The organism is Dyadobacter sandarakinus (assembly GCF_016894445.1).
In the GTDB taxonomy this organism is placed as follows: Bacteria; Bacteroidota; Bacteroidia; order Cytophagales; family Spirosomataceae; genus Dyadobacter; species Dyadobacter sandarakinus.
Genome location: NZ_CP056775.1, coordinates 5,161,035 through 5,218,705, shown reverse-complemented (window position 1 = coordinate 5,218,705; position 57,671 = coordinate 5,161,035). Strand labels below are relative to the sequence as shown.

At 50.0% G+C, this 57,671-nt stretch carries 47 protein-coding genes (1 of these 47 only partly in view); 28 read left to right on the top strand and 19 right to left on the bottom strand.

All coding sequences use genetic code 11. The features are described 5' to 3' along the window. Positions 1-16: 16 nt before the first annotated feature. Positions 17-901, bottom strand: coding sequence for an AraC family transcriptional regulator (locus HWI92_RS21525; protein WP_204659128.1), 885 nt, complete (start codon positions 899-901; stop codon positions 17-19). A gap of 275 nt (positions 902-1,176) precedes the next feature. Here HWI92_RS21525 and HWI92_RS21520 point away from each other — a divergent pair, with 275 nt between their 5' ends. The 5 genes from HWI92_RS21520 to HWI92_RS21500 all read left to right on the top strand — a co-directional run bounded on the left by HWI92_RS21520 (position 1,177) and on the right by HWI92_RS21500 (position 9,678). After that, positions 1,177-3,006 (top strand): sodium:solute symporter family protein, encoded by a 1,830-nt coding sequence (locus HWI92_RS21520; RefSeq protein ID WP_204659126.1) that lies wholly within the window; start codon positions 1,177-1,179, stop codon positions 3,004-3,006. 314 nt (positions 3,007-3,320) lie between these two features. After that, on the top strand, positions 3,321-6,506 hold the full coding sequence (locus HWI92_RS21515; protein ID WP_204659124.1) for a SusC/RagA family TonB-linked outer membrane protein: 3,186 nt from the start codon (positions 3,321-3,323) through the stop codon (positions 6,504-6,506). A gap of 10 nt (positions 6,507-6,516) precedes the next feature. Continuing rightward, a complete protein-coding gene (locus HWI92_RS21510) occupies positions 6,517-8,118 on the top strand; it encodes a SusD/RagB family nutrient-binding outer membrane lipoprotein (RefSeq protein ID WP_204659122.1) in 1,602 nt (533 codons plus the stop codon). Between the two features lie 120 nt (positions 8,119-8,238). Next, positions 8,239-8,754 (top strand): cupin domain-containing protein, encoded by a 516-nt coding sequence (locus HWI92_RS21505; protein WP_204659120.1) that lies wholly within the window; start codon positions 8,239-8,241, stop codon positions 8,752-8,754. Between the two features lie 27 nt (positions 8,755-8,781). After that, the gene (locus HWI92_RS21500) at positions 8,782-9,678 is read left to right on the top strand and encodes a DUF72 domain-containing protein (protein WP_204659118.1); all 897 of its coding nucleotides are present in this window, start codon (positions 8,782-8,784) and stop codon (positions 9,676-9,678) included. Between the two features lie 5 nt (positions 9,679-9,683). Here HWI92_RS21500 and HWI92_RS21495 read toward each other — a convergent pair whose 3' ends face one another. Then, positions 9,684-10,649: an MBL fold metallo-hydrolase gene (locus tag HWI92_RS21495; protein ID WP_229248439.1), complete on the bottom strand. Its 966-nt coding sequence runs from the start codon at positions 10,647-10,649 to the stop codon at positions 9,684-9,686. Positions 10,650-10,731: 82 nt separating this feature from the next. Here HWI92_RS21495 and HWI92_RS21490 point away from each other — a divergent pair, with 82 nt between their 5' ends. Beyond that, positions 10,732-12,222 (top strand): cryptochrome/photolyase family protein, encoded by a 1,491-nt coding sequence (locus tag HWI92_RS21490; protein WP_204659116.1) that lies wholly within the window; start codon positions 10,732-10,734, stop codon positions 12,220-12,222. A 63-nt stretch (positions 12,223-12,285) separates the two neighbouring features. Continuing rightward, on the top strand, positions 12,286-13,407 hold the full coding sequence (locus HWI92_RS21485) for an AI-2E family transporter (RefSeq protein WP_204659114.1): 1,122 nt from the start codon (positions 12,286-12,288) through the stop codon (positions 13,405-13,407). A gap of 37 nt (positions 13,408-13,444) precedes the next feature. Here HWI92_RS21485 and HWI92_RS21480 read toward each other — a convergent pair whose 3' ends face one another. The 6 genes from HWI92_RS21480 to HWI92_RS21455 all read right to left on the bottom strand — a co-directional run bounded on the left by HWI92_RS21480 (position 13,445) and on the right by HWI92_RS21455 (position 19,095). After that, the gene (locus tag HWI92_RS21480) at positions 13,445-14,746 is read right to left on the bottom strand and encodes an ABC1 kinase family protein (protein ID WP_204659112.1); all 1,302 of its coding nucleotides are present in this window, start codon (positions 14,744-14,746) and stop codon (positions 13,445-13,447) included. A 2-nt stretch (positions 14,747-14,748) separates the two neighbouring features. Next, the gene (locus HWI92_RS21475; RefSeq protein ID WP_204659110.1) at positions 14,749-15,423 is read right to left on the bottom strand and encodes a TetR family transcriptional regulator C-terminal domain-containing protein; all 675 of its coding nucleotides are present in this window, start codon (positions 15,421-15,423) and stop codon (positions 14,749-14,751) included. Positions 15,424-15,513: 90 nt separating this feature from the next. Continuing rightward, positions 15,514-15,921 carry a type II toxin-antitoxin system VapC family toxin gene (locus HWI92_RS21470; RefSeq protein WP_204659108.1) on the bottom strand — a complete coding sequence of 136 codons (408 nt, stop codon included), beginning with the start codon at positions 15,919-15,921 and terminating at the stop codon, positions 15,514-15,516. Between the two features lie 2 nt (positions 15,922-15,923). Further along, positions 15,924-16,145: a hypothetical protein gene (locus tag HWI92_RS21465; RefSeq protein WP_204659106.1), complete on the bottom strand. Its 222-nt coding sequence runs from the start codon at positions 16,143-16,145 to the stop codon at positions 15,924-15,926. A 40-nt stretch (positions 16,146-16,185) separates the two neighbouring features. Next, positions 16,186-17,535: a D-arabinono-1,4-lactone oxidase gene (locus HWI92_RS21460; RefSeq protein WP_204659104.1), complete on the bottom strand. Its 1,350-nt coding sequence runs from the start codon at positions 17,533-17,535 to the stop codon at positions 16,186-16,188. Between the two features lie 63 nt (positions 17,536-17,598). Beyond that, the gene (locus HWI92_RS21455; RefSeq protein ID WP_204659102.1) at positions 17,599-19,095 is read right to left on the bottom strand and encodes an aminotransferase-like domain-containing protein; all 1,497 of its coding nucleotides are present in this window, start codon (positions 19,093-19,095) and stop codon (positions 17,599-17,601) included. Positions 19,096-19,170: 75 nt separating this feature from the next. Between HWI92_RS21455 and HWI92_RS21450 the strand changes: the two genes are divergently transcribed. Both HWI92_RS21450 and HWI92_RS21445 read left to right on the top strand, forming a co-directional pair. Beyond that, a complete protein-coding gene (locus HWI92_RS21450) occupies positions 19,171-21,156 on the top strand; it encodes a TonB-dependent receptor plug domain-containing protein (RefSeq protein WP_204659100.1) in 1,986 nt (661 codons plus the stop codon). Positions 21,157-21,328: 172 nt separating this feature from the next. Beyond that, complete coding sequence (locus HWI92_RS21445) at positions 21,329-21,985, top strand: alpha/beta fold hydrolase (protein ID WP_204659098.1); 657 nt, start codon at positions 21,329-21,331, stop codon at positions 21,983-21,985. A gap of 13 nt (positions 21,986-21,998) precedes the next feature. Here HWI92_RS21445 and HWI92_RS21440 read toward each other — a convergent pair whose 3' ends face one another. The 4 genes from HWI92_RS21440 to HWI92_RS21425 form a co-directional block, all read right to left on the bottom strand. Next, positions 21,999-22,982: an NAD(P)H-quinone oxidoreductase gene (locus tag HWI92_RS21440; RefSeq protein ID WP_204659096.1), complete on the bottom strand. Its 984-nt coding sequence runs from the start codon at positions 22,980-22,982 to the stop codon at positions 21,999-22,001. 19 nt (positions 22,983-23,001) lie between these two features. After that, entirely contained in the window at positions 23,002-23,370 is a 369-nt protein-coding gene (locus HWI92_RS21435) for a YccF domain-containing protein (RefSeq protein ID WP_204659094.1), read from the bottom strand. A gap of 80 nt (positions 23,371-23,450) precedes the next feature. Continuing rightward, positions 23,451-24,095, bottom strand: a complete 645-nt coding sequence (locus HWI92_RS21430) for a pseudouridine synthase (RefSeq protein ID WP_204659092.1) — start codon at positions 24,093-24,095, stop codon at positions 23,451-23,453. A 112-nt stretch (positions 24,096-24,207) separates the two neighbouring features. Then, the gene (locus HWI92_RS21425) at positions 24,208-25,245 is read right to left on the bottom strand and encodes a DUF3500 domain-containing protein (protein ID WP_229248419.1); all 1,038 of its coding nucleotides are present in this window, start codon (positions 25,243-25,245) and stop codon (positions 24,208-24,210) included. 167 nt (positions 25,246-25,412) lie between these two features. Between HWI92_RS21425 and HWI92_RS21420 the strand changes: the two genes are divergently transcribed. From HWI92_RS21420 to HWI92_RS21400, 5 genes are all read left to right on the top strand, one after another. Then, positions 25,413-26,756, top strand: coding sequence for a deoxyguanosinetriphosphate triphosphohydrolase (locus HWI92_RS21420; RefSeq protein ID WP_204659090.1), 1,344 nt, complete (start codon positions 25,413-25,415; stop codon positions 26,754-26,756). 105 nt (positions 26,757-26,861) lie between these two features. After that, on the top strand, positions 26,862-27,980 hold the full coding sequence (locus tag HWI92_RS21415) for an FIST signal transduction protein (RefSeq protein WP_204659088.1): 1,119 nt from the start codon (positions 26,862-26,864) through the stop codon (positions 27,978-27,980). Positions 27,981-27,984: 4 nt separating this feature from the next. Continuing rightward, complete coding sequence (locus HWI92_RS21410; RefSeq protein ID WP_204659086.1) at positions 27,985-29,325, top strand: sensor histidine kinase; 1,341 nt, start codon at positions 27,985-27,987, stop codon at positions 29,323-29,325. Between the two features lie 39 nt (positions 29,326-29,364). Further along, a complete protein-coding gene (locus HWI92_RS21405) occupies positions 29,365-29,796 on the top strand; it encodes a response regulator (RefSeq protein ID WP_204659084.1) in 432 nt (143 codons plus the stop codon). Positions 29,797-29,821: 25 nt separating this feature from the next. Then, complete coding sequence (locus HWI92_RS21400) at positions 29,822-31,825, top strand: response regulator (RefSeq protein WP_204659082.1); 2,004 nt, start codon at positions 29,822-29,824, stop codon at positions 31,823-31,825. On the opposite strand, the gene pdeM is transcribed toward HWI92_RS21400, so the two are convergent. Both pdeM and HWI92_RS21390 read right to left on the bottom strand, forming a co-directional pair. Further along, a complete protein-coding gene (gene pdeM / locus HWI92_RS21395) occupies positions 31,814-32,455 on the bottom strand; it encodes a ligase-associated DNA damage response endonuclease PdeM (protein WP_204659080.1) in 642 nt (213 codons plus the stop codon). The two genes, HWI92_RS21400 and pdeM, sit on opposite strands and share 12 nt — an antisense overlap. Further along, positions 32,445-34,907, bottom strand: coding sequence for a ligase-associated DNA damage response DEXH box helicase (locus HWI92_RS21390; RefSeq protein ID WP_204659078.1), 2,463 nt, complete (start codon positions 34,905-34,907; stop codon positions 32,445-32,447). Before HWI92_RS21390 ends, pdeM begins: the two co-directional genes overlap by 11 nt. 98 nt (positions 34,908-35,005) lie before the next feature. On the opposite strand from HWI92_RS21390, the gene HWI92_RS21385 reads away from it, so the two are divergent. Together HWI92_RS21385 and HWI92_RS25680 are read left to right on the top strand one after the other, a co-directional pair. Then, positions 35,006-35,215 carry a DUF2281 domain-containing protein gene (locus tag HWI92_RS21385; protein ID WP_204659076.1) on the top strand — a complete coding sequence of 70 codons (210 nt, stop codon included), beginning with the start codon at positions 35,006-35,008 and terminating at the stop codon, positions 35,213-35,215. A 76-nt stretch (positions 35,216-35,291) separates the two neighbouring features. Next, the gene (locus tag HWI92_RS25680; RefSeq protein WP_204664754.1) at positions 35,292-35,609 is read left to right on the top strand and encodes a PIN domain-containing protein; all 318 of its coding nucleotides are present in this window, start codon (positions 35,292-35,294) and stop codon (positions 35,607-35,609) included. A 6-nt stretch (positions 35,610-35,615) separates the two neighbouring features. Here the strand turns inward: HWI92_RS25680 and HWI92_RS21375 are convergent, their stop codons facing one another. Both HWI92_RS21375 and HWI92_RS21370 read right to left on the bottom strand, forming a co-directional pair. Next, on the bottom strand, positions 35,616-37,214 hold the full coding sequence (locus HWI92_RS21375; RefSeq protein ID WP_204659074.1) for an ATP-dependent DNA ligase: 1,599 nt from the start codon (positions 37,212-37,214) through the stop codon (positions 35,616-35,618). Continuing rightward, on the bottom strand, positions 37,211-38,317 hold the full coding sequence (locus HWI92_RS21370) for a ligase-associated DNA damage response exonuclease (protein ID WP_204659072.1): 1,107 nt from the start codon (positions 38,315-38,317) through the stop codon (positions 37,211-37,213). The genes HWI92_RS21375 and HWI92_RS21370 overlap by 4 nt, the downstream gene beginning before the upstream one ends. A 136-nt stretch (positions 38,318-38,453) precedes the next feature. Here HWI92_RS21370 and HWI92_RS21365 point away from each other — a divergent pair, with 136 nt between their 5' ends. From HWI92_RS21365 to HWI92_RS21330, 8 genes are all read left to right on the top strand, one after another. Continuing rightward, the gene (locus tag HWI92_RS21365) at positions 38,454-38,849 is read left to right on the top strand and encodes a DUF5618 family protein (protein WP_204659070.1); all 396 of its coding nucleotides are present in this window, start codon (positions 38,454-38,456) and stop codon (positions 38,847-38,849) included. Between the two features lie 22 nt (positions 38,850-38,871). Next, positions 38,872-40,059 carry an ABC transporter substrate-binding protein gene (locus HWI92_RS21360; RefSeq protein WP_204659068.1) on the top strand — a complete coding sequence of 396 codons (1,188 nt, stop codon included), beginning with the start codon at positions 38,872-38,874 and terminating at the stop codon, positions 40,057-40,059. Between the two features lie 4 nt (positions 40,060-40,063). Continuing rightward, positions 40,064-41,146, top strand: a complete 1,083-nt coding sequence (locus HWI92_RS21355) for an iron chelate uptake ABC transporter family permease subunit (protein ID WP_204659066.1) — start codon at positions 40,064-40,066, stop codon at positions 41,144-41,146. Next, entirely contained in the window at positions 41,143-42,174 is a 1,032-nt protein-coding gene (locus tag HWI92_RS21350; RefSeq protein ID WP_204659064.1) for an ABC transporter ATP-binding protein, read from the top strand. Before HWI92_RS21355 ends, HWI92_RS21350 begins: the two co-directional genes overlap by 4 nt. Positions 42,175-42,246: 72 nt before the next feature. Next, positions 42,247-44,235, top strand: a complete 1,989-nt coding sequence (locus HWI92_RS21345; RefSeq protein ID WP_204659062.1) for a glycosyltransferase family 39 protein — start codon at positions 42,247-42,249, stop codon at positions 44,233-44,235. A 30-nt stretch (positions 44,236-44,265) separates the two neighbouring features. Next, positions 44,266-44,679, top strand: a complete 414-nt coding sequence (locus tag HWI92_RS21340; RefSeq protein ID WP_204659060.1) for a nuclear transport factor 2 family protein — start codon at positions 44,266-44,268, stop codon at positions 44,677-44,679. Then, positions 44,672-45,286 (top strand): GNAT family N-acetyltransferase, encoded by a 615-nt coding sequence (locus tag HWI92_RS21335; RefSeq protein ID WP_204659058.1) that lies wholly within the window; start codon positions 44,672-44,674, stop codon positions 45,284-45,286. The genes HWI92_RS21340 and HWI92_RS21335 overlap by 8 nt, the downstream gene beginning before the upstream one ends. Continuing rightward, positions 45,283-46,182: a carbon-nitrogen hydrolase family protein gene (locus HWI92_RS21330; RefSeq protein ID WP_204659056.1), complete on the top strand. Its 900-nt coding sequence runs from the start codon at positions 45,283-45,285 to the stop codon at positions 46,180-46,182. Before HWI92_RS21335 ends, HWI92_RS21330 begins: the two co-directional genes overlap by 4 nt. Position 46,183: 1 nt before the next feature. Here HWI92_RS21330 and HWI92_RS21325 read toward each other — a convergent pair whose 3' ends face one another. The 3 genes from HWI92_RS21325 to HWI92_RS21315 are packed head-to-tail and all read right to left on the bottom strand — an operon-like array spanning position 46,184 to position 50,502. Next, complete coding sequence (locus HWI92_RS21325) at positions 46,184-47,950, bottom strand: PQQ-dependent sugar dehydrogenase (RefSeq protein ID WP_204659054.1); 1,767 nt, start codon at positions 47,948-47,950, stop codon at positions 46,184-46,186. 2 nt (positions 47,951-47,952) lie between these two features. After that, on the bottom strand, positions 47,953-49,188 hold the full coding sequence (locus HWI92_RS21320) for an amidohydrolase/deacetylase family metallohydrolase (protein WP_204659052.1): 1,236 nt from the start codon (positions 49,186-49,188) through the stop codon (positions 47,953-47,955). A gap of 30 nt (positions 49,189-49,218) precedes the next feature. Beyond that, entirely contained in the window at positions 49,219-50,502 is a 1,284-nt protein-coding gene (locus HWI92_RS21315; protein ID WP_204659050.1) for an amidohydrolase/deacetylase family metallohydrolase, read from the bottom strand. Between the two features lie 85 nt (positions 50,503-50,587). On the opposite strand from HWI92_RS21315, the gene HWI92_RS21310 reads away from it, so the two are divergent. The 4 genes from HWI92_RS21310 to HWI92_RS21295 all read left to right on the top strand — a co-directional run. After that, positions 50,588-50,791, top strand: coding sequence for a hypothetical protein (locus HWI92_RS21310; protein ID WP_204659048.1), 204 nt, complete (start codon positions 50,588-50,590; stop codon positions 50,789-50,791). Positions 50,792-51,037: 246 nt separating this feature from the next. After that, on the top strand, positions 51,038-51,991 hold the full coding sequence (locus HWI92_RS21305; RefSeq protein ID WP_204659046.1) for a phage tail-like protein: 954 nt from the start codon (positions 51,038-51,040) through the stop codon (positions 51,989-51,991). Positions 51,992-52,326: 335 nt separating this feature from the next. Then, positions 52,327-53,325, top strand: a complete 999-nt coding sequence (locus HWI92_RS21300; RefSeq protein ID WP_204659044.1) for a T9SS type A sorting domain-containing protein — start codon at positions 52,327-52,329, stop codon at positions 53,323-53,325. A gap of 175 nt (positions 53,326-53,500) precedes the next feature. After that, positions 53,501-57,671, top strand: the 5' portion of a protein-coding gene (locus HWI92_RS21295; protein WP_204659042.1) for a M4 family metallopeptidase. Its footprint extends 311 nt past the window's final position; only the first 4,171 of its 4,482 coding nucleotides appear in the window; it begins with the start codon at positions 53,501-53,503; its stop codon lies off the right edge, out of view.

Sequence of the window (57,671 nt, the reverse complement as noted above, 5' to 3'; positions counted from 1 at the left end):
GTTCGGGCTGTTTTTTTTATATGAATGTGCGGGTACCGGAGTAATTATCCCTGAATTCCTTGGGCGTGCATCCGTTCTTATTTTTGAAGATGCGGTTAAAATAGGACAAGTTGTTAAAGCCGCACTTATATGCAATCTCCGAAATGGTATGGGAAGTATTGATCAGAGAACGCGAAGCGTGTCCCAGCCTGATCTCATTCAGGCTCTCGATAAAGGTTTTGCCTGTTCTTTTCTTGATAAAGCGGCTGAATGAAACTTCGGACATTCCCGCAAGCCTCGACACAATTTCAAGATTCACCTCCTTGTCATAGTTCTCGCGCATATGCGCAAATACCCGCTCAATGCGCCGGCTGTTGAAGTTAATCTGGTCCTCCGTAAAGGTTCCGTTGCTGAGTATACGCATGTTACGCGAAACCGACAGGTCGTGCAGGATCGACATCAGTTCCAGGATCGAATCAAAGCCGCTTTTCTCAACCAGCGATTTCAGGCGGGGAACAATACGGTCGATGGTATCATGCGAAAATGCGATCCCGCGTCCCGATTTTTCAAGCAGGGAGCGCAGGAAAAACAGCTGATTTCTTCTCAGAAATTTATCATCAAACAAATCCTGGTGAAACTGGACAGTGATTTCGTACACTTCGGGCATACCGTCATCCCATCTATAATTATGCGTCAGCCAGCCGTGCGGCAGGTTTTTGCCTACCAATACCAGTTCGGCACCATCAATGATCTCGGTATGGTCTCCCACGATCCGCTTTACCCCTTTTCCCCCCAGGATAAGGTTGAGCTCGTATTCTTCATGATTGTGAATTGGGAAGTCGAAGATTGTTTTCTTTCTTGCAAAAATCGTAAAGCAATCGTACTGCGTGAGGGGCGTGATTTCACGGTAAACCTGGTTCATAACAAATCGGCTTGCTGGGTTGGGGTGCAAAATCTGTAAAAGTATTATTCGATAGCGCTTGTATTAGGACTAATAATCAACCGGAAACTACAAATATTAGGAAAATGTAGCGGTATAACACAAATAAATCTATTAATTTATCAATCACCTTGTACTCAACCTGCCAGTATCAACTCATACATGGATAAAAAAATACTACCTCCGCTTCCTCAGGCGGTCCATGCTGACGACCATCCCGTGGCTGCCCGCCGCTATCGCTCCCGCCCTCTTTCTGCATGAAGCTGCAAGCATTCGACCTGGCTGTTATCATTCTCTACCTCGCACTGGTCACGCTGATCGGACTGGTTTTAAAAAAACAAGCTCAGCGCAGTAAAAACGACTATTTGCTGGGTGGCAAATCCATGCCCTACTGGATGCTCGGCATTTCCAATGCATCGGGCATGTTTGACATTTCGGGTACCAGCTGGATGGTGGCCATGATGTTTGTCTACGGCTTAAAGAGTGTGTGGCTGCCCTGGCTATGGCCGGTTTTCAATCAGATATTCATGATGGTTTACCTCTCCGTTTGGCTGAGGCGATCCAATGCATCCACGGGTGCCGAGTGGATGGAAACCCGGTTTGGCAAAGCAGGCGGGGACAGGCTTGCACACCATGTAATCGTTATTTTTGCGCTTTTAAGCTGCCTGAGCATGATGGCCTACGGCTTCATAGGACTGGGCAAGTTCCTGGAAATATTTATTCCCTGGACGCTGGTGAAGAGCCTCCTCCCCTGGCTGCCTGTATCCGAGCAGTATGCAGCTCATGTTTATGGCGTTCTTTTTACCCTCTTTACGGTCGCATATTCCATGCTCGGCGGCATGAAAAGCATTGTATGGGTAGACCTGATCCATTATGGCATTATGGTTGTTGTGTCGGCTTCCATTGCGTGGATAGCGTGGCACGAGCTGGGCAATGCCGGCAGGTTACCTGTGCCCGAAGGCTGGTACAACCCTTTTTTCGGCTGGGAGCTGGACATGCACTGGACCGGCTACCTGGAACTGGTCAACCGGAAGATCGAGCGCAACGGTTTTTCTCCGTTCGGGTATTTTTTTACATTGATGGCTGCCAAAGGAATCCTGGCCAGCCTTGCCGGACCTGCCCCTACCTACGATATGCAGAAAATCCTTTCAGCCCGTTCACCCCGTGAGGCAGCCCTGATGAGCATGTTTGTAAATGTGGTGCTGCTTCCGACACGCTACCTGATGATTATCGGCATTACGGTCCTGGGACTTTTGTTTTTCCAAAAACTGCACCTGCAATCCAATGGTCAGATTGACTTTGAACGTATCCTGCCTGCGGTCCTCAATCTTTATGTTCCGCCCGGACTGCTCGGCCTGGTACTGGTGGGTTTGATGGGTGCATTTATGGGCACATTTGCAGGAACATTCAATGCTGCGCAGGCTTATATGGTAAATGATATTTATCTTAAACGAAAACCAGACGCTACCAACCGCCAGATCAGCCGGATGAATTACCTGCTGGGACTTGTCGTAGTGAGCATCAGTATACTGCTGGGGATTTTTATGCAGGATGTAAACAGTGCATTGCAATGGATCGTATCGGCTTTGTTCGGAGGGTTTGTGGCGGCCAACGTCCTGAAATGGCACTGGTGGCGGCTCAACAGCTTTGGCTTTTTTTGTGGTATGCTGGCAGGTATACTCGCTGCGATGGCCGGTCCCTACCTTTTTCCCGGTATGCTTCCGCTGTTTTATTTTCCTGTGATACTGGTTATTTCTCTGGCAGCATCCGTAGCCGGATCGCTCCTTACTAAGCCCACAGACAGGCAGGTATTACGCTGTTTTTACAAAAACATCCGTCCATGGGGATTCTGGAAGCCTGTCCGGGATGAAGTAATGCAGGAAGACAAGCACTTCGTACCGGATTCAAACTTTAAACGGGATGCCTGGAACATTGTGATTGGCATAATAGCACAAACTTGCATCACCAGCGTGCCTATATTTCTGGTGCTCAGGCTTTATCCGCAGACACTCCTCGCAGTCCTGATTTTACTTGGCTGCGCTGCCATTTTACGTAATACCTGGTATGCGCATCTTCCCAGATCATAACCGGCATTACATCGGAGGTACCTGGATGATCAAATCAGATCAGGAAGGTACACGTATATGACACTCCGTTCAATTGTATTAAAATAATCCCTCTTTGTGTTAATCGAAGAGGTCTGGCAAAAGTGCCATTTCTGCTTCAAAAAAGCCATATTTAGAGTAGATCACACGCTTGTCAATTCACCGGAACGTCAACAATGTGTTATTTTTAGATAAAAAAGCATTATATCTTGATGCCGTTTGATTAGGTATATTTGACTAAAATTTAGCATTATTCCTTTTCAAATTTTAGTTAACCCAACAGTAAACAGAACTGTATGAAAAAAAATGTACTACTAAACATGTTGGTACTGCTATGTCTCTGCTTCACCCGAAGCTTTGCCCAGGAGATGACGGTATCGGGAAAAGTCAGTGAAGCGTCCGGCACTGAAATTGCCGGCGTGAACGTCGTCGTAAAAGGTACTACCCGCGGTACAAGCACCAATGATAAGGGGGAGTACACGATTACCGTCGAAAAAGGAAAAACCCTTACGTTCAGCTACATTGGCTACGTGACCAAAGAAGTGGTCGCCAATGCCAGCATTCTCAACATTTCCCTTGCTCCTGAAGCCACTGCCCTGAATGAAGTCGTGGTCACAGCCCTCGGTATTGCCCGGGATAAGAGAGCGCTGGCGTACTCTATCACCGAAGTAGCAGGCAGCAACATGACTGCCGCCCGCGAAGCAAACCTGGGAAATGCACTGGCTGGCCGCGTAGCTGGTGTGAATGTAAGCAAGATCGCTTCGGGCCCGGCAGGATCTTCGCGTGTGATCATCCGCGGGAACAAATCATTGCAGGGTGCCAACCAGCCGCTGTACGTAATTGACGGGATTCCGATGGATAACAACAACTTCGGTCAGGCAGGTCTCTGGGGCGGATCTGACGAAGGGGACGGACTTTCCAGTATCAACCCGGATGACATCGAGTCGGTAACTGTACTGAAAGGTGCGAATGCTGCTGCGCTTTATGGTTCGCGTGCGGCAAATGGTGTTATCAACGTCACTACCAAACGCGGAACCAAGCGGAAAGGGATTGGTGTGGAATTCGGGTCAAACTATGTTTTTGAAAAACTGAATGATCTTTCTGATCTGCAGCATTCCTATGGGAGCGGTTCTTACGCAAATGGCGTAGCTTCTAAACCGACTAACCTAAGCCAGGCATATGAATGGGGTGACGACTCCTGGGGACCTCGCTATGATAACAGCCAGGTGATTGGCTTTGATGGCAAAATGCGCCCGTATGCTTACCAGGGTGATAATTTCTCGCGCTTTTACAAGACTGGACATGCAATCACCAATAACCTTGCATTCTCCGGCGGTAATGAAAACCAGAACTTCCGTGCATCTGTTACGGACCTGAGAAGCTCGACGATCCTTCCCAATTCCGGCTATGACCGTACCAACCTTTCCCTCTCAACCAATTCCAAATTCGGCAAAAGGCTGACACTGGATGCGAAAGTCCTTTATTCGGAAGAAAAAGCGAAAAACCGGCCTAACGTATCTGACTCCCCGGGTAATGCGATCCAGTCCGTTTGGCGTACGCCCGGCAACTACAACATCCTGGATTATTACGGCGATCCTAACAAGCCGGGTGCGATTCCGGTTGGAACCGATGCTACCAGTCTCGGCCTCTATGGAAAGCAGGTGGGCGAGGAATTTCAGCAGGCAAACAACAACTGGGGCCAGAATCCATATTGGGTAACGCATCAGTTTATCAAAACCGACAACAAAAACAGGCTCATCTCTTCCGGTTCATTGAAATACCAGCTTACTGACTGGCTGTATGTACAGGGCCGGGTGGGAATTGACAAATACACCCGCCGCGGCGAATCCCTCACACCTGAGGGTACCGGCTACCAGCGTGGCGGCGCACGGAGTATGGGAACCTGGAGTGTGCAGGAGATCAATGCAGAGTACACCATCGGCTTTAATAAAGAATTCGGCAAAGTAGGTGTTACTGCATTCGGAGGCGGAAACCGGATGAGAAGAAAGTATGATTTCGTCAATATTTATGGTAACGGTTTCAACGTACAATTCTTTGAAGCCATCAATAACGTAAAAGGCAAAACGTGGGACTACAACTTTGATGAAAGCGGCATTAACTCACTTTTCGGATCGGCGGAGGTCTCCTATGACGGCTACCTGTTCCTGACTGCTACGGCACGTAATGACTGGTTTTCCGTACTGAACCCCAAGACAAACAGCATTCTGTACCCGTCGATCGGTGCTAGCTTCGTATTTACCGATGCATTCAAAAACATGCCGTCATGGCTGTCGTTCGGAAAAGTACGTGCATCGTGGGCACAGGCTGGTATTGCATCCATCGGAGCATACCAAACCAACCTGACCTACTCGCTGAATGGAAATCCGCACCTCGGCTATGCCATGGCGTCGTTCTCTCAGGCTATGGGCAACGGAGGTAACATCCCCAATCCAAACCTGAAACCTGCAACCTCCACGGAGACTGAAATGGGTATTGAGTTCCGATTGTTCAACAACAAACTGGGTGTTGATTTCAGCTACTATGACCAGCAAACCACAGACGATATCCTGAATGCTACCATCTCACGCGCAAGCGGTTTCGGAAGTACGTCGGTAAACCTGGGCAAGCTGCAAAACCGGGGTATTGAGCTCCTGATCACCGGAACACCATTCAAATCCAACAACCTGAGCTGGGACGTAACCCTGAACATCGCCAAAAACAATAACAAGGTCAAAGAACTGATCCCGGGAACTAACGAGCTGGTGATGGAAGAACCGCGTACCCGTAATGCCTACATCAAAAACATTGTGGGACAACCTTTCGGGATGATCACCGGCCGCGTGCAGAAACTTTCACCGGATGGCCAGCCTGTGTTCTATGCTGACGGCCGGCCGGTCGGTTCAGCAGGTTATGAAGTGATCGGAAACGGTATTGCTAAACTCACAGGTGGTTTAACTAATGCATTCAACTACAAAGGCGTTGATCTTTCGTTTCTGGTTGACTTCAAATGGGGCGGCGACATCCTTTCGGGTACCAACATGCGTCTGACGCAATGGGGATTGAGCCAGCAATCGCTTCAAGGCCGCGACGGCGAAGCTCCGCTGACGATCAGTGGTGTGACGCAGGTAGGTACCGAGTACCAGCCGATTAACAAAACGCTTACTCCGCGCGAAGCATACGACTACTGGCAGTCGGTAGGTGGAGAAGCGGATGCGATTACACCCATGTACCTGTATGATGCCTCGTTTATCAAACTGAGACAACTTACGCTGGGCTATTCATTCCCGAAAAGGATGCTTGCCAAAACTCCGCTACAAAGCCTTTCACTCTCATTTGTAGGTCGTAACCTGGGTATTTTGTTTAAAAACATCCCTAACGTAGATCCTGAATCGACTTACTCGAACGGAAACTCACAAGGTTTCGACTACTTCGGTTTTCCTTCTACACGCAGCTACGGTTTCAACTTGAGAGTATCCTTCTAATTGACAGAACATGAAAAATTTGACAAAATACCTTAAATACGGATTGGCAGCAGTGCTTGTAACAGGTTGCGATACAAAGGAACTGCACGATCTCAACATCAACCCTCAGGCTTTGAATGAAGTAAATCTCAACTTGCTTTTCACTTCGGTGGAGCTGGGCCTGGCATCCAATGGTACCACGGGCGATAACCGCTACATCGACTGGCGGACCAACATCGGCTGGTGCGGCTATGCGATCCAGCAGCTGGCCAGCTCGGGCGGAGGGATTTCTCCGGGAGACAAGTACACCGTCAATGCAGAGACCAATGCAGCTCCATTTGAATTTATTTACAATGACCAGCTGAAAAACCTGGCCGAAATTCTGAAACAATCCGGTCCCGGCGGCTTTGCAGAAGGTAAATATGTGAACCTGCGCCAGATCTCCCGCATAATTCGTGCATTCAGCTATGCGAGGCTGGCGGATTATTACGGAAACATTCCTTACTCGGAAGCCAACAAGGGTACGGACGGTATTTTCTTTCCAAAGTACGACACCCAGGAATTTGTATATACCGACGTCCTTAAAGAGCTAGATGAAGCAACCAGCGCGCTCAATGCTTCCAATGGAGACGAAGGACTTGCCGCTGCGGATTTCATTTACAAAGGGGATCTTGCAAAATGGAAGAAATTCGGATTTTCTGTCATGCTCCGTCTGGCAATGCGCATCTCCAATGTGGATGCTGCAAAAGCGGCCACGTATGTAACCAAAGCAGCAGCCGGCGGCGTGTTCACGAGCAATGCTGACAACATGTGGGTACAAATGGCCGACGGTCCGAGCGAGTGGGTGAACCAGAATGGTATTTCCCGCGCATTTGATCCGGGCGATGGTGGCCAGCCTTCCTACCTGAGCGCCACATTGGTGGACTTCCTGAAAGGTACCAACAAAAATGCCGTGGCCGACGACGATCCGCGCCTGATGATCATCAGCGGTGGTATCGGTGACTGGACAACCGCCGGCTTTACGCCCATCACAGTGGATCCATTGAAACAAAAAGGGATGCCCAATGGTTACGATCTGGCCATGCTGGCGGAGCTTGAAAAGAACGATAAACTGGAAGTGGGAAAAACCTACTCCCGCATCAATGTAAAAATGCTTCAGGATTCTGATCCGTATATGATCATGAACTATGGCGAAGTGGAACTCCTTCTGGCGGAGGCATTGGAGCGCAAGATTGGTACGGGCATTGCAGGAACTGCCAAGTCGCACTACGAAGCAGGTGTAAAGGCTTCCATGCAGATGTATACTCCCTACGATGCTTCGCTCACGGTTTCGGATGCTGCGGTAACAACTTACCTGACTACCTATCAGTATGGAGGCACAAAACCTGCACTCGAAATGATCGGGGAACAGCTTTGGGTCAACAAATTCTTCAACTGGTGGGAAGCATGGTCGGACTGGAGACGTACCGGCTACCCTAAACTTACCCCTACCAATTATCCGGGCAATGTAACCGGCGGCACCATCCCGGTACGCCTGAGATACCCGACCAATGAGGTGGCCGGTAACCCCAACTATCAAACCGGCGCTACCCTGCCGGATGATTTTACGACCAAGGTCTGGTGGGATAAATGATGTGTCCGGAGTGTTAAAATCAGTAGATATAAATCAGAAGATGCCCCGAATATTTTGGGGCATCTTTTTGTTTTTTATCCTAATTTTGAGGTCAGCCACTTTATTTCAAATAACATATTTATGGTGCAGTCATTCAGCAAAACAGCCGAAAAAGACGTTGTTTTCGACAAAATACAACAGTTTATAGACGAACAGGGATTTACCGTAGTGGCCAAAGATCACTCCCGCCCGTGGGGTGGTTTTTTTGTCATTGAAGAAAGTGAAGCCCCTACATTCATATCCACGTTTTTTCCGCATTTATCCCTGGAAGACTTTGCAGGCTATGAAAAACTGAGCCCGAAGATCCTTGTAGTGGCACCCAATAAGCGTTTGTCGTGGCAATATCATCACCGCCGGGCCGAAATCTGGAAGGTGATCGGGGGCAATGCCGGCATTGTCATCAGCGATACGGACGAAGAAACGCAACTACAGCAACTTCCGATCGGCACGGTGATCGAACTTTCCAAAGGCAAGCGCCACCGCCTGGTCGGTGTAGATGAATGGGGTGTCGTAGCCGAGATCTGGCAGCATACCGATCCCGCAAGCCCTTCCGACGAAGACGATATTGTTCGGGTTCAGGATGATTTTGGCAGGTAATACTAGACAAGTTAAATTCAACATCCCATGAAATTCGGAAAGGTCGACGATACAAGCCTTATTGACTTTACTCTGCCGGCAGATGCATTGGAAAATACGCGGATTCTGACAGCGGGCAGCAAGCCGGTAAAACCCGAAATCTTTGTCGGTTGTGCCAAATGGAACAAAACCGACCTGAAGAATTTCTATCCGAAAGGAACCAAGGATGAACTTACCTACTATTCAAGCCAGTTCAACAGCATTGAGCTGAATGCTACTTTTTACAACAACTTCCCGGTCGAAACGATAGCCTCGTGGTACAGCAAGACGCCGGCCCATTTCAGATTTTTCCCTAAGCTCCACCAGGCAATCAGCCACTGGAAGCGACTGAAAGATGCCGGGGCTCCTACCGACCTATACCTGGACGGGATCGCACATCTGCAGGACAAGCTGGGTATGCTTTTCCTGCAGATGCCCGATAACTTTGCGCCAAAAAACTGGGACATACTCAAAGAGTATATCCAGAGCTGGCCTTCCGGCTTTCCACTTGCTCTCGAACTCCGCCATACCGACTGGTACAACGGTTCGTTTGACAATCAGGAACTGTTTGCATTACTGGAAGAAAAGCGGATCGCGCATGTCATCACCGATTCGGCGGGCCGGCGTGACCTACTGCATATGCGGCTCACCAGCCCCGTAGCATTTGTGCGCTACAATGGTGCGAATGTGGATTCAGACTATACCCGGCTGGATGACTGGTTTGAACGTTTGAGAAGCTGGACTGCGCAGGGCATTGAGAAAATTTACTTTTTTGTGCATCAGAATCATGAAGAAGCCTCGCCCCTGCTATCGGCTTACCTGATCAAAAAGTTTAACGAACACCTGAATGCCGACCTGGGCATTCCACTCACGGTGTCTGCTGCAAAGGCGCAGCAGCTTGCCTGAAAAGCTTACCGCAACAGCACAGCCTCTCCCTGGCGGGGAAATATCAGCTTTACTTTCAAGTGGTTGTCAGCTGCAAGTTCCTGCCTGATAATACCCTCATTCTTGCCGGCAGGTTTGATATGGGTTACAATGACAGGAAGTCCTTTCAGCAACTCCTGCCCGGCCAGGTCTGCGAGCACCTGCAACTCCTGCATAAACCACCTGGGTGTAAGATGCCCGTAGAGCTTGCTGTCGGGCTGGGCATTGGGGTACGACACTTCCAGGAAAACACCTTTGAGCCTGCCTGCTTTCAACAAGGGAGCTGCGGCATCCCAAACCTTTTTCATCCGGCCTTTACCTTCGATAACATCAGGACCAGTATCTCCAAAATATAAGAGGTATTCATCCTGATGACGGACGAGAAATGCCGCGCTCTCGTAGGGTTCCGTATGGCTCAGGCGAAACGGTGTGACCTGCATGCCGGTGCCCGGTACTGCGATTTCCTGCGCTTCCGTAAGCGTTTCGTACCGGAACTTGTTCAATGCAGGTAATGCCCCTGCAGATGTCAGATTGGGCCAGCTCTGCCAGTTGAAATAATGATCGCGCAAAGTATTAATGCATGCCGGAAAACCGTAAACCGACTTGGCAGTATCCTCTACCGAAGTCACGATCATACCCGATACATGGTCCAGGTGCGGGTGGGAAATGAAGTAGGCTTTGAGATACTGCTTAAGAACAGCCTGTGCAGGAATCTTGAAAACACCTTGCTGCACGGCTTTTTGAATGCCTCCGCTGACGGTACCGGCGTCCAGACATATATATTCCGACGATCGGGCCGGTGCCACCATATACGCCGACAGGTTTCCGTCATCTACCCCACCTTTTACGCCCAAAGGAACCACCCTAAAACCTTTCTGCGCATAGGCGCCGGCGCTGCTCGTAAAAAACAGGCATAGCAGGATCAGCCGGGATCGCAGTCGGAACTGCCTCATGCAGGAATAATTATTTAACATCTTGTATACCAAAGCCGCCACAAAGTTACCCATTAAAAATGCCCAAAATAGCACGCAAATTATGACCGAAATTACGCTTTTGTTTCCGCACCAGCTATTCCAGGACAATCCGGCGGTCGCGGCCGACCGCGAAATCTGGCTGATTGAAGAGCCTTTGTACTTCCAACAGTTTAAGTTTCACAAACAGAAAATCAGGCATCACCGGGCTACCATGCAGTTTTACAAGGATTATCTTGAAAAACACAAGTACCGGGTGACCTACATAGAGGCACACGACCCGCATGCGGATGTTCGCAAGCTGGTTCCTCACCTGAAAACCAAGGATGTCGCCCACATCCACTATGTTGACCTTACCGACGACTGGCTCAGCCGGCGACTGACCCGTACGGCGCAGCAGGCAGGACTGGAACTTTCCGAGTATCCGACGCCCATGTTTATCAACTCGCGGGAAGACCTGGAAATGTATTTCATGAACAAAAAGCGCTATTTCCAGGCAGACTTTTACACCTACCAGCGCCAGAAACAAAAAATCCTGGTAGATGAAAATGGTGAGCCCGAAGGCGGCAGATGGAGCTTCGACACGGAAAACCGGTTGAAGTACCCCCGCAAGAAGTCACCCCCTGATATTCATTTCCCCGCCGAAACCGTGTTTATCAAAGAGGCTGAAGAATATGTGGAGAAGCATTTTTCGGACCATTATGGCAACCTGTCGGCCGAAGTGCGGTTTCCGATCAGTTTCAGTCAGAGCAAAAAATGGCTGAGTAACTTCCTGGAAAGCAGGCTCAGCGAATTTGGGGCTTATGAAGATGCCATGGTTACTTCCCAGCATTTTCTGCACCACAGCGTGCTCACGCCCATGCTCAACACCGGCCTGATCACGCCCCGGCTTGTGGTATCCGAAATCCTGGAATTTTCCAGAAAGCATAACATTCCCCTGAACTCAACCGAAGGATTTATCCGGCAGATCATTGGCTGGCGTGAGTTTATGCATGGTGTGTATGAGTTCAAAGGCCGCCGGGAACGTACCACCAATTACTGGAAATTTACCCGCAAACTCCCTGAATCCTTCTGGACGGGCGAGACGGGCATTGAACCGGTAGATGTGGTAATCAAAAAAGTGCTTGAAACAGGCTACTGCCACCATATTGAGCGGCTGATGGTGATGGGAAACTTTATGCTGCTCTGCGAGATAGATCCCGACGACGTGTACCGCTGGTTTATGGAACTCTTCATTGATGCCTACGACTGGGTGATGGTGCCCAATGTGTATGGAATGAGCCAGTTTGCCGACGGGGGCCTGATGGCAACCAAACCATACATCAGCAGCAGCAATTACCTGCTCAAAATGGGCGACTTTTCAAGAGGAGAATGGACGCACGTGTGGGACGGGCTCTTCTGGCGGTTTATGGACAAGCACCGCAAGTTTTTTATGAAAAATCCACGGCTGGGCATGCTGATCGGCACCTTCGACAACATGCCGGACGAAAAGCAGCAGGAACACCTGGCACGGGCCGAAGACTTCCTGAAGCAACTGGATCAAGCGGCAAAATAAAGGCAGGAACATTGCGGATTGTTTACAAAAGGGATAGATTACATTTTTAACCTGCAAACTGCCTTGACCCTTCGCGAAAATCCCTTTTACCACCAGCTGGCCTTGTCGCTCCTGTCGATTGCCCTCATCATGCTGGCATTGTACCTCGGGAGCGATATTCTGGTGCCGCTTGCCCTGGCCGGCCTCATTGCTGTACTCCTGCGGCCCGTGGAGCGCTGGCTGACCGGACTTGGGGTACCCAAAATCGTCGCTATCAGCCTGGCTGTAACGCTGGCCGTGCTCATTGTTTCGGCAGTTACCGTAGTATTATCCATGCAAGTGGCCGACTTTTCGGACGAGTGGCCGAAGCTGAAAAGGAATATCAATGAATTTTACAGGGATGCCCGGCGATGGATACGGCGGGAATATAGTGTCAGCTACCGCCAGCAGGAGCAGTATTTGAAAAATACCCAGACCAAAACACTGGAAAAGTTTCAGGGTGTGGAAACACTTGGCGCTGTTACCGGGCCGCTTGCCACGCTGATCCTTGTGCCTATTTATACATTTCTGCTCCTTTATTACCGCGCCATGCTGCTGCATTTTACGGTCGTGTTGTTTGCCGAAGAACATAAGTCCAAAGTGCTGGAAGTACTGGGCGAAATCAAATCCATTATCCAGAGCTACATGGTGGGACTATTGCTCGAAACTACCGCCGTAGCAGTGCTGAACTCGGTAGGACTGCTTGTTCTCCATGTACAGTATGCAATATTGCTCGGCATTATGGCGGCTATCCTCAACCTGATACCCTACATTGGCGGACTGGTTGCTACCGTGCTGGCTGTCATGGTCACCTTCATCAGCCACCCGGAGCTCAACATCATCCTGGGTGTAGTAGGCGTATTTATTGCAGTACAATTCGTCGACAATAACATCCTTGTACCTCTGATTGTCGCCTCCAAGGTGAAGATCAATGCATTGGTTTCCATACTCGGCGTGCTGATTGGCGGAGCGCTGGCGGGCTTTGCGGGCATGTTCCTGTCTATTCCGGCGATTGCCATGATGAAAGCGATTTTCGACCGGGTCGAGGGGCTCAAAGCCTGGGGTATACTCCTCGGCGACCAGACCCCCAAGGAAGCCACTACCAGTATTTTCAAATTCAGGGATAAAAAGAGCAGGGATAAAAACGAAGAAGGCAGGTCCGACTAGGTACCTGCCTTTTCCAAGAAAAATAGATTACGTGCTGCTAGCTCACCAGCTGCTGGGTCGCGATATTGGCTTTCAGGTCGTGCAGCAGGCTGAACAAGCCGAAGAAAGTACGGTTGATGTAAATAAAATGTTTTGAACCGCGGTTCATGTTCATCTTGCGCAGCTCCTTATCATTGGCATACTTCTCACCCAAAGCCGCCAGTTTTCCAAAAAATGCCTCGTCCGCAAAGTCAAAGGATTCGGCTTGAAAAGGCTGTGTCAGCAGGGATAGTATTTCTTTGAACAAGTTGGAAAAGTACACGGTCTCCTGTGGTGTATCACGCTCCGTCAGGATTTCCAGCTCTGCGAGCCTTGCATGGAAATTAGCTGCATCATCGCGCTTTTCAGGCTCTGCAAGTTCAAAGTAAGGCTCATAAAAAGCCTCCGGAATTTCCTTGATACAGCCAAAATCAATCGCAATCAGGTTATGATCCTTATCCACCAGGAAATTTCCGGGATGCGGATCCGCATGCACTTTACGCAGCACATGAACCTGGTACATGTAAAAATCCCAGAGCGCCTGCCCTACCTTATCGGCAAGCCGCTGGTCTTTATTCGTTTTACAAAATTCAGATAAATGCTGCCCCTGCATCCAGTCCATGGTGATCACCCTTTCACAGGAGAGCTCCGGATAGTATTGCGGAAATTTCAGTCCGGGAATGTGCGCGCAGGCCTGAGCAATTTCATTGCTTTGCGCCAGTTCAAGAATGTAGTTGGTCTCCTCGGTAAGCTTGGTTTCAACCTCCCTGAAATACTTGTCCGAATCCTTGGACGGGATGTTGAACATCTTCATGGCAATAGGTTTTACCAGTGCCAGATCCGTCGAAATACTTTCCGCCACTCCCGGATACTGGATCTTGACGGCCAGCTCGCGCCCGCCGGCAGTAGCATGGTGTACCTGTCCAATACTGGCTGCATTGATTGCATTGGGATTGAAACTATCAAAAAGGTCCAGCGGCGACTTTCCGAAATACTTGCGGAAAGTACGCGTAACCAGCGGAGCAGATAATGGCGGAACAGAAAACTGCGACAACGAAAACTTTTCCACATAAGCCTGCGGAAGAAAGTTCTTCTCCATACTCAGCATCTGGGCCAGCTTCAATGCACTGCCTTTCAGACTTTTCAGTCCGTCGTAAATATCTTCGGCATTGTTACTGTTGAGGTTGTCGCGAGCATTTTCCGGGTTCGTGATTTTCTCCCCGTAATACTTCAGGTAATTACCCCCGATCTTCACGCCTGTTGAAATAAGCCTCGATGCACGCTGGATTTTGGAGGTGGGAATACTGTCAATCGTCTCCATACTCAGCGTAGTTTTTCTTTAAAAATGAATTTACCAAAATCAATTACACTCTCCAGCGGACTTGTATCAATGAGATCGAAGGTAGCACGAAGCGATTTTTCAATGAAAAGGTCTGTTTTTTCAAAACCCACGGACTCATCTTCCAGCCAGAACTGCAATGTCACAAGCAGCTGTACCCAGGCGCCTTCTTCGAGCGCATCCTGCTGCACCTTCCGGATCCGCTCACTGCGTACTTTCAGGTATCCCTGGCTGATATTGTGAACAAAAGCCTTGAAATGCCTTCTGAACTCTTTTAGCTTCATCAGGCTGTTGAGCTTGTTTCTTTCTTCCTTCAATGCAAATACCACGTAGCTGCGGTTGGCAGTCAGGATTTCGAAAAGAGTGTAGTAGTAGGTCAGCAGCTTTTCCTGGAACGTAGTGCCGGCGGCATCGCCGCTTTGTTCCATCAGGTTGACAGCCGCCTGGTGAAAACTCACAAAAACGCTTTTTTCAACCGCATCAAGGGATGAAAAATGCTGATAAAACTCTTTTTCCGCAATGCCGAACTGCTTGCAGAAGAGGTATACCGACTCAGGTCTTTTATGATTTTCGAGGCAGTAGTGCATAAAATGCTCGATGATCACCTCATCGGTAAGCTCACGCGCCCCTGCCGGGATTTCTTTGATTCTAGTAGCCATTCATGTTGATTTTAAAAGTGCAATCCGCTACCAGGAAAAACGTAATTTATCCCTAAATCGTGCGATTTAAAGCATTGTTTCTAACATGGATTACAAGATAGTCACGGGTAGCTGTGTGAGATTTTGTATGCGTTTAAAGTCGGACTTATTGTAAGTGCAAAGCATCGTACATCCGCGACTTTCCGCCACAGCCGTGTGAACGCAATCATTGATGTTCTTGAAACCAACTGCATGCGCCAGTACTACTGCTCTGGCAAGCTGTTCCCTGGTTACCGAAAACACCCGCAGTGTTCCAAAAAAGTTAAGATATGCAGCTACTTCATCCTGCCCCAAACCAAGTTTGGAAAGTGCAAGCCCTACTTCCTGTATCGTCAGGGTAGAAATAGCAAACGTATCTGAGGCAAATGCTTCTGACAGAAGTTGCGAAGAGTAAGCGCGCTTTTGAGCATCCTGTTCAACAATCGCATGGATGATTACATCGGTGTCAAAGTAAATCACCCTTATTCGCTGATTTGGTCAATGACCGCATTAATATCTGTGTCAGCAGGTATTTTCTGAACCGGAAAACGCTGTTGAATGGCTGCAAAAGCTTTTACAACATTGTCCCCGGGCTTTTCTACAGAATGTTCCTCCGAAATTGCCGCGCCAAGCTGCTGGGCAAGTTCCTTAATGAGCTCAAAGTCTCCTGCATTTTTGGTCTCAATCATCAAAGCATGTGTCATGACAAACAATTTTATATTCCAGTTTACAAACTAATCCGCATCAGGCAAATACATTCCTGTCCAGAAAGGCATTGCGGAACTTGCCTTTGGGATCGTATTCCCTGGCAATCTGCCGGAAGGCTTCCAGCTGTTCGTACTGTGCAGCAAGCGCAGTGCCTGAAACAGAAAACAACTTGCCCCAGTGCGGCCGCACCCCAAAAGGTGCCAGCTCCTTTTCTATCACCGGCAGCAGCTTGCTCACCGCATCCCACTCCTGCTTCCAGGTAAAGTGAATTGCAACAGAATCCTGTTTATAGCAGGGACTCAGCCACAGGTCATCCGCAGCGATCGTCCGAATTTCGGACGTCAGCAGATGCGGACTTACCTGCCTGCCCAACCTGGCTACCGCCATTATTGCATCCACGGCATGTTTCCGGGGCACAAAATATTCGGATTGCAGCTCCACCCCGCTGCTGGGCGTAAAGCCCATTTTAAAATGCGGCATACGCTCGTACCACGGCCCCGGCACGCCCATTTGCGGTGTGCAGTTCTCAGCAGACAGTTCCGGGATGGGGTGCATATCTCTGGTAGCCAGCCTGGCCCCGAAAAACTCGGTTTGCGGCAGTACTTTGGGAACTGCAGAGCTGTTCAGCTTTTGTTTAATCCAGATTTCAGCAATATCATCCGTTGCCCAGTTGGTAAACAGGCTCACACTGTACCCGGCATTCTGAATTTCATCAAAATGGGCGCTGAGCTGGCTTAGCGGCAGATTTTCATATACATACTGACGCATTTGAAATGCAGGCTGAAGATCCAGCGTTACTTTCGTAATGACGCCCAATGCCCCCAGGTTTACTACCGAAGCCTTAAACCGCTCTCCATCCTTTTCCCGGCTCAGCTGTACCACGCTGCCGTCTGCCGTCACCATTTCCAGGGCCGAGACTGCCGTCGCCAGGTTTCCGTTTTTTTCGCCCGACCCATGCGTAGCCGTAATGCACGCGCCCGCTACCGAAATGTGCGGGAGCGAGGCCAGGTTGTGCAATGCAAATCCTTTTTTATCCAGGTACGGGCTCAGCCGGCCATATTTGATACCGGCATTGACAGTCACCGTTTTCTTTTTTTCATCAATGGAAATCTGCTCTTCCGCATTCACGAGGGAGATAAACTGATCTTTCGTATCCGCTATATCATTGAAGCAATGCCGGGTTCCCAGCACTTTGAGGCGCTCGTACTTTTTCAGGGCCTGCTGAACTTCCGCTTGCGAGCTCACGGCATCCAGCCGCTCGGTACTGTATTCCAGGTTCCCTGCCCAGTTTTTAAGTTTCCCGGCAACAGCCCAGCTGGTAAGTGGCGATAATAGGGGTGCAGACATGAGTGCTGACGTAAGTTTTATAAAAGTTCTTTTTTTCATAACAGGGCAGAATCTTAATATGATTTTACCCCAAATTAATTGAATAAAATGAATTACAAAGGACTAGTGTACATATCCTGCCTTCGAGAGCACAGTATTCAGGATTTCGACTGCATTACCCAGCTCCTCCTCATTCAGGTTTCCAAATCCCAGCCTTGCACCGCTTAATCCTTCATTCTGAAACAGCAATGTCTGCGGCAGATGCAGCCCGTATCGGGAGCATTCACGGCTCACCCGCATCAGGCTGATATCCTTTCGCCACTCCGTCCACACAGCCAGTCCGCCAGGCGGGGTTGTAAACCGCAAAAAAGGGGATAGCTGCTCATCCAGAAGCTTTTGCAAATGATCTCTCCGGGAATGATACACTTTGGTGGCTTTTTTGATGTGGCGCTGAATTTCACCTTCGTCCAGCAGTTCGCCCAGAGCCTGCTCCATCAGCAGGTCACCCTGCCGGTCGATGATCCTGCGCATTTTGCCCAGCTCATGGATCAGATTGGCCGGGGCTACCAGGTACCCCGAGCGCAGCCCGGGTGCAATGGCCTTGCAAAACGAGCCCACGTACACCACCATTCCAGCCCGGTCCGCACTGGCCAACGGCAGTACCGGACTGCTATGATAGTGAAAATCATAATCATGATCGTCTTCCAGGATCACAAACCCGTACTGCACCGACAGGCTGAGCAATGCCATGCGCCGCTCGGCACTCAGCGTGACTGTAGTGGGATAATGATGATGCGGCGTAATGTACAGCATGCGGATCTGCCGCATTTCGCACAATGCACGTACAGCCTCGATTGAAATACCTTCTTCATCCACAGGTACCTGCAAGATGTTGGCGCCGGCCTGCTGGAAAATCATATTGGCCACATAGTAGCTCAGGTTTCCCACCACCACATTGTCGCCACTTCTCAGCAGCAGCATGGATGCCAGGTAAATGCCCATCTGAATGCCGCGGGTGGTAAGAATATTATCAGTGCCAATGTGCAGCCCGCGTGTATTGTTCAGGTAATCAGCCATTTTTTCCCTGAAATAGCTGTTACCTTCCACATGCGAGTAGCCCAGGAACTTGCGGTTATTTCCCCGCCTCAGCACGCTGGAATATGCCTTGGCGAGCTTTCCGAGCGGAGCAAGGCGTACGTCGGGCAGTCCGTCGGTAAATTCAAGACCGGCGCGCGAAAGTGTAACCGGACGGTCGAGCAGCATACTTTGCTCAAATGCAAACCCGGCAGTACGCGGGTAGCCGGAAAGCAGCTCGGCACCAAAACCGGCAGGACTGTCCTCCTGCCCCGGCAGCCGGTGCGCCACGAAAGTTCCCTTGTTGGGAACGAGCTCTATCCAACCCTGCGCATCCAGTTCCTGGTAGGCGGCTACCACGGTTTTCCGGTGCACATCCAGCAGCTCTGCCAATGTCCGGGTACCCGGCAGCCTGACACCCGTGCGCAGCACACCGCGCTGGATGGCATTGATCATCTGGCGGGCTATTTGCAGGAAAACAGGTGAGGCTCCGTCGCGCTCAATGCGTACGATGGATGGAAAGGGAATTTCAACCGGACTACTCATGATATCAAAACCGGATCATTTAAACGGTCCGGCAAGATAATACATTTGCAAGCCAACCATCAGCACAGTTCCGCTATGAAGTCCTTTTACAGAAACAGGCAGTCCGTCCGTGCATTGCACTTTGCCGCCTGCTGTCTTTGTTTTTTTACAATACTTAAAAATGAAAATGCCGCCGCCCAGGAAGTGTCGCTGGACCCGGTGACGGTCACTTCCTCGATCATTGAAAAACGCGCTTCCGAAACCGGGCGTAATATGGCGGTGATCAAAGGTGAATATTTCAAAAACCTGCCCATACACAGCCTGGACGAAATGTTGCGTTACATTCCGGGCGTGGAGGTGCAGGCACGCGGGCCACAAGGCTCACAAAGCGACATTGTGCTGCGCGGCGGCACTTTTCAGCAGGTACTTGTAATCCTGGACGGTATGCGCCTCAATGATCCCAATACCGGGCATTTCAACAGCTACATTCCCATCGCCCCCTCCGAAATTGAACGCATTGAGGTTTTGAAAGGCGCTTCTTCGGCCATTTACGGCTCCGATGCCGTAGGTGGGGTCATCCATGTAATATCCAAAACTTTCGCTGCCAAACTCACCGGTGAAGACGCACCTGCCAGCCTGAATACCCAGGCACAGGCTGGTGCCGGTGCATATGGACTGTGGAATGCCCAGGCAGGTGTTTTTTACAAACAAAATAAGCTGGCAGCTTCTGCGGGCTTGCTGACCAACAATGCCGACGGTGTGCAGCAACGGGGTACCAGCGGCTTTTTCCATAATCATACAGCGTCCGCCTCTATCCGGTATGCACTTTCGCCTGCCTGGCAAATAGCCGCGCGGAGTTCCTACGACCACCGCGACTTTGCCGCCCAAAACTTTTATACCGTACTGAAGTCAGATACGGCAAGTGAAAAGGTGAAAACCTCCTGGAACCAGCTGGAAATTGCCTACGGCCAAAACCGGACTACCCTGCGGCTGGATGCGGGCTATAAATTTGTTCGTGACCAGTACCTTTTCAACCCGCATGCGATTGCCAACAACAGTAAGTCGCAGCTCTGGCAGGGACTGCTTACCTGGCAGCAGGAACTGGGAAAAGGTACGGCACTGAGCACCGGGATTAATTTTCAGAACCGCAGTATTTCCTCCAATGACCGCGGAAACCATTCGCTGAGCCAGCTGGCACCATTTGTCTCCTTGTCGCAGAAAGTAGGGAAATTTGTCACCTTCAGTCCTTCCCTGCGCATTGACTGGCGTGAAAACATCGGCACCGAAGCGGTACCGCAGCTTAATTTTTCGTTCAGGAAAAACAGCTGGCAACTGCGGGCGAGTGCAGGAAAAACCATCCGGGATGCGGACTTTACGGAACGGTTCAACAATTACAATAAGGCGCTGGTAACCGGCGGCAACGTGGGAAATCCCGGCCTGAAAGCCGAGCGGTCGTTCAGCTACGAAGCGGGTGCCGACTGGTTTCTGAACCGCAGCAATGCGTACCAGCTCAAAATTTCAGGTACGTTCTTTCAGCGCAGGCAAGACAACATTATCGACTATGTAAGTACTCCCTATGCCGCCATGCCGCGCAAGGAAAACCTTTCGCCTTCGGGCACTTTCGGGCTGGCCCGGAACATAGCGGACGTAAATACCACAGGTTTTGAAGTGGATCTGCAAACTATATCCCGGATTGCTGACCGGCAAACGCTGGTGCTGAATGCCGGCCTGACCTGGCTCGACAGCCGCAGCAGCGAGCAGGTACTGTCCTTCTACATTTCGTCCCATGCTAAGGTACTGACCAACTTTTCGGCGATCTACTCGGCAGGTAACTTTACATTCAGCATCAACGGTTTATACAAGCAGCGGGCAGCGCGCGGAGTGTCGGCCATTGAGGCGGTCATTAGCAAAAGCTACTTTGTGCTCAATGCCCGGGCCGCTTACGGATTTTTGCAAAAAAGAATGTCTGTGTTTGTTCAGGCGGATAATGCATTGGACAAAAAATACAGTGATCTCCTGGGCTCGCCCATGCCGGGCCGCTGGATCTCGGGCGGGCTGGCCTTCACGTGGGCACGACCGTAACATCCGGATCAGGAAAGCATTCGTATTTTGGTATAAAAAACAATGCGTCCGATGTTGTGTAAAAGCCTGCCTGCTATCGTCATCCTGCTTGCCTTTAAATTTACCTTTGCAGCGGGCAGTAACATTCCGTTGCTGCCCCGCCAAAGACCGGAATTCAGCGGGTACAGAGCATATGAATGTATATTTTATCAGCGGGTTGGGTGCAGACAAGCGGGTTTTCAGCCAACTCCGGATCGACAGCCGCTTTACCGTGCATCATATTGAATGGATCAGTCCGGAGCGGAACGAAACACTCTCTCAGTATGCGCACAGGCTGGCAGCCCAGGTAGATACGACGCAACCCTTCCAGCTGGTAGGGCTGTCATTTGGCGGAGTGATGGCTTCGGAGCTGGCAGACATCATACATCCCGATCAGATCATTATTATTTCCAGCACGCCGGTCGGTATACCTGTATCTGCATTCTACCGCGGCCTGCTGCATTTTTTACTGCTCAGCCCATTTTCAGCCCCAATTTTAAAATCATCCAACCGGATGACTTACAAATACTTCGGGGCAAATACGCCGGAACTGAAAGCATTGCTGAAGACCATACTGCACGATACTGACAGTCACTTTCTGAAATGGGCATTGAAGCGGATGAGCAGCTGGGAGCGCAGGCAGAAAGTACCCGGCGTCTTCCACATTCACGGAACCAGCGACAGGCTGATTGCGCCCCGGCTCGTGCAGCCGGATGTGTGGATCGAGGACGGCGGACATCTGATGATCTACGATGAGGCAGCAGAAATATCCGGAATTCTGAACCGGCAGCTGTCCACCCGCCTGCATTGAACATTACAAAGCATCAGGCATTGACAAGCATGATCTTGCCGATATGCGAGCCTTCCTCCATCAGCTGGTGCGCCCTGGAAGCTTCTGCCATAGGAAACTGGCGGAAGATCACCGGCCTGAAATCCCCGGCCTGTACCAGGGGCCACACTTTTTCACGGATTTCGGCGGTGAGTGCAGTTTTGAATTCATTATCGCGGTTCCGGAGGGTACTGCCTGTGATGATCAGCCGGTTTTTCATAACCAGACTAAAATCCACAGGATCCTCTTCCGGCACTTTTCCACCCTTCATGGTATTAATAAACACCAGGCGGCCGTCGGGCCGGAGCAGACGGATATTTTTGGGAATGTAGCTCCCGCCGATCATATCGAGAATGACGTCCGCACCCGCATCTTTCAGGGCTGCTTCAAAATCGGTTTCTTTATAATTAACACACACATCGGCGCCCAGCCCGGTACATGCAGCACATTTCTCAGCAGAGCCCGCTGTGGCAAATACCTGCGCACCAAAAGCTTTGCCCAGCTGAATGGCCGTAATCCCGATACCGCTGCTTCCGCCGTGAACCAGCAGGTTCTCCCTTTTTTTCAGACTTCCCCTCTGAAATACATTGTGCCAAACCGTGAAGATGGTTTCGGGAAGTGAGGCAGCCTGGACGAAATCCATCCCTGCAGGCACAGGAAGACAGTGCCCGGCGTGTACGGTTGCATATTCGGCATAACCTTCGCCTGCAAGCAGGGCGCATACCCTGTCGCCGGGAGACCAGGCAGTAACCCCGGCTCCGCACTGCTCGATGGTACCGGCTATTTCAAGACCGGGAATGTCCTGAGGTGCGCCAGGTGGCGGCGGATAGTTGCCTTTGCGCTGGAAAACATCGGGCCGGTTGACTCCCGCAGCATATACCCTGATCAGTACTTCCCCGGGTCCCGGCGCCGGAACCGGACGATCTTCCCAATGCAACACATCCGGGCCTCCGCTGCCCCTGATAACAATCGCCTTCATACTGCAAACAATGACTTAATTACTGGATTTCTTTACCAAAAGGAGTAAAAGACAAGCTCATCAGCTTGAAGTGCTGCCTCGCAAAAGGTAAACCGATGATGGTGATAGCAAGAAGTATTCCAAAAACCAGGTGCGTGAGGGCGATCCAGATACCTCCGCAGAAGATCCAGATGATGTTGAAAACCGTGGAGAGGCAGCCGGAGCCACCGGAAACCTCGCGCACTTCTTTGCCAAATGGAAACAAAGTGAGCAGCCCGATCTTAAAACATTGAAGCCCGAAGGGAATCCCGATGATCGTCATGCAAAGTGCGAGGCCTGCAATCATATATTCGAGAAAAACCACAAAGCCGCCAAAAACCAGCCAGATGATATTGCCAATCAGATTCATATTGCCGCAGGATTAAGGTGAAAAATCCGGTTAGAAAACGCTGGTAAAGCTACACCTGCGGCAAGGTTTGCACGTGCAAATTATACAGGCGGCATTCCGGGAACATCACAGGGTGCTGCGGCGGATTTCCAGTTTGTTATTCTGAGCAATCTGAAGAATTCGGTTTCCTCGATCTCGCGTACGCCGCCGGGCGGCAGGTCACCGAGTTCAAGGTTTTCAATGCTGGTGCGTACAAGCCGCTTGCAGCGATGGCCGGCGCTCCGTACCATTTTGCGGATCTGGTGGTATTTGCCTTCTGTGAGGGTAATTTTAAGCCAGGTATTGGGAATGTCTGCCCGTTCTTCATTTTTCACGATAGGCAGGTGGCCAGGCCGGTCAATGATCTCCACTTCGCATGGTGCAGTCACATAGTCGGCCCCTCCTTTGATTCGGATTGTAATGCCGGTACGCAGGAGTTCGAGTGTTTTTTCGGAAACAATATGGCCAACGTTGACACAGTAAGTACGCTTATGAGGTATCTCGCCCTGAAAAAGCAGATTAACAACCCTTCTGTTGTTTGTAAGGATAAGCAGTCCTTCCGAGTGGCTGTCAAGGCGGCCGACGGCATTGGTACCCGGGGGAAAGTCGTAATTCAGCTCACCCAGCAGCCTGACCTCGTCGGAGCTTACAAACTGCGAGATCATGTTGGCCGGTTTGTTGATAATGAAGTATTGGTATGGTGACATCAGGCTAAAAGTTCCACTCCAAACGTTCGGGATTTTGATAACTATTCCAAATAGCTATTATCTGACATAGTGCAGGTATTTGTTTAATCGAATATACAAATTTCCCGATACATCAATGGCTCTTCTGATAATGCAGCCGGAGCAGATCCTCTCCGAAATCGTTGGTAAGATCACGGACAACCGAATGAATGTGATTACCGCCATTCTGCGTATTGTCAAATTCGATGAGGAACGTAGGCCCGTGAATGCGGTAATAATGCCCGTGACCTTCTCCGATCAGCGGCTCCCTGTCACCCATCCATGCAAAGTGAATCTGGTCGAGGCCGGCTTTTTCAAGCGACTGCCACTGCTGATTTTTAAGCGTAACATGGTACCGCCTGAGATAAGCCATGATCAGACTGGTAAATGCCTGTTTTTGATCAGCAGAAAGATCTGCCATCGTAATTCCCTCCATTTTGTCCAGTGAAGCCTTGCGCGCATTGGCCGTAACCATTTCGTAAGGAGCCTTGTCTTTGATGACTGCAATTCCGAGCTGGTCGGGCTTTAATGTATGCAGCAGCTTAAACGCCAGTTCCTGCTCCTCCTGCAACACTACCTTGCCTTTCTGAGGCACGTCGGCGAGCACTTTACCGGGGTTGCTCCCCATAAAGCTGGGCGTATAGGTCATTTCACCATCAATCAGTGAAAAATGCAGGGATAAATGATGCCCTTCCACACGCCAGCCCCAGGGACCGGTACCCGGCTCCCCGAACACCAGAAATGAAAAGTTTTCAGGATCCCGGTAGGTATCATTGGGCGGGCGGCTTTCTACCACGCGCAGTACATTTTCAAGGTCAATGATCGCATTGGCTTTCCGGTAACCCTCGTCGCTGAGCACAAGCTGCAACATGGCCATAGCGGCTTTACGCTGCGCCGGCGACATCTTTTTCAGAGGAAGGCCTTTTCTTTCACGCGGTGTAAAGTGCCAGTCCGACCGTGCCGAGTCGGCGTAAGTAAGCTGGGCATCGGCTTTCTGGGCTGCCGAGAGTGTACCCAGGAATGCGCTGGTCAGTTCCGACATCCGGCGCATCAGTTTTTCGTCCCCTGCCTGCGCAACTGAACTCACAATCGTCAAAAGGCATAGCAACAGTTTACAGGCTGATTTTTTCATATCTGTGAGCACTGGTATATTTTTCTTTTTATACAAAAATGAAAAGGGACCTGACTGCCCAAAACTACCTTTCAAAGAATTCCGGGCTCAGTGCGGACCTGTAAATCGTGGGGCCCGGATATGGTAAAAGGGTTTAGCTTTGTCTTATTCAAAAATGACTACTGCAAATGATTTGGGAAAAACTGCTTTCTGCCAAACGCTGGGGAAGTGAGGACAGGTACAATTCCGACCCTACCGAGGCCAGGTCGGAGTTTCAGAGAGACTATGACCGGCTGATATTTTCTTCACCTTTCCGGAGGCTGCAGAACAAAACGCAGGTGTTCCCGCTGCCCGGAAGCATTTTTGTACATAACCGGCTCACCCATAGCCTGGAAGTTGCCAGCGTAGGAAAGTCGCTCGGGCGCATTTTTTACAATAAACTCAGAAACGACAACCCGCAGGTTGACACCACGCTGCCGCTGATCAGCGAGATCGGGAACATCGTTTCGGCGGCCTGCCTGGCGCATGACCTGGGCAATCCGGCCTTCGGGCACTCCGGGGAAGCCGCCATATCGCATTACTTTACTGACGGCGACGGGCGCAAATACAAGGATCTGGTGACGGATGCGCAATGGGCTGACCTGGTGCATTTTGAAGGCAATGCCAATGCATTCCGTATTCTCACACATCCTTATGCGGGCAAAGGATATGGCAGCTTCGCACTTACCTACTCTACCCTGGCCGCAATCGCAAAGTACCCCTGCGAGGCACTGGCAGGACACGATAAAACTAACATTTACACCAAAAAATACGGCTTTTTCAAGTCGGAGCAGCAGGGTTTCCAGAAGATCGCCGCCGAGCTCGGCCTCGACATGGTGACGGGTTCGCCGCTGGTGTACAAACGCCACCCGCTCGTGTACCTGGTGGAGGCTGCGGATGATATCTGCTATAATATCATTGACCTGGAAGATGCGCACAGACTTAAAATCCTTTCCTACCACGAAGTGGAAAGCCTGCTGACGACCCTCTGTAACGATCCGAACATTCGGACGCGGCTGCAGGATATCGACGATGAAGATGCGCGCATCAGCCTGCTCCGGGCCAAGTCGATCAGTACATTAATCGGTGCCTGCTCCGAATTATTTTACAGGGAACAGCACACGATCCTGGACGGAAACTTTAATTCGGGGCTTATTGATACCATCGAAGAACCCTACCGGTCTGCCATGCAGAAGATCATGGAAATATCGCGTGAAAAGATTTATAATCACAGTTCCGTGGTGCAAATTGAGGTGGCCGGCTACAAAGTAATGGGTGGATTGTTGGAAGAATTTATTCCCGCATTTTTGAATAATAATTCGCATTATACCCGCAAGCTGGTAGACCTGATTCCGAAACAATTTATTACAAAAAGCGAGGATCAATATGCTAAAATACAGACCGTTCTGGACTATGTATCAGGCATGACAGACTTGTATGCAGTTGAAATGTTCCGTAAAATCAAGGGTATCTCATTTCCCTCCATTTCATAGCCAGCAATAACCTCATAGTACTTATTCCTAGCAGCATAAAATTAATTCTGTTGTGTAAAACTTTTATGTAAATTGTAATCCATTACAATGCATAAATCTCACTTCATGAAGATCGAACAGTTCGTTTTTGCTGACGGAAGCAGTTATAATCCTTTCAGTTTTTCTCCCCAGCTCATTTTTGTTTTTGGAAGCAGGGAGCTTATCGAAAAAAACGGGATCATCATGGAGCTGACCCGGCTTTACCCTGATGCTACCTTCTCGGGCTGCTCCACAGCCGGTGAAATAGTCAATCAGTCTGTCAGGGATAATACGCTGGTCATTACAGGAATACAATTCAGCAACACCTTTGTCCGCAGCTCGGTCGTCCAGCTTGAACAAGCCGGGTTTAGCAGTATGGAAGCAGGCCGGCAGCTTGTTTCGCGGCTGCCCGCGGAGGGTCTCAAACATATTTTCGTTTTGTCGGACGGCCTTGCCGTGAATGGTACTGACCTTGTAAGAGGCATCCAGGAAAGCATAGCCGAAGAAGTCACGCTCACAGGCGGGCTTGCCGGTGACGGAGCACATTTTTCCAGAACCGTCATCATCGAACCCGACGGCAGCATTGCTTCCGGAAGTGTAGCGGCCATCGGTTTTTACGGGGCACTGGAAATCGGTTTCGGGTCCAGAGGCGGATGGGACAGCTTCGGGCTCGACCGGCTGGTTACGCGTTCGTCCGAAAATATTCTTTATGAAATTGACGGTCAGCCTGCGCTGGATTTATACAAATCCTTTCTGGGCGATAAAGCAACCAGCCTTCCTGCTTCGGGCCTGCTGTTTCCGCTGAGCATGAGGGACAGTGAAGACAGGGCGCCTGTGGTACGTACGATACTGGGGATTAATGAAGAAGAAAAAAGTCTGACGTTTGCCGGGGATATCCCGGAAGGTTCTTTTGTAAGACTGATGAAAGCCAACAATGACCGGCTCATCAATGGTGCGGAAGAGGCTGCCCATGCAGCTTCGGACGGGTTGCGGAGCAAGCCGGAATTTGCATTGCTGGTGAGTTGTGTCGGGCGCAAACTGGTACTTAAACAAATGGTGGAAGAGGAAGTAGAGTGTGTTTCGGACGTTCTGGATGCGCCGGTCATGACGGGCTTTTATTCCTACGGAGAGCTGGCACCATTCAGCAGGAACTCCCAGTGCGAGCTGCACAATCAGACCATGACCATTACTACTTTCTCGGAATAGCCCTATGCCCGTCACAGAAATTCCCGACAACAGCTACCACCGCCTGCTGAAACGCCAGCTCCGGAAATCGCTGCCCGAGGAGCTGGCCGCACATCCGGGTATGCAGGATTTTTTACTGTCCGTAAACCAGGCCTACATGGAATACCAGGACGACCTGGGCCGGGTGGAGCACATACTTGAACAAAGCTCTTCAGAACTTTTCCGGGCCAACCGGGAGCTGAGCCGTATTGCCCAGGAAAAAACGGAGGAAGCCGCTATCACCAGCAAGCGTCTGCAGGAAGTTGTGGCGAGTATCTCCGAGGTACTGGTGCAGCTGGATGCCGGGGGCCATATTATTTACCTCAACAATGCCTGGGAGCAGATCACCGGCTACACCGTAGCGGAAAGTACCGGCCGCAGCCTGCTGAGCTTTCCCGTGTCCAATGCTTCCAGGGAAGTCATTGACGCTATGCTTGCTCCCGGCTCAGGTCCTGTACATAATACGATTGAAATTGCCACCACCAAAGGCAGCAGATGGCTGGGTATTTCGCTCCGGCCGCAATTTTCATCAGCCGGTGAACATATCGGCTACACCGGCACTTTCTCGGACGTGACCGACCGTGTGAGGGCTGAGCGAAAATTGCATTCGTACATGCACGACCTGGAAAAGATCAATGCGGAGCTCGACCAGTTTGCCTACGTGGTCAGCCACGATCTGAAAGCACCGCTGCGTGCCATCAATAATTTGTCGGAGTGGATTGAGGAGGATATCAGCCACCTGCTGGAAGGCGAAACACGTGACCAGTTCAGGCTGCTGCGGGGCCGGGTGTACCGGATGGAAGCATTCATCAATGGAATATTATCCTACTCCCGGGCAGGGCGGATTAAGACGACCAAGGAAAAAATCCTGGTACGGTCAGTGGTGGACGACCTCTGCGAGACGTTCAGTACCAAACAGGCGCTGGCATTTACTGTGGAAGGCGACCCGGAGCTGGAAATTATTTCTGAAAAAATCACCCTGATACAGATTCTGCAGAACCTGATTTCCAATGGTATTAAATACAATGACAAAGAGGAAGTAAAAATTGCTGTAGGCTGGACCGCGCGTGGCAACTGGCTGGAATTTTATGTAAGTGACAACGGGCCGGGCATCAGCAAAGAGTACCACGACCGCATATTTGTAATTTTTCAAACATTGCAGGCCAGGGATGAGATGGAGAGTACGGGCGTAGGACTGGCAATCGTCAAGAAGATCGTAGACGAAAAAGGCGGCACGATCCGCATTGAATCGGAAATGGGTAAAGGCACGACATTTTTCTTTACCTGGCCAGTCAATGAGACAAAAGCCGCTGAAATGATCGCATAACCCATTCCCGCTCGTACATATAAAAATCAACGTACCGCTATGTCTTTATCTAACCCTGTGCCTCTCACGATCCTGCTTGTCGAAGACGATGAAGTGGACATCATGAATGTGAAGCGTGCATTTAAAAAAAATAATATTTCCAATCACCTGCTGGTAGCCAACAATGGCGTGGAAGCCCTGCAACTGCTCCGCTCAGGCGACGGCTTAGTATCGAAACCCAAGATTGTCCTGCTCGACCTGAATATGCCAAAAATGGGTGGGATCGAATTTTTAAAGGAAATCAGGCAAGACCCGGAGCTGAACCTGCTCTCGGTATTTGTAATGACCACCTCCAATGAAGATGGAGACAAAATTGATGCATTTAACCTTAACGTAGCCGGTTACATTCTGAAACCATTGTCCATGGACCGGTTTATTTCAGCAGTATCAACCCTTAACTCCTACTGGACGCTTTGCGAATTTCCCGAGTAGTTTTCACAAAATTCTAATCCGTTTTATGACACCATTGAAAGTTCTCCTTGTTGAAGACGACGCGATCGACGCCATGGAATTCATGCGTGCCGTGAGGAAATCACAAGTGCAGATTGGCGAAGTAAAAACCTGCAGGTATGCTGAAGAGGCACTATCGGCACTCACATCCTGGGAGCCCGGCTGTGTTTTTCTGGATTACCAGCTGCCCAGGACCAACGGATTGGAACTGCTCAAAAGAATGAAGAAAATGGCGCCTGCCTTGCCGGTGGTGGTGCTCACTTCCCAGGGTGACGAGCGAATCGCCGTGGAGATGATGAAGGCTGGTGCAATGGACTATTTTCCCAAATCGGAAATAAATCCCGAACGGCTGATCAAGGTTTTTCACACGATAAGCCAGATGATCTTTGCCGAGCAGGCACGCGTGGAGGCAGAGCACGAGCTGGCCAAAAAGGATGCATTCATCAATAAAATTGCCCTGCTCTCGCCCAATATCATGTATGTCATTGACATTGAAAACTGGACAGAGATTTTTCATAACAGGCAGATCTGGAACATTCTCGGTTATACCGATGGGCTTGTACCTGATATGGGCAATGGTTTTTCGGGCATTATTGACCCGCAGGACCATCGCCTGTTTAAAGAACATTACAGCCGCATGCGCAAGTGGGTGCGGGATTCGGAAGTTGTTGAAAAGGAGTTCAGGCTCAAACACCGCGATGGCTCCGACGTGTGGATACTGACCCGCGAAGTACCTTTCCGGCGCAATGGGGGCGGAAAAGTAAAGGAGGTACTCGGTACGGCCATTGATATCACCGGCCGCAAGCTGGCTGAGCAGGAGCTGCTAAGTGCGAAGCAGGCCGCCGAGGAGGCTACCCGTATCAAGTCAGACTTCCTCTCGACCATGAGCCACGAGATCCGCACACCGATGAACGCCATCGTAGGCTTCACGGACCTGCTCCTCGTGGGCCAGCTCGACAGCCAGCAGCGGCAGTACCTGAATACCATTAAGTACTCGGCGGATAACCTCATGGTGATCCTCAATGATATTCTTGATTTTTCAAAAATTGAGGCGGGTAAATTCAAGCTGGACCGTTTTGAGTTCGATATCCGCGACCGGATCGCTTACCTCGTCGATACGTTCAGAATCAGGGCTACGCAGAAAGATGTGGACCTTTTCTTTTGTGTAGACGATGATGTACCTGGAATCCTACTGGGTGATCCGCACCGGCTGAACCAGATCCTGGTCAACCTGGTAGGGAATGCACTGAAATTTACCGAAGAGGGCTGTGTGCGCATTTCACTCCACCTGGATAAGGATTACGGCAACAATGCAGATATCCGCATTGAGGTAGCGGACACGGGTATCGGGATTTCGGAAGATAAAATGAATACTATTTTCGATAGTTTTTCACAGGCACATCACAATGACGCCAACAAGTTTTTCGGCGGTACCGGCCTGGGACTGACGATTACCCGCCAGCTCACCGAGCTGCTCGACGGCACGATCAAGGCGGAAAGTACCCTGGGAAAGGGGTCGGTATTTACGGTTACACTTAATTTTGGAAAAGGCGATACTTCTTACCGGGAAGAAAAAACAGATAATCCCGTGGTACATTCCCTCAAAGGTTACCGCATCCTGGCAGCCGAGGACATTCTCGCCAACCAGATTCTGCTCAAACACCTGCTTGAAAAATGGGAGGCGGGCTATACCATCTGCAGCAATGGGAAAGAGCTGCTGGGAGCCTTGGCTGAAAATGATTTCGACCTTATCCTGATGGATATTCAAATGCCCGTTATGGATGGTATTACGGCTATGAAAAAGATTCAGTCATCTATGCTGCACAAGGCACACATTCCTGTAATCGCGCTTACGGCGGATACATTTGCGGTGCAGACACCCGAGATTGCGCAATGCAATTTCAGCGGATTTGTAACCAAGCCTTTCAAGGCAGGCGACCTCATCAGCGAAATCAGCCGCCACCTGGTACTCGAAGCCTCCGGGCAGGAACCGCGTTTTTCAGCAAACTGAAAATACCTTGGTTTCGGTAGTGATGTAAATCTTGCGGTTGACAGCAAGATCCATTTGAAAACCACCCGTAAAAACCCCGAAGCTCGGCAGGATTGCCTGGTACTTGTCTACCACAAAGCATGGCAGCTTTACGCTCTGGCGACCACGGCCGTAGGATGTAAATACGGGGTGCACGTGGCCCGCAAACACAAATTTGCCTTCCACAGGCTCTTCTTTGGGATGGTGCGTGAAAACAAATTCAGCTTCCTCGTAGTCATCTTTATAAACCTGCAGATCACTTTCAAGGAACAGGCTTACGGGCAAAATATCGTGGTTGCCGATTACGATGATCATTTCTATATAATGATGCTCATTTCGCCACTCCCTGAATGTTTCCCACTCGGAGTTGTACTGGCTGTGAAAAAGGTCGCCCAGGAAAATGATGCGCGTAGCCCCTGTTTCCCGCACAATTTCATTGAGCCTCTGGAAGTTATTTGCAGCCGCCTGGTTGGGCACAGCAATACCGGCTTTTCTGAAATGCGTTATTTTACCCAGATGCAGGTCACCGATCAGCAATGTTTGTGTTTCCTGCCAAAAGACCGCTTTTTGTGTCAATAATAAAAAATGATGCTCTCTGATCTCAATCTGCATTACTATACTGTTTGATCATTTTCTGAACCCTGTCTTCCAGCTTTTCCGACGTCAGCTGCTCCCGGAGGCGGTCCACCATAATCGGAAACGAAAAAGGGGTTGGTTTTTCCGTCTGCCTGATCCGGATTGTCTGGGTCGCAATGCGGTTCAGGGCATTGCGCATCCGTACTTCTTCCAGCTGGTAGGTGAGTACTTCCTGGTAAGCCTGCCCCACCAGCAGGTTATTACTTTCATATTTGGTCATTACATTAAAAAGCAGTGAGCTGGAAGCCTGCAAATGCCTTGTTTTTATATTCTGACCCGGATATCCCTGAAACATCAACCCTGCAATGGAGGCAATTTCGCGGAATTTACGCTTCGCCATTTCAGTCGCATTCACGCTCTGGTAAATGTCGTCCACCAGGTGTTTGGTCGAGAAAAGATCTGTGTCTTTTAACACCGCCTCCATGTTCACATACTGGTCACTTAACAATTCAAACCCGTAATCGTTCATTGCCACGGAGAATGTAATCGGCTTGATTCGGCTCAGCCGGTATGCGAGTAAAATGGACATGCCTTCATGCACCAGCCGTCCTTCGAATGGAAAAATGAAAATGTGGTAACCCTCCCGCGTTTCACACTGTTCAATCAGCAGTTCACTGGTTCTGGGAATCATGGAGCGCTCTTTCTGCAGTTCGAGCAGCGGTTCCAGTTTGAGCAGCTCCACCTCTTTGAGCGGATTGTCCAGCGCATCGGAAAGCCGTTCCCGCACAAACGCCGACAACTGGGACGAAAGCGGCATGCGGCTGCCTGCCCAGCGCACCAGGAAGCTTTTTTTACCTTCCGCTTTTTTGACAGTAAGGGTCATTTCGTGCATCCGGACAAACTCCACAGTCATACCTGCAAACGTAAATACATCTCCTGCTTTCATCCAGGTTGCAAAGGACTCCTCCACCGTGCCCAGGTACTTGCCGCTTTGCAACTTTACTTTAATGCCGGCGTCGGAAACAATAGTACCCATGCTGAGGCGGTGCCGCTGGGCTACGCGCCGGCTGGTCACCATATAGCGCCCATTGACACGCTCTACTTTTTTATACTCGTCGTAAACGGTCAGCGAGGAGCTGCCGGTAGTGATGTAGCCCAGCAGCCACTCCCACTCTTCCCGGTTGAGGTACTGGTATCCGTAAGCATCACATACCTCTTCAAAAAGCTGAACTTCGTCAAACCCCTCGCCTACCGCGAGTGTGATCATCCATTGTGCCAGTACATCAAAAGCCTGTACAATTGGCGGACGATCTTCCAGTATGTTCTTTTCAACCCCTTCACGCAGTGAAACAGCCTCAATGAGTTCGAGTGCATTGGTAGGACAAAAATAAATGCGGCTGTCGACACCAGGCCGGTGGCCGCTCCGGCCTGCACGTTGTATAAACCGCGCTATGCTCTTAGGGCTGCCAACCTGTATGACCGTGTCTACGGGCCTGAAATCCACCCCGAGGTCGAGACTTGCAGTACAGATGACCAGCTTGAGACGCTCTTCGTGCAATGCCTCCTCCACCCAATCGCGTATTTCACGGTCGAGGGAAGCATGGTGCAATGCCATAATGCCTGCAAACTCCGGATACTTATCAATGATTGTCCGGTACCAGATTTCGGTACCTGCGCGGGTATTTGTAAAAAGTAGCGTCGTGCTGCTTTTATTAACAATTTCAATGACTTTATCTACCAGCCTGATGCCCATATAGCCCGACCATGGCAGGGTTTCAACGCGCTCGGGCAAAACACTTTCAACAAGAATCTTTTTTGAGGTATCAGCTTTCACTACGACTGAGTTTTCGATCGGGAAGCGCATGCCGAGCAGTACTTTACGCGCTTCTTCGAGGTTACCGATGGTTGCAGAGATTCCCCAGGTCTGCAGGTCAGGATTCAGCGTACGCAGGCGTGCGAGCGCAAGTTCAGTCTGGGTACCACGCTTGCTCCCCATCAGCTCATGCCACTCGTCCACAACGACGGTATGCAGGTTTTTGAACAATTCAGACGCATTTTTTTGGCTAAAAAGCATGTGCAGGCTTTCGGGCGTGATGATGAGTGCATCAGGCATTTGCTTTTTCTGGTCGCCGCGCTCCTTGGTGTTGGTATCGCCGGTACGGATACCGATGCGCCAGGTAGTGTTCATTTCGAGCGCAGCTGCTTCCATATTCCGGAAGAGGTCTTTGGACAATGCGCGGAGGGGCGTGATCCAGAGTACCTGCAATCCTTTACCTGCACGGGAGGAGGGTTTTGCCACGGCATTGATATGCCGGATCAGGATCGGAACCCAAAGCGAGTAGGTTTTCCCGCTGCCTGTCGGTGCATTTACAAGACCGCTTTTGCCTGCAAGGTATGCTTTGGCAGCCTCTTGCTGAAAAGGGGCCCACTTCCATTTCTTTGATTTAAACCACTGTTCAACAACCGTATGTCCGGGAGATTTGGCCAAGAATTTGTTATCGTTATAAGTGCTAAATGATAATCAATTAAATTTAGGCAAGCTAATTGATCGTTTTATCAATTAATATAAAACTATACCATTGACCTATGTGGACAACAATAGGGGGAGTTTATGAAAACGGTAAGGTCATACTGAGTGAAAGCCCGCCTGATATGGACCGTGCCAAAGTGCTGATTACATTTTTGGGAGACAATAATGAAAAGTCTAAAAAGCGAGTACTTGGCACGATGAAGGGTACAATTCAAATGTCAGATGATTTTAATGAACCCCTGGACGATTTAAAGGACTATATGTAATGGCATACCTGCTAGACACACACGTTATATTATGGATTTTGAATGAGGACCCACAGCTTTCGGCAAAGTTCTTGATATCGTTTCGGACGATGCAATACCTTGTTTTGTAAGTGTTGTATCGTTTTTTGAAATAGCTATAAAAAAGAAAATTGGAAAGCTGAAATTAACCAGACCGGTTTCAGCTTACCTGTCAGAAGTTGAAAAAATAGGAATTCAGATTCTTCCGGTTTCCGGTCACTATCTTGATACTTATCAGGAGATAGCACTTCGCGACAATCACCGGGATCCATTCGACAGGCTGATCATTGCAACTGCCCTGTCTGAGAAATTGACGGTCATATCCAGTGATGAGCAATTCAAATTTTACAAAGATTTTGTAGATGTGGTATGGTAATCACATTCACTGATACATCTCCAAAATCCCTCTCAATGCTTCCAGCGTATCAGCCTCTGCGGCTTTCTTGTCTTTTCTCCATCTCAGAATGCGTGGAAAACGCACGGCAATACCCGACTTATGGCGTGAAGAAGCATTAATGCCCTCAAAGCCGATTTCAAAAACAAGCTCAGGCTTGACAGTCCGCACGGGACCGAATTTTTCCACCACGTTGCGCTTGATAAAATAATCCACCTGGCCGATTTCCACGTCTGTGAGCCCGGAGTAGGCCTTGGCAAAAGGAATCAGCTTGCCATCATCGTCCCATACCGCGAAGGTATAATCCGTAAAAAGCTCTGCACGCCGCCCCGAGCCTTTCTGTGCGTAAATCAGCACGGCATCCACGCTCAAAGGATCAATTTTCCACTTCCACCAGTCCCCTTTTTTACGTCCAACCTGATAGGTACTGCCTTTTCTTTTGATCATAAAACCCTCGGCTGCATTCTGCCGCGCCTCTGCGTGCATCTGCCGAAGATCCTCCCATTCCTTAAATTGTATCAGTGGGGAAAGGTTGAAAATTTGCTGATCAGGCACATTTGCATGAACATGTTCCAGCTGTGCCCGGCGCTGCTCCTGGGTCAGGCCGCGGATATCCACACCATTGTTTTCCAGTATATCATAAGCCAGAAATGCCACCGGAGCTTCTTCCATCACTTTCTTGGAAAGATTCTTCCTGCCAATGCGCGTCTGCAGTACATTAAAAGGCATGGGCCGCCCCCCGGTATAACTGACAATTTCTCCGTCAAGCACAGTTCCGTCTGGTAGTACCTCACTCAAAAAGTGGAGCTCGGGAAATTTTTCGGTAGACAATTCTTCCCCGCGTGTCCATATGAAAAGCTCCTTGTTACGATAAATAATCTGTGAGCGGATACCATCCCATTTCCACTCGGCAAACCAATCTTCCGGATTACCCAAACCAGACACATCGCCTTCAATGGGGTATGCCAGGAAGAACGGGTACGGACGCGAAGCATCATCATTTTCCCCTTTATCAAGAATCAGTTTTTCAAAAGTAGTATCCTGTGGGTTCCACTGCCCCATTACCCGGTGCGCAATCACATTCGGGTCAGTTTCGGTAGCTTCTGCCAGTGCCCGTACCACGAGCGTCTGGGACACCCCGATGCGGAAGCTTCCCATGAGTAATTTATTAAAGACAAAGGTCTCGTGTTGTCCCAGCTGCATCCACGCCTGCACAATGTGATCGTGCTTCTCCTGGTCTGTCATACCCGGCAGCAATCCCAGGTAGTAAAACCACTCCGACAATGACTTGTCCGAGTCTGTCAGCGGAGCCCGCGGCAACAGCAAAGATATGGTCTCCCCCAGGTCGCCCACGCTATGGTAACTTTCCTGAAAAAGCCACATCGGGACGCCGGCTTCTTCGGCAGCCCACTCTTTCACCTGTGTCCTGTTGACCTTAAACGAAGGCCTGCGGCCGGTAAACAAGGTCAGTGCCCAAAGCTTGTCCTCGTCCGAAGCTTCCAGAAAGTACTGCTTCATTAACTCAACCTTAGCATTGGTCTTGTTAGTACGGTCGAGGTTCATGAAAAGATCTGCGAACTGTTTCATACGCCGGGTTCGGTAGGGATGGTTGACGAATTGTCCAGATCGGCTTTATGCTGCTCGTAAGCATTTTCGCCGGCTGCAATGTCCTGTACTGCTTCTTCCTCCTCACTTTCATCCTCACTCCCGTACATGGTATGTACTTCCCCGGCCTCAATGCCGTTCTCATTCAGCCAGCGCGCGAAGATGCTGGTATATCCGTGCGTCACATACACTTTTTCTGCTCCGGTTTCCTTTACAGCGGTATTAAGATCGGGCCAGTCCACATGGTCGCTCAGCACAAATCCCTGATCCACCGCCCGCCTGTTTTTAGCCCCACGCAGCGCCATCCATCCCGAACAATAACCCAATGAAAACGGAGCGAACTTCTTGATCCAGGTACTGCCGTCCACAGATGGAGGGGCAAGCACCAGCGCACCCCTGAACAGCTTGCGATCAGTTTCTTTGGTCACAAGGGTTGTTTCCGGCAAATCAAAACCAGCCTGGCGCAGGCGTTCATTGGTGGTATGTATGGCACCGTGTGCATAGAGGACGTCATCCTGCAATTCAATGTTTTTCAGGATGCGCTGCATTTTACCCAATGAGTAGCCCATCAGCACGCTGGCTTTGCCCTCCGCTCTGTTCTGTCGCCACCAGCCATCGATTTCAGACATAATTTCGTGCTGCGGACGCCACTTGTAAATGGGCAGTCCAAAAGTTGACTCGGTGATAAATACATTGCATCTGACTGGCTCAAAGGGTGTGGCAAAATTGTCGTCTTCCAGCTTGTAGTCACCGCTGGCCACCCACACTTCCCCTTTGTATTCCACCCGCACCTGCGCCGAGCCAACAATATGCCCTGCCGGATGCAGTGAAAATGTAACCCCATTGATCACGAATTGCTGGCCATATGCTACGGTTTGCAGGGAAATATCCTGTCCCAGACGAAGGCGCAGGATAGGTTCGCTGTCTTTATGTGACAGGTAATGCCGGCTTCCCCAGCGTGCGTGGTCACTGTGCGCATGGGTTATGATCGCCTTGTCCACCTGGATCCAGGGATCGATATGGACATCTGCGATGGCGCAGTAAATACTTTTGCCCGTAAATTGTAGAAGTGGCTGTGATGGCATACCTGTGCAAGGCTTAAAAAACGTGCCACTTTACAGAAAGTGTCTGAAAGGACTTTTGGTAAAATTTAATGCTATTTTTGGGATGACTTTTTGCTCCGGCAGCGTCTTGATAAAGAAATCTATTTTTTATTTTTTTATGACCAAAAAACACACTGTCCCGGCGCTCCCTCCTGCTGAGGAAGCCGCCCGCTACCTGGAAAATGCCAGGGAAATTCTGAGTAATAAAGCCGGCAAGGAAGACGGCCTGTACAAGGATGTCAAATATGTAAAAATGGCTTCCGGCACCGCCTATTCCGCTGCATTGCTGATCCTGGATGAGTATTTGAGGCAAAAGGAAGGACTAAAATTCACCAAGCCTTCAAGTATTGAGGATTATACAGCACGCATACGCAAGTATGATAAAAAGCTGCTAAAACTTCTAGCGGCGGTGTACGACGAACTGCATATTGTAGGCTACTATCATGGTACACGCTCCGTGGACACGATCCAGACCGGACTCAAAAATGTGAAGCAAATGCTCACTTACATCTGACTTTTGCGCAACTGTTATTTCAATGATCTTACTCCGTTCCTCTTACAAGCTGCTCCGGTTAGCAGCTTTTTTGTTTTTTATACTTCACATCCAAGCCTGCAACCAGAACCAGTCGGATTCGGGTACAAAAGATAATCGGCACTCCCAAAGCAGCTATGCCCATGAAACTGTCATTCGCCATGCAAGAGGTTTTAGCATTGCTTACCGCGACCATTACAAGCTCGTCAGCATTGTCAATCAGTTGGGCAATGCAGCAGATACCAGCCGGTTTATCCTGCTCGACCGGGGTACAAAGCGGCCCGCAGGTTTTTCCGATGTGCAGATCATTGAAATCCCCCTGCGGAGCCTGGTAGCCACCTCCTCTACGCATATCGGCTTTCTGGCATTTCTGAATGCTGAAAAAACACTCACCGGACTGGCCAGTCTTCAGTATGTATTTTCTCCCAGGGTACAGCAGCTGATCCGGGACGGCAAAATCACGGAGGTAGGCAAAGACCAGGGCCTCAACCAGGAAAAGCTCGTTGAAATGCATCCCGACCTTGTGATGACGAGTGGAGGAACCGGCGGTACAGGCCAGTACCAGTTGATCAGGCAGGCAGGCATTCCGGTCCTTCCCAACTCTGAGTGGGTGGAGAATACACCCCTGGCACGGGCCGAGTGGGTCAAGCTGTTTGCCGCTCTGCTGAACCAGGAAAAACTGGTGAATGAGAAGTTTGCTGCACTTGAAAAGGAGTATCAGTCCCTCAGCAATCTTGCCCGTAAAAGCCCCCATAAACCAGCAGTACTCTCAGGCCTGAACACCAAAGATGCGTGGTTCATGCCCGGGGGCGAAAGTTACATGGCAAGGTTTTTTGCGGATGCAGGTGCCAACTATCCATGGAGCGACACCAAAAACACAGGCAGCTTGTCACTGAGCTTTGAAGCGGTGTACCCGGCAGCGCTGCAGGCGGAGTACTGGCTTAATGTAGGTTTTGACCAACACGATAGCCGACAGAGTGTGCTGGCCGCCGACGCACGTTATGCCGATTTCCAATCCTTTAAATCAGGAAAAATGTACAGCTACAACAACCGGGTGAATGCTGCCGGCTCAAATGATTTTTTTGAGTCGGGTACGGTTTCCCCCCAGCTTGTACTAGCCGACCTCATCCATATTCTCCATCCCGAGCTGCTGCCAGCGCATTCGCTGTTTTTTTACAAAAAACTACCTTAGACATATGCCTGCCACAACCCATCGCGCCAGCCATTCAGCTGCTTTTTCAGGAAAGAGCGGGCTTGTGCTGAGCTTGCTGCTCATTGCAGCCGCCGGGTTATTTCTGCTTGATATCCTGCTTGGTTCTGTCAAAATTCCTGCGGCAGAGGTACTGAACATATTGTTTTCCAAAAAATCGGAGCATACTGCCTGGCAGTTTATCATTGAAAAGATACGCCTCCCAAAAGCATTGACAGCCGTACTTGCAGGTAGCGCATTATCAGTCAGCGGATTGCAGATGCAAACCTTGTTCCGGAACCCGCTGGCCGGCCCCTCTGAGCTGGGTATTACCGCAGGCGCCGGCCTGGGTGTGGCTGCTGTGATGCTGGCAGGTGGCGGCAGCACGGGCATTTACGCCATTTCACAACTGGGTGCGGGTAGCAGCTGGCTCATTATTATCATGGCTGCGCTGGGTTCAGCGGCCGTACTTTCACTGATCCTGCTCATAGCCGGCCGCATCCGCGATCATGTAATCCTGCTCATCACCGGCGTTATGATCGGTACGGTTACACTTTCGATTGTGAGTATATGGCAGTATTTCAGCCGCCCCGAGCAGTTGCAGGAGTACATCATGTGGACGTTCGGGTCACTTGGCGGAGTAACACACAACCATTTACAGGTCCTATCCATTGTAATCGTAGCCGGCATTCTCCTGTCTTACAGTTCGTCCAAAACCCTCAATGCACTCCTGCTGGGTGAAAGTTATGCACGGAGCATGGGCCTTTCCGTATTTGCGTCCCGGCTCGTGATCATGGCTGCCACCAGTCTGCTTACGGGCAGTGTTACCGCTTTTTGCGGTCCTATCGGCTTTGTGGGCATTGCAGTACCACACATTACCCGGTCTATAATGGGCACGTCCAATCACCGCATACTTATCCCGGCAGCCTGCCTCACGGGTACCGTACTCATGCTTTTTTGTGATATTTTGTCCCAGTTACCCGGCACGCAAACCGTCATCCCAATCAACATCGTGACTTCCGTGCTCGGCGCCCCGGTCGTTATCTGGATCATCATCAGCCGCAATAACCTTCGCTCCTCCTTCTCATGAACCGACTGTCACTCGCCCTGGAAACCCGGCAGCTGTCGGTTGGTTACCGCCAAAAAGGAGCGGAGCGTATCGTAGCGGGTAAGCTGAGCCTCGACCTCTGGCCCGGGCAGCTGGTATGCCTGCTGGGAGCCAATGGCAGCGGTAAATCAACATTGATGCGGACACTGGCCGGCTTGCTGCCTGGTCTTGGAGGAGAGATACTGATCCGTGGCCGCCACCTGACGGACCTGAAACCGGCCGAGCTCGCCAAGGAGCTCAGTGTGGTACTCACCGACCGGCTCGAAACCGGCAACCTCTCCGCCGGTGAAGTTATTGCACTTGGCCGCACTCCCTATACCGGCTGGCTCGGCAGGCTCAGCGAGTCCGACCATTATCATATAAACCTGGCCATTGAGCAGGCCGGGGTTGCAAGCCTGCTCACCCGAAAAATCCAGGAGCTGAGTGACGGAGAGCGGCAAAAACTACTACTGGCCAGAGCATTGGCACAAGACACGGGCGTTATTCTGCTGGATGAGCCTACCGCTCACCTCGACCTGCCCAACCGCGTCGAGATGATGGGATTGCTGCGTGAGCTGGCACGTGACAGCAGCAAGGCGATTCTGCTGAGCACGCATGAGCTGGACCTTGCACTTCAGTCGGCCGACCAGCTCTGGCTGATGGGCAAAGACGGAAGCCTGGCCGCAGGTGCTCCGGAGGACTTGGTACTCAACGGAGCATTTGAAGCCGCATTTGCAGGCTCCGGATTCTATTTTGATCAACTGTCGGGAACATTCATGGTTCATCGGACACACAATCTGCTGCACTTTGCACTTGCCGGTGAGCCGCGCCTTGTTTTCTGGACACAACGTGCACTGGAGCGGAAAGGTTACGGGATCAGTTTATCCAAAAACCATGCGTTGCGTATTGCTGTACAGGAGGAAAACCAGGATTTGCACTGGATCCTCGACTGGAAGGGTCAGCGGTTTAGTGTTCGCTCCATGGAAGCACTTCTGCAGCAAATTCACTTTCTGGCCGAATCCACAGACTAAGAGAATGCGTTTGTTTCGTCGAATTAGTTAGTTTTGATACTCTATTCAGCCAACGAGGACGTTTCTCTTTTTATGATCCTACTTATTCCATTGGCTATCTGCCTGAGCACGGCGGGTTGTTATTTGGGTTTGTATCAACATGCAGGGCAGCCCCTGCGCCGGTCGCTGCTCACTGCACTTACGGGCATCTTCTTCTTTATTGCCGCCAGTACCGAACTTTTAAGCAGCATTCACGGCATTCAGGCAACTTCAATCCGGATCATCTGGGCGCTGCTGGACCTCCTGCTTTTCTTTTTTTTATGGAAACAAAAAGAAAAGAAAAGTGCTGGGATTGCTGCCATACTGCAAGCCTGGCTGGCATCTGCCAAAAGCTTTGTCCGCGAGATAGGCTGGCTGCCGGCCGGCATGCTGCTGATCATGGGGCTGATCACCCTCACCGTGGCATTTGTAGCGACGCCCAATAATGCCGATTCCCTCAGCTACCACCTGTCGAGGCTGGGTTACTGGATTCAGGATGGTCATGTCGGGCATTATGCCTCACACATTGAGCGGGCGATTTCTTTCAGTCCGTTTTCGGAATATGTGCACCTGCATACCTTTTTGCTTGCAGGCAGTGAGCGTTATTTTCAATGCGTTCAATGGTTTTGCCTGGCAGGCATTCTCGTGGTTGTCTCGCTGGTAGTGGGGTTGTTCAAAGGTTCGGGTACTTCCCTGGCGACCGCGCTGGTGTTTGCCGCCACGCTGCCCATCGTAGTACTGGAGTCCATGACAACCCAAAACGACCTGGTAGCCGCTTTCTTCGTTTCCTGTACGGCAATGCACGTTTTTGACTACGTAAAAAAGAAAAGCAGCCCCTCGCTTCCCCTGCTTGCAATGACGGTTGCCCTTGGACTGATGACCAAAGGTACTTTCGTATTTTTCGCATTTCCGTTCGGCCTGTATCTGCTGCTTAAAATGGTACAGAGCGGCAGGCAGTGGAAAAAGCTGGCAGTATTGACAGCGGGTGTGATCGCGCTCACCCTTTTACTGAATGCACCTTTTTGGTACCGTACCTACCGTGTGTTCGGCTCACCAATCGGGACTATGAGTGCGGGCAACCGCAATGAGCTGGGAGGTGTGACGCACCTGCTTTCGTCCACTTCCAAGCATGTTTTTCTGCATCTGGGCTTTGTTTCGCCAGGTAATAAGTACAATGCATTTTTGGAAGACCGCCTGAAAAGTCTTCATCAAAAGCTGGGTACACCCCTTAACAACCCGCGTGCGGGGATGGAGTTCAAGATGAACAAGCTCAACTTCAACGAGGATTTTGCGCACAATCTGCTGGGTATGGTGCTCATCCTGCTGACTGTACCCCTGCTGTTTTCTATCCGGTCCACATCAGGATTGAAATGGTATGCATTGCTGGTATTCGGCGGCTTTCTGACTTTTTGCTACTTTATTACCTATCAGGTTTACGGTTCCCGCCTGCACATCCCGTTTTTTCTGCTGGCGGCTCCAATCATCGGACTGGTGTATGGCAACTTTTTTTCCAGAATCGCAAACCACCTGCTCATGCTGATCCTGTGGCTGGCTGCCCTGCCTTTTGCCTTGCTCAGTGTGACGCACCCGCTGCTGTCGACCCGCTGGTTCTTCGATGAGATTTTTCCGCCTGTCAACAAGGCATTGCACCTGAATATCCGGACAGAAAACCAGCTGAACCTGAAACAGGGAAGTATCCTTTTTTCAACACCTGAAAAAATGCTCTGGGGAGATCAGTGGCCTGAAATTGAGCGACTGAAAACGTATGTGGATTCCCTGGACGTTGCCCATATCGGGTTTGACTTTGAGGAATACAGCTATGATTATGGTTATCAGTACATTTTAAGAAAGCCAGGCAGGCAGTTTGCCCATGTGAAGGTTCGTAATGCTTCCGCGATGCTGGAACTGAAAGACTTTAAACCGGATTGTATCATTGCCGAGCACGACGAGGGGGACCGCTTTTTTTATCATGGAAAATGGTACCGGAAAACCTGGTCAGGTACATTCAGGTGGGTATACACACCCGACGGGAAATCTAACTAGCTTTAAATTTTTTTTGAAAAACATATTACTATGTCTGCACTTGAAACTGTAAAACGCTACTACGAAAGCTTCAACAATAAAAACTGGGGTGGCATGCTCGAACTCCTTCATCCCGAGGTACGGCATGAAGCCAACCAGGGTGACGTGCGCATCGGGATCGATAAATTCAGGGAGTTTTTAGGCAAAATGGACGAAGCTTATGAAGAAACGCTCACGGACATGGTGTTTTTCACCGAACCTTCGGACAGCCGGGTCGCGGTGGAGTTTACGGTGAATGGTATTTATAAAAAAGGGGAAGAAGGCTTGCCCGAGGCTTATGGACAAACTTATGTACTGCCTGCGGCCGCTTTCCTGGAAGTAAAAAGCGGGCTGATCAGCCGGGTAACTACTTACTACAACCTGCCGCTCTGGATAGAGCTGGTTTCCAAACCGAAAAATGACTGACAATCTTACGTTCATCCGTCGCTACGGCGCACAGATCGAGGCAGTTGCCGAAGAAGTCGGCAAGCTGCGCATTGCGGTATTCCGCGACTTTCCCTACCTGTATGAAGGCTCTCTGGATTATGAAAAGGAATACCTGACCATTTATTCCCAGTCCGAGCATGCATTCCTTTTTGCGGTATACGACGGGACCGAAATGGTGGGGGCCACTACGTGCATTCCGCTGGCCGACGAGTCGGACGAAGTACGAAAGCCTTTTGAAGATGCGGGTATGGACGTGAACTCCATCTTTTACTTTGGCGAAAGTATCCTCCTTCAGGAATACCGGGGCCGTGGACTGGGACACCTGTTTTTTGATGAGCGGGAGGCACATGCACGCAGTTTCGGCTCGTATGAGCTCAGCTGTTTTTGCGCGGTAGAGAGGGGCGAAAACCACCCGCAGCAACCCGCAGACTATCGTCCAAACGACGCTTTCTGGCTCAAACGCGGGTACCGGAAAGAACCCGCAATGATGGCGACAATGGAGTGGCCCGACCTGGGCGAAACTGCCTCCACACCCAAGCAGATGATCTTCTGGCTCAAATCACTTACCGACGCACTTACCAGATGAATGCCACCATTGCCGCCGCCCAGTACCCGATTACCGAACATGCTACGTTTGAAGCATGGCAACTGCACGTAGAACGCTGGGTAGCTGAAGCCGCAAGTGAAAAAGCTAATCTGCTCCTTTTCCCGGAATATGGCTCCATGGAGCTCGTCAGTATTTTCAATGAAAGTATCCGTTCCGATATCCGCGGGCAGGTACTGGAACTGAATGTGCTGAAAAGTGAGTTTTGCGGCACTTTCGAAATGCTGTCCCGCAAGTACCAGGTGATCATTGTGGCGCCAAGCATTCCGATAGTGGAAAATGACCTGCATCTGAACCGGGTCTACGTGTTCGGCCCGGGCGGACTGGCAGGGTACCAGGATAAATTTTTCATGACGCGGTTTGAGGATGAGCATTGGGGCATTCAGAGTGCGCCCAAAAAGCTGACGGTTTTTGAAGCTGAGTGGGGGAGATTTGGAATCCAGATTTGCTATGATGTGGAGTTCTCGCTGGGTTCTCAGCATTTATGCGCTGCCGGCGCTTCCCTGATCCTTGCTCCAAGCTGTACCGAAACCATCCGCGGTGCTACCCGCGTACACGTGGGCGCCCGGGCAAGAGCATTGGAAAACCAGGCTTATACCGCCGTATCCCAGACCGTGGGAGACGCACACTGGTCGCCGGCCGTAGATATTAACTACGGGTACGCGGCCTTTTACTCCACGCCCGACAAAGACCTGCCCGAAGAAGGAATTATGGCAGTAATGCCTGCCCAGCAGGAAGGCTGGCTGATACATGACCTTGACTTTTCAAAGATAGAAGCAGTACGCCGTGACGGGCAAGTTTTGAATTTTAAAGATCACCTGAATGTCGCCAGCGGCTTTCGGGCTATGGACATTCAGGTGCAGACCGTGCGGATCTGATTTACTGTTTTTTGGTTACTCTTTTGATGTCATCTTCGGTAATACGGTCGGGCATATGCCCAAAATTCTGGCGCACAAAGGTGAGCAGCTGCGCCATTTCTGCGGGCTTGATAAAGTCGTGCTTGGGCATGAGGTCATTATAGGGCTTGCCGAGTACTTCTATGGGGCCTTCCAATCCTTTGGTTACTACTTCAATGAGCCTGCGCTTGTCATTGGTCACCCACTCCGAATTGACCAGGGGCGGAAACCGGCTGCCGTCGCCCAGTCCGTTGCGCTGGTGGCAGGGCGTACAGTAGGTATTATAAACACGCTGGCCTGCGAGCTTGGTTTCGGCGTCCAGGTTATCCTTCACTTCATCAGGTGTGCGGATGTGTGCCAGCTGCTTGTGTTTTTCCATAGCTGCGAGCTGGGCCGGGCCAAAGGATTTTTTATTTCCTTTAAACATGATGCGCCACAATTTTCCCTGGCGGGAATCGGTAATATACAATGAGCCGTCCAGACCCTCGGCCAACCCCATCGGGCGAAACTTTGCATCACTTACATTAATGATCGGATCTACGCCGGCAAACCCGTCTGCAAACACCTCCCACGGGCCGGCAGGAGCTCCGTTTTTGAAAGGTACAAATGCCACAAAATAGCCCGCCTGCGGGTAAGGAGCACGGTTTGTAGAGCCGTGAAATGCGATGAAGGCTCCATGCTTGTACCGCTCGGGAAACTGGTCTCCTTTGTAAAACAACAAATCATTAGGCGCCCAGTGGCCCGGAAAACCAATAAGGGGATTCTGATATTTAGAACCTTCACCCTCTTTTTTACCATCCCCGCCATACTCAGGATTCAGCATTTTCTTACCCTTCATCTGATCATAGTAATAGTATGGCCAGCCGATGTTGGAGCCTTGTTTCAGTTTTACAAATTCCTCCGCAGGCAGTACCGCGCTCTGCCACGAGCTGAACAGATCCGGAAAGAGGCGGTGCAGGTTATCCCGGCCATGTACCACGGCATACAAACTTTCGTCATCGGAATTCCAGCGCAGGCCCACAATGCTGCGCAGGCCGGTTGCAAACAGGGAACCATCCTTTTGCGTCTGGTTGAGCTTGTCAGCACTAAACTTCCATACGCCCCCATGCTTCTCCAGATCCGGGCATGGATTAAGCCCGGGGCTGCCCGGCTGGCCACCCGGCGAATTGACCATATCCTGACAAGCGTCCGAAGGTGCACCGAAAGGCACGTACATGTTGCCTTTGTTATCAAATGCCATAGGCTTGGTAATATGCCAGTGGTCACCGTGCTCGTGATCGTCGCGGAGCACGACCTCTACTTTTTCATCTGGCAAAAGCTGCCCGGGGATCAGCTTGCTACGGTATACCACGAGTGTGGAGCTGAAATAGAGGTACCCATTGTGAATGGTTACACCATTGGCAAGCCCGCCTTCATCCTTGTACTGACCAAAATTTTTGATGATATCGGCTTTTCCATCCTTGTTGGTATCACGCAATGCTACGGTGCCGCCGCGCTCACCTTTCCCATAATAGCGCAGCTTGATGTAGATATCCCCGTTTTCGTTTACCACAATATGCCGTGCCTGGCCGGTACTGTCTGCTACCACTACTGTTTCAAAGCCGTCCGGTGTGGTGAGGCCGCCATTGTCGGGGTCACCGGGAGGGAGCGTACTTTGCTGCGGCAGCCGGGCGGCTACCATGCAGGTGGCTGCTACCAAGCTCAGCACAGCTGCTTTTATGCGCTTGTTTTTGATGAATATAGTCTTCATTGTCAATGTTGTTGCTGTTTTTTTGCACTGATACCATTAAGGTCCCACACGATTTTGCCGGCCCTGACAGTCATTTCCACTTCAATTTTCTGCTTGCCTGTGATGCTGTTACCTGCTGAGTCCACAAAGCCGAACTCTCCCGTGCGGAGGCCTAGCAGTACCAGGTCGGCAGGATTTCCTTCTTTCAGATTTCCCAGCTCGGGGTGGCCGATGGCGCGGGCTGCATTGGAGGTTGCAATGGTGATTACTTCCTTAAACGGAATGCCGAGGGCCATGAATTTGGACATTACATTAGCCATATCCTTCATGCCCGAGTTCATGCTGAAACGGTGCAGGTCGGTGCCAAATGAATTGGGATAAAAACCCTGCTTTACCGCCGGTGAAGCCTGACCAAACCAGAATCCGGCGCCGCCATGCCCGAGATCAAACAATATGCCCCGCTTTTTTGCTTCCCAAACAATCTGCTGCACCTTACCATCCGCCCCGACGATGGGCGCACGTTCCCTGATGTTTTCAAAAGTGTGGGTAATCATATCGCCCGGCCGCATGCGCGCAAGCTGGTCTGCCAGCGGGTAATTTGGCAAATGGCACTCTACAAACAGTGGCTTGCCGGCTGAGGCAGCCGCCTGCAAAGCCCTGTCAAAAGGCGCCCAGTCGGTACCATTATAGTGGCCTATCTTCACCCCTGCCACAATGTCCGGATTGTCACGGATAGCTGCTGCGGTGGAATCGGCATTCATATCCGATAGTTCCTGCTCATATTTTTCACCCGTCATTCCATTGCCGGCAATGTTCAGGAAGGCCAGTATGCGCGTTTTGGACTGGTCGATAACCTGCGACTTGAACAATGGAAAACTGCGCCAGCCGGAGGTACCGGCATCCACAACCGTAGTCACGCCCGAGCGGAAGGTAAAATCATCCGGAGATACGCTGTTGACCCCATTTGCGAACAAATCGGGCTGCGTGCCTACAAACACATGGGTATGCGGATCAATGAAGCCCGGCGTGAGAAACAGGCCTTTTGCGTCAATGGTTTTTTCAGCGGGGCTGGTGATGTGCGCGGCTACTTTGGCGATGGTACCTTTGCTTACAGCCACATCCATCACTTGATTGATGTTATTGACAGGATCAATCACATGCGCCCCTTTAATAAGCAGTTCGTAAGTCTGTGCCTGAGCTGCCTGCATGCAAAGCAGCCCGAAGAGCAATATGCGCCAGCATTTCCATTTTGTTTTCATTGGAGAAAATGATTTACCGAAAGGTGCATCTTACTTACCCTGCAACTCTGCCTCCCACCCGCCGGCACTGATCCCATTGAGGTCCCAAACAATTTTGCCTGCCCGAATTGTTAATTCAGCTTCCAGCTTTTTATCGCCTTTCAGCACCGTCCTGCGTGTATCCAGAAATCCAAAATCACCCTTACGCAGGTTGAAAACGGCAACATCTGCATCAGAGCCCACGGACAGCGAACCCAGATCAGGCCGGTGGATCACCTGAGCCGGATTCCAGGTGGCACGCAGGATGGCGTCGGGCAGGGTCATGCCGATGTTCAGGAATTTGGAAATGACATTATCCAGTCCTTTCATGGCGCCGTTCATACTTTCGGCATGGAGGTCGGTACTGATCACATTGGGCTTAAAACCCTGCTTCATAGCGGGTACTGCCTGTCGCCACGCAAAAGCACCTCCCCCATGACCTACATCAAACACCAATCCTTTTTTCTGAACATCCAGCACAAAGGGCTTCACCTTACCAGCTTCGTCCACAACGGTTTCGCGCTGGGTAGGTCCGTAAGAATAGGTATGCGTGAAGATGTCGCCCGGACGCAGGTACTCGGTGAAAAGCTTTTCTATCGAAAGAGGCGGCTTATGCTCCCCAAAGTCGACCATCACAGGGACATTGGCCATTTTGCCAGCCTCTACCGCTTTTTGCACCTGCGAGTAGTCGCCCCAGAAGTGCGCCGATTTGATACCCACCAGGATATCGGGAAAAAGGCGGGTGATCATGTTGGCGACCATGGTCGGGTTCATGTCGGTCAGGTCCTGCTCCTCGTACCGGCTAGCCATACCCGTGCCCACGATATTGAGGAAGGCAAGCACGCGTGTCTGCGATTTGTCGATCGTTTGTGCCTTGAAAGTGCGAAAGTTGCGCCAGCCTGAGGAGCCTGCATCCACCACCGTCGTGACGCCCGTACGAAAAGTGAAAGCGTCCGGCTGCACACTTGTAGGGGCATTGGCGATGTAGGCATCGGGTGTCGTACCATAGAAAACGTGCGCATGCATGTCAATGAGCCCGGGTACTACGTACAAGCCTTTGACATCCACGGTTTTCTTTGCGGAACTTGCAGGAATATTGGCGGCTACCCTGGCAATTTTACCGCCGGTGACTGCCACATCCATAATGGCGTCGATGTTATTTTTGGGATCAATCACGTGCCCGCCCCGGAGGAGCAGGTCGATTTCCTGCGCTTTTGTCAAGGAGAAGCTGAAAAGCAGCAGGCATAGCAGGACAAGAAAACGCGAAGTTTTCTTCAGATCAAGTAAAAGGAGCATTATTAAGGTGTTTAGGATAAAGCGGATCGCTTATACAATAGTAATAGAAGCGGCCGTAAAAAGGAAGTGACATTTTAAACCGTTGATGATGAAGTTTGAGGAATTTTTTCAGGACATTGTGATCTCCCTATACGAAAACATCCGCGACCTGGAAGGCAAGATGGCTTTTGCGGATCCGGAGGAAAAGGACTATATCGCGGGCCGGCTATTCAGCTATGGGGAAGTGCTGGAAATTATAAAGGATTCTGCCCGGCGCTTCGGGATGGATCGGCAGGAATTGGAGCTGTAAATCTGCACATCATTTTACCGGCAGAAGGCAGCACAGTAGTGTAACTGTCAACCGGGAACAGGCACATCCAGTCGCATGAAAATACCGGCTAATCAATCACTCCAGCCACAGAATCATTGGATTAGGCGGAAGCGGACTGCAATGTTCATATTCGTTTGTATTAACCGCCGCAAGGCCAACAAAACTCAGACGAACATGAAACACAGTCACACACCCATGTTGCATCTCCGACGCAGGATGCAACGCATGAAAAAGAGCGTCATCCTGGCTATGCTGCTGGCGGCAGGTACCTGCACAAGCCTCTTCGCCCAGGGTGTAGGTATCAACACCAAAACCCCTGACCCCAGCGCCGCGCTGGATATTGCGGCGACGGATAAGGGGGTGTTGGTACCGAGGATAGCATTGCAAAGCCTGGTTGATGCAACCACGATCCCAAATCCTGCTAATGGATTGATGATTTATAATACCAATGCAGGATTAAAGTGGGGAGTAGGATTTTACTACAACGATGGAACTCCTGCATTACCCGACTGGAAGGGAGTCTCAGATATAAAAATCCCTTACGTTCGGGCAGGCTCGGAAGATGCCATGTTTGATCTCCAAAATTACAGCGCAAACACCTCCTCTGCCACTATTCATGCATATAGCAATCAGGGCTACGCGCTGAGTACGGAAGGGAAGATAAAAATAGCCGGGCCCGGGCAAACGCCGGGGAAAGGCAAGGTGCTTACGAGTGATGCGAAAGGGAATGCGACTTGGGAGGGAGGAGTGGCTTTTAGGGTGGAGAAATCTGATAATGATCCTGGTAAAATGGCAATAGATGCTGCAAAGATACCCTTTACATTAGAGTCTTATGACATAGGTAATAACTTCACTGGTCCCGCGGGGACACCATCCAATACTTTTGTAGTTCCTAAAACCGGTATTTATCACTTTGATGCAAACATCTATTGGAATCAAACCTTACCTCATGATCCAGATAATGGATGTTTTATATCACTAATCCGTGTTCGAAATGGAGTAGAGCTTTCTATCGCTTCCTCTAGGAATGTGTTTGATGCCAATTCTATTGGGTTGTCTATTGATTTACCTTTAACTCTCGACGACCAAGTCTATCTTGTATTTAGCCATGACATTGTCGATGAATACGTTAATCTATTACCCTGCTCTTTTAGCGGGAGATTTGTTAGTAGTTTTTAAAATAAAACTTCTATTTCCTCTCACCCGGCACGAACAACTGCTCTATTGGCAGTCAGCGTCAGACAAGAAGGTGAGCAGCCTGCCGGTTGAGAAGGAAATTGAGATGAGAACTACCACGCACCCACGAAAGATCCACTGTTATATCAGTAGGTGAGTAATGGAAAAACATGAAGGAGCAGCTTTCCGGTTGAGCGCGTTTAGAAGTAATGATCCATTTCTTCTAATTGCCAGAGTGAGATTACTCGTCAAGCCATCTGGTACCGGCAAGATGATGAGTGTTTCTCAGGGCATTTTTGACGAAAAACAAGTTTCACACTATCGAACATACCAGCATTATGAAAACTACTACACTTAGAATAGCATTAGGCATCCTGCTTTGTGCAAGCGCTGCCCAAGCCCAATTCACCTCCGGTGATCAGTTCTACATGCCGGCTACTGCTACCGTTTCTATCCAGGGCCTGATTTTTCAGCCGGCACTGAATACAACTTGGAGCGATGTAGATATCACACCTTCCGGCACAGCCATCCCGGGACAGCCTACCAGCAGTATCAAGCGGGTTTACAAGTTTGATACTCCGATGCAATTTTCCGGTACGGTGGGGATTCGTTATGATCCTTCGGAGCTGAACGGGAATACAGAAACTGACCTGAAAATTGCCTACTACAATGCGCAGGATGGCTATGTGACTACCGTACAGGGAAACGTGGATGCAGCCAATCACATTGTAAATCATGCTTTTGCTTTACAGAACATTGAAAAAATTACGGCTGGTAATTCCAATGCAACATTCCCGGTTTCGCTGATTGCATTTGCTGCTAAAAAATCGGAACGTACAGCAGTACTTTCATGGAACACCGCCACGGAAGTAAACAGCGAGCACTTTGAAGTGCAGCACAGCACGGATGGAAAAGCATGGCAATTACTGGGGAAAGTTATAGCCTCGGGGCAGAGCCAAACAGTTCAGAATTATACTTACGCAGATATCAACCCTGCTGCCGGGGAGAACCTTTACCGCCTGAAAATGGTAGATCTGGATGGTACATTTTCGTATAGCCAGATTGCACGGCTCCGGTTTGATTATGAAATTTCATCCAACGTGTACCCCAATCCGGTAGCAGACGTACTGCTGGTTAAAGCGGAAAACTGGAGTAACGTAAAAAGTCTGGAAGTAATTAATTCCATGGGACGCAAAGTGTATGATCTGGGTCATGCAAAAGCAACACAAACCGAAGAGCGGGCCTTTGATTTCAGTGCATTGCCCCAGGGCATTTACATCATCAAAACCACCAAAACGAATGGGGAAGTACAGGCAGAAAAGGTTTTGAAAAGATAAAGTGTGTGTTACATATAAATAGCAAAGAGGCGGACAGTTGTTCGCCTTCTTTGTTTTGGGACTACTACAAAACTTTACCGGAGAATAACTCTGCTACCGGCAATTCAACGCTTTTGTACACATCCGGCAGTGAAACCAACATTTGTCTTAGTAATAACCGTTAAACTAAGATTGAATGAAGCATTGTTACAAACCTACGATTCTGGGGTTGTTGCTGATCTTTTGTATGCTGATCAGCACTATCAAATCAGCACAGGCTCAGTTTTATTATCAGCCACAAACATTTATTGATCCGACCATTCCGCCGAAGCCCGGCGTTCTTGGGCAGCTGTACAATCCCAAAACGTACCTGATCACCGGTGCTCCTACTACTTACCATGGAAACCGGAACGTTTACGCAACGGTATACCTCCCCTATGTTTATGATGAGTGGACCATCCAGCATCCGCTTCCGGAACCATTTAATGGAAACTATACAACTGCGATTGCATTATACTCTCCGAAAGATCCTATCCTTGGATTGTATGCACCTGTTCAGGTCGTCGGAGTTCAATTCGGCGTTCTGTATCCCTATTCTTCAATAATCCCGCAGAATTACAGTCAGGACAATTACACGGGTCCATTCAATACAATGCCGACGTTGAACAGCAATGCTCAGAATGTTACCATGCCTATTGTTGATGAATATGGTTTAAGTGCCCTCGAAGCAGCCCAGAACTTCACCCGGTTCACACATACCTTGTTTAAGGATGGCAATGGAAATGGATGGGATGGATTTGATAAGCTCGGTATCGTTCCAATTACTGTTGTCGTAGATGCCAGTAAACAAGATGCCACATTTTACAAAAACTCGCAAGTCATACTGTGCAGGAGCATTACTTCTAATAGCATGCATGTTGACAGGGCCACGATTGGTCATGAAATAGCCCACGGCATTATCGAGCACTCCACCAGTTTTTCGCCTATGAATGTATCCGCTGCGAAAGATGAGATGGAAGAGGCTTTTGGTGATATCATGGGGCTTTCCTTCAGTAACTGGATGGAGTCAGCACAGTTCTCTAATCCGAAATGGGAATTTTTTTGGGAAATAACAGGCCCAGGCATGGCACATTGCCTTTTCAATGATCCGCAATCATGCAACCACCCCAGCGCATGGAATGGAACGTATTTCCAGAAAGATCCTCTGGCTGCCGACTATGACGTTCATGCGAATGGCGATATTGTAAAGCTGGCATTTTACTCCGTGATCGAGGAAAATGAAATGGACAAGGATGATAAGCCCGGAAACGGACACTACAGCATTGAACCACTTATTCCCGAAAGTAAAGAAGAAACATACAAGCTGGCCTTGCAGGTTTTTTTTAAAGCATTTGTAGAAAAGTTAAAGAGCGATGCATCCTATCATGATCTTAGAAAAGCTACACTGGATGCACTGATTGACTTGGGTTATCCTCCGGAGTCACATGCGTATATGCAGATGCAGACTGCCTGGGAAGCTGTGAATGTCAGCATTACGCCCTATAATACGGCATGCGCGCTCAAAGAGTCCGAAACCGTTTTTAATGGCAAACTGAAGTTCTATGCACAGGATGGAACGCTTTCGCCGGATCCCCAGGCACCAAAGATTTCCCTGCTTAATGAATGTGCGGATGCCAATGCAATCAACACGTATTTCGCCAAAGAAGGTAACTCGCTGATAGACTGGAATATGGACTCTGTTTATTCGGATAACAATAATACTGTTGTTTCCCGGCTGGGCGTCAGCGTACACCTTTTCTCCCAGCTTGCGCGTGGCTGGTTCAAAGACCGGTTCGACTTTTCCGGTATGGATGGCAGCGGTAAGTTCGGAATCAACAATGTAATTGGTGATTTCAATTACCTCATACAAACTTACACGTCGACACCTTCAGGAAATTCAGTTACGTATAATTATCCCGTCAAAAAGCTCTATGGCTGTCGGGATGAAATCAGCAGCATCTACTTTTCCGGCATTGATTTTCTGACCAAGTACGACTTTCCGAATCCATCCAAACCGCTGCTGCCAGAATGGAAGACAATCACTACCAGCCTTGCACAAATTTTTGCCCTGGAAATCAAGAAAGATTACGAGAAAGCGCAGCAAAATGCAAATGCGGATGACATCTGGACATTGTACGAGGATATGTCCGACCTGCTTTATGCAAAGGACTTTTCCAATCCGAAAGCGTATGGACAGCCTGCCGTGTACCACGGAACAAACTGGAATGAAGACAAGCCGGAAATTAATTCGGGAATTATCAACCTGTTTTATTACCTGCTGACACATGGTGCAGAAAACGGATATACCAATGATGAGCCTGACAGCAAAACTTACACTGTACATCGGCTCAATAAAGATTTGGTACTAAAAGTATTGTGGGAATCGTACAGGCAGATTCCGGCTAATTCTACCATTGAAGAATTCCGGGCAATGACCATGAAGGTGCTGCATGACATGGATCCCCAGTACTTTGTTGACAAGAAAACAAAAGAACATATCGCATTTTACGATGCCTGGGCTGCGGTACTTGGATTGCCGGACTTTGCCTCTACCTTAAAGCATTATCCCGAAGATGGAGCTACTATTTATCCATGGACAGCGAAGGTTGGAGTAGAAGTAGAGTACCCGCTGTATGAAAGCGAACGTTTATTTGAGGTAAGTAAAAGTCTGGAATTTGATGAAAACATTGCACCCGTGCATCGTTTTATCAGCAGCGCCTCTCCGGACCTTGCAACCTCCATGACTTACGGCTATGTCGCCCTCGAACCCGGACAGACCTACTACGTGCGTTCAAGGTTAAGCCTCAGTGGCGATCCCAGAAAAGGAGGCTGCGCTGCCACGGAAGATCCTGTTTTTTGCGAGTCGTTAAATGGAAAAACAAAGTGGACGCCGATCTATGATTTTGTAACACACGAAGTAGAAGCAATAACCAACCTGAATCCGCAAACAGGCGCAGAGATCCCCGCATGGGTGAGCCCCTTAAGCTGGAAAAGTGTAAAAGGCGCAGAGGGTTACAACATGGATGTACTTGATAAGAGCGGAGCAGTTCCGTCACAAACACTGACTGTACACGCATTCTATGACGAAAACCAACCCAATGTAAAAGTCGATACTGTGCTGGCGCTTGCGAAATCGCGTGATTACAAATGGAGCGTTGTGCCGTGGCACCGGCTTGGTTCCGAGTGGGAGGTGCATGTACTTCCGAATTACATGACTTATCCATTTACCGATACTGAAAAGAAAAATTTTCCGCTTGTTTACGGAGTGTGGAGCGATGCGGTGAATTTCAAAACGGATCTGCCCAAGATCGAGCTGAAATCGCCCGCAGATGGTGAACATCTTTCGATGATGGGTCCGGTTTCCTTGTCGGCCACCAGCAACACCCGTGCGGATCATTACTATTACAAATTTTACTATGATGGCGACCAGGAAAATCCTTCTGAAACAGATCAGACCAGGAAAGCCCCCGTATCAGACCTGTTAATTCAAAATCTGAAACTATTGGATGATCAACATGTGTATGCATGGACCTTCGCGCCAATGCATTATGCGGCACCTCCCTTTATCACGCAGGATGAAATGGGCGCTATACCTCCCAGGTTTCATTTCAAAGTGGATAAAAGCAAAATTGCGAAGCCAAATCTTCCTGCAATGGGGTGTATTGATGCGGGAGGCACACTCCAGATGACCTGGGACGCCGTACCCGGAGCCGCGGCCTATCAGTTTGGGATCATCAATACGGCTGACAACCTGAACATTACCGGTGTGATCGTGGGAGATACCAAGACGACGCAGATCCCAAATGTGAGGAACTTTCCGGGTGTTTATATCCGGAAGGTAAGTGCAGGTGTAAAAAACTACAAAGGGGATTGGGTATTTGGCCCGGAAGCCAGCAGCGACTACAAGATAAATCCACCCAGTGTTACCGGCCTTAACCCCGATAATGCAACAGTACCTTTTTCGCAGAATAACAGCATTACTTTTACCTGGAACAATCCCGGCAATAAGGTAAATCATGAATTTACGCTGAACAGAGGTCTTGAAACCATTGTACAGCCGCAAATGGTTAGTGGCAGCACTTTCAAGGTCGAAAATCTTGAATTCAGCACGGATTACCAATGGAAACTCACGCCGCTCTCCTCCTATGGCTGTTCTGCCCCGGCGAGTTCCGCTGCATTCCGTAGTCAGGATCCACCGTTTATTCCATTGCTTGGGATCAATGCACGTACGCACGACGCAGGAGGTGCCCCACTCAATTCATTCAAATACTCCGTAACTGTCACGCAGCCTGATGGAAGCATCAGTCTCGATCACCACGGACTGCAAT

What these genes read in the sequence shown, in the direction of transcription:
- HWI92_RS21525 (WP_204659128.1), bottom strand. Translation starts at nt 901, where the DNA reads ATGAACCAGGTTTACCGTGAAATCACGCCCCTCACGCAGTACGATTGC.
- HWI92_RS21520 (WP_204659126.1), top strand. Translation starts at nt 1,177, where the DNA reads ATGAAGCTGCAAGCATTCGACCTGGCTGTTATCATTCTCTACCTCGCA.
- HWI92_RS21515 (WP_204659124.1), top strand. Translation starts at nt 3,321, where the DNA reads ATGAAAAAAAATGTACTACTAAACATGTTGGTACTGCTATGTCTCTGC.
- HWI92_RS21510 (WP_204659122.1), top strand. Translation starts at nt 6,517, where the DNA reads ATGAAAAATTTGACAAAATACCTTAAATACGGATTGGCAGCAGTGCTT.
- HWI92_RS21505 (WP_204659120.1), top strand. Translation starts at nt 8,239, where the DNA reads ATGGTGCAGTCATTCAGCAAAACAGCCGAAAAAGACGTTGTTTTCGAC.
- HWI92_RS21500 (WP_204659118.1), top strand. Translation starts at nt 8,782, where the DNA reads ATGAAATTCGGAAAGGTCGACGATACAAGCCTTATTGACTTTACTCTG.
- HWI92_RS21495 (WP_229248439.1), bottom strand. Translation starts at nt 10,649, where the DNA reads ATGAGGCAGTTCCGACTGCGATCCCGGCTGATCCTGCTATGCCTGTTT.
- HWI92_RS21490 (WP_204659116.1), top strand. Translation starts at nt 10,732, where the DNA reads ATGACCGAAATTACGCTTTTGTTTCCGCACCAGCTATTCCAGGACAAT.
- HWI92_RS21480 (WP_204659112.1), bottom strand. Translation starts at nt 14,746, where the DNA reads ATGGAGACGATTGACAGTATTCCCACCTCCAAAATCCAGCGTGCATCG.
- HWI92_RS21475 (WP_204659110.1), bottom strand. Translation starts at nt 15,423, where the DNA reads ATGGCTACTAGAATCAAAGAAATCCCGGCAGGGGCGCGTGAGCTTACC.
- HWI92_RS21465 (WP_204659106.1), bottom strand. Translation starts at nt 16,145, where the DNA reads ATGACACATGCTTTGATGATTGAGACCAAAAATGCAGGAGACTTTGAG.
- HWI92_RS21460 (WP_204659104.1), bottom strand. Translation starts at nt 17,535, where the DNA reads ATGAAAAAAAGAACTTTTATAAAACTTACGTCAGCACTCATGTCTGCA.
- HWI92_RS21455 (WP_204659102.1), bottom strand. Translation starts at nt 19,095, where the DNA reads ATGAGTAGTCCGGTTGAAATTCCCTTTCCATCCATCGTACGCATTGAG.
- HWI92_RS21450 (WP_204659100.1), top strand. Translation starts at nt 19,171, where the DNA reads ATGAAGTCCTTTTACAGAAACAGGCAGTCCGTCCGTGCATTGCACTTT.
- HWI92_RS21445 (WP_204659098.1), top strand. Translation starts at nt 21,329, where the DNA reads ATGAATGTATATTTTATCAGCGGGTTGGGTGCAGACAAGCGGGTTTTC.
- HWI92_RS21440 (WP_204659096.1), bottom strand. Translation starts at nt 22,982, where the DNA reads ATGAAGGCGATTGTTATCAGGGGCAGCGGAGGCCCGGATGTGTTGCAT.
- HWI92_RS21435 (WP_204659094.1), bottom strand. Translation starts at nt 23,370, where the DNA reads ATGAATCTGATTGGCAATATCATCTGGCTGGTTTTTGGCGGCTTTGTG.
- HWI92_RS21430 (WP_204659092.1), bottom strand. Translation starts at nt 24,095, where the DNA reads ATGTCACCATACCAATACTTCATTATCAACAAACCGGCCAACATGATC.
- HWI92_RS21425 (WP_229248419.1), bottom strand. Translation starts at nt 25,245, where the DNA reads ATGAAAAAATCAGCCTGTAAACTGTTGCTATGCCTTTTGACGATTGTG.
- HWI92_RS21420 (WP_204659090.1), top strand. Translation starts at nt 25,413, where the DNA reads ATGATTTGGGAAAAACTGCTTTCTGCCAAACGCTGGGGAAGTGAGGAC.
- HWI92_RS21415 (WP_204659088.1), top strand. Translation starts at nt 26,862, where the DNA reads ATGAAGATCGAACAGTTCGTTTTTGCTGACGGAAGCAGTTATAATCCT.
- HWI92_RS21410 (WP_204659086.1), top strand. Translation starts at nt 27,985, where the DNA reads ATGCCCGTCACAGAAATTCCCGACAACAGCTACCACCGCCTGCTGAAA.
- HWI92_RS21405 (WP_204659084.1), top strand. Translation starts at nt 29,365, where the DNA reads ATGTCTTTATCTAACCCTGTGCCTCTCACGATCCTGCTTGTCGAAGAC.
- HWI92_RS21400 (WP_204659082.1), top strand. Translation starts at nt 29,822, where the DNA reads ATGACACCATTGAAAGTTCTCCTTGTTGAAGACGACGCGATCGACGCC.
- pdeM (WP_204659080.1), bottom strand. Translation starts at nt 32,455, where the DNA reads ATGCAGATTGAGATCAGAGAGCATCATTTTTTATTATTGACACAAAAA.
- HWI92_RS21385 (WP_204659076.1), top strand. Translation starts at nt 35,006, where the DNA reads ATGTGGACAACAATAGGGGGAGTTTATGAAAACGGTAAGGTCATACTG.
- HWI92_RS21375 (WP_204659074.1), bottom strand. Translation starts at nt 37,214, where the DNA reads ATGAAACAGTTCGCAGATCTTTTCATGAACCTCGACCGTACTAACAAG.
- HWI92_RS21370 (WP_204659072.1), bottom strand. Translation starts at nt 38,317, where the DNA reads ATGCCATCACAGCCACTTCTACAATTTACGGGCAAAAGTATTTACTGC.
- HWI92_RS21365 (WP_204659070.1), top strand. Translation starts at nt 38,454, where the DNA reads ATGACCAAAAAACACACTGTCCCGGCGCTCCCTCCTGCTGAGGAAGCC.
- HWI92_RS21360 (WP_204659068.1), top strand. Translation starts at nt 38,872, where the DNA reads ATGATCTTACTCCGTTCCTCTTACAAGCTGCTCCGGTTAGCAGCTTTT.
- HWI92_RS21355 (WP_204659066.1), top strand. Translation starts at nt 40,064, where the DNA reads ATGCCTGCCACAACCCATCGCGCCAGCCATTCAGCTGCTTTTTCAGGA.
- HWI92_RS21350 (WP_204659064.1), top strand. Translation starts at nt 41,143, where the DNA reads ATGAACCGACTGTCACTCGCCCTGGAAACCCGGCAGCTGTCGGTTGGT.
- HWI92_RS21345 (WP_204659062.1), top strand. Translation starts at nt 42,247, where the DNA reads ATGATCCTACTTATTCCATTGGCTATCTGCCTGAGCACGGCGGGTTGT.
- HWI92_RS21340 (WP_204659060.1), top strand. Translation starts at nt 44,266, where the DNA reads ATGTCTGCACTTGAAACTGTAAAACGCTACTACGAAAGCTTCAACAAT.
- HWI92_RS21335 (WP_204659058.1), top strand. Translation starts at nt 44,672, where the DNA reads ATGACTGACAATCTTACGTTCATCCGTCGCTACGGCGCACAGATCGAG.
- HWI92_RS21330 (WP_204659056.1), top strand. Translation starts at nt 45,283, where the DNA reads ATGAATGCCACCATTGCCGCCGCCCAGTACCCGATTACCGAACATGCT.
- HWI92_RS21325 (WP_204659054.1), bottom strand. Translation starts at nt 47,950, where the DNA reads ATGAAGACTATATTCATCAAAAACAAGCGCATAAAAGCAGCTGTGCTG.
- HWI92_RS21320 (WP_204659052.1), bottom strand. Translation starts at nt 49,188, where the DNA reads ATGAAAACAAAATGGAAATGCTGGCGCATATTGCTCTTCGGGCTGCTT.
- HWI92_RS21315 (WP_204659050.1), bottom strand. Translation starts at nt 50,502, where the DNA reads ATGCTCCTTTTACTTGATCTGAAGAAAACTTCGCGTTTTCTTGTCCTG.
- HWI92_RS21310 (WP_204659048.1), top strand. Translation starts at nt 50,588, where the DNA reads ATGATGAAGTTTGAGGAATTTTTTCAGGACATTGTGATCTCCCTATAC.
- HWI92_RS21305 (WP_204659046.1), top strand. Translation starts at nt 51,038, where the DNA reads ATGAAAAAGAGCGTCATCCTGGCTATGCTGCTGGCGGCAGGTACCTGC.
- HWI92_RS21300 (WP_204659044.1), top strand. Translation starts at nt 52,327, where the DNA reads ATGAAAACTACTACACTTAGAATAGCATTAGGCATCCTGCTTTGTGCA.